This is a genomic window from Type-C symbiont of Plautia stali (assembly GCF_059730935.1).
In genome coordinates this window covers 3,710,088-3,766,734 of the sequence record NZ_AP035923.1, presented here as the reverse complement: position 1 = coordinate 3,766,734, position 56,647 = coordinate 3,710,088, and the positions used below count along the sequence as shown (strand labels likewise).

Below are 56,647 nucleotides of genomic sequence, written 5' to 3'. Positions count from 1 at the left end.
GCTGGAATATTTACGCAGGACGTTATAGCACAGCAGCATTTTTCACTTTTGCATTAAAAAATGGCACGGAATAGGAATAATCAGATTTTCCTGAAAGGGTTAAAATAGAAAGGCAAATTTAATCAGTTGCTTAGGTGGATGAGGTGGACAAATCAGATCCATTTTTTATCAGATAAGCCCGCCACGCATGATGGCATCTTCCGATTTTCCTTAGGGCATTTTAAGAATTATCTAACCGCAGCGTGGCAGCAAAATCCGCTTATTTTCCGCGGGGCGGTATATCGGAGCAAAAAAAAGGCGGCATGTGCTGCCGCCTGATGAGCCTGGAGGTAAAATTAACGCCAGGATTTGTAGCGATTAATTAAGCCATTGGTGGAGCTATCGTGGCTGTTAATCTGCGCATCGTTTTCCAGCTCCGGCAGAATGCGGTTAGCCAGCTGTTTGCCCAGCTCAACGCCCCACTGATCGAAGGTGAAGATGTTGAGAATCGCGCCCTGAGTGAAGATCTTGTGCTCGTACAGCGCAATCAGCGCGCCGAGGCTGAACGGAGTAATTTCACGCAGCAGAATCGAGTTGGTCGGGCGGTTACCTTCAAACACCTTGAACGGCACGATATGCGCGACGGACTCCGCTGATTTACCGGCATCGGTAAACTCTTTCTCTACCACCTCGCGGGCTTTACCAAACGCCAGCGCTTCGGTCTGAGCAAAGAAGTTGGAAAGCAGCTTCTGGTGGTGATCGGCCAGCGCGTTGTGGGTCTGCGCCGGCGCAATGAAGTCGCATGGAATCAGTTTGGTGCCCTGATGGATCAGCTGATAAAACGCGTGCTGCCCGTTGGTGCCGGGTTCACCCCAGATAATCGGACCGGTCTGGTAATCCACCGGGTTGCCGTCGCGGTCGACGTACTTACCGTTGGACTCCATGTTGCCCTGCTGGAAGTAAGCGGCAAAACGGTGCATGTACTGGTCGTACGGCAGAATCGCTTCGGTTTCGGCACCGAAGAAGTTGTTGTACCAGATACCGATCAGCGCCAGCAGCACCGGCAGGTTTTGCTCCGCTGGCGTGTTCGCAAAGTGCTGGTCCATGGCATGCGCGCCGCTCAGCAGCTGTTCGAAGTTTTCGAAGCCGATGGACAGGATGATCGACAGACCAATCGCGGACCACAGTGAGTAGCGGCCACCGACCCAGTCCCAGAACTCGAACATGTTGGCGGTATCAATACCAAATTCGCCGACCGCTTTCGCGTTGGTTGAGAGCGCGGCAAAGTGCTTCGCCACGTGCTGCTGATCGCCGGCGGTGTTCAGGAACCAGTCGCGCGCGCTGTGGGCGTTGGTCATGGTTTCCTGCGTGGTAAAGGTTTTCGACGCCACGAGGAACAGCGTGGTTTCCGGGCTAAGCGGTTTCAGCGTTTCGGCAATGTGCGTGCCATCAACGTTGGAAACAAAGTGCATGTTGAGGTGGTTTTTATACGGACGCAGCGCTTCGGTCACCATGAACGGGCCGAGGTCTGAACCGCCGATACCGATGTTCACCACGTCAGTAATCGGCTTGCCGGTGTAGCCTTTCCACTCGCCGCTGATGATGCGCTCGGAGAAGGCTTTCATCTTCGCCAGCACTGCGTTCACTTCCGGCATCACATCTTTACCATCCACGAGGATCGGCGTGTTGCTGCGGTTGCGCAGGGCCACGTGCAGCACGGCGCGATCTTCGGTGCGGTTAATCTTCTCACCGGAGAACATGGATTTGATGGCGCCCGCCAGATCGGTCTCTTTCGCCAGCGCCTGAAGTTTGTCGAGGGTTTCCTGGGTGATGCGGTTTTTTGAGAAATCCACCAGCATCTGATCATCAAAGGTGGCAGAGAATTTCGCAAAACGATCGGCATCCTGCGCAAACAGGTCGGCAATCTCTACCGATTTCATCTGATCAAAATGCTGCTGCAGCGCTTTCCAGGCTGCGGTTTGTGTCGGATTGATATTTTTCATGGCAACACTCTTGTTGATATAAGAACCGTCATTCCATCCGGGCGCATCCTGTCTGGCCCGGCATGCTGAGCATTTGTTACGGCTTGCACGCGTTTCAGTATGACCACAGTTGCAACTGAAAGGAAAAAATTTGTGACGCCAGCCGCAGCGTTTCAGGTAAATCCGGCGGCGATTGTCGGCCGGTTCGCCGCGCATTACTCTGCGCGGCATCAGCAAAACACCGGTTTTTTCGCACCGCTAACTACTTTAGGCGGCTGGCGGCTTCCGGGTTTGTTTAGCAATGCGCTGCATAAGTGTAAAAATGAATTTTCCCGGCGCCGCAAGGCTGGACAGCGGAACAATTAATCAGTATTTTGTGCGCGCGACTTGCACCTCCGGGTGCAAGCCAGAAGAGGCGCGTCGCCCAGGCAGTGTGTTTGAGGATCCGTATCCGGCGAGAACACATCAGGGGGTGCGACGCCGAGGTGGTGCAACACGCGGAGTGTTGTGCTGTCGGCTGCAGGGGCTGAATCCTCTGGGTTGTCACCAGAAGCGTCCGCAGTCGGACGTTTCGCAAGGTGAAGTGCTTTTGGTGACTCATCTCCTGATCTTGTCTGTCCAATTCTGCTCTTCTCTTGTGCCAAGGCTGTTACCCGATCTTCTCTTCCGCGAATGGGAGGAGATAACCTGACACGAGGTTTTGTTACATGTCTCAATCGTTGATCGTGGCAAAATTTGGCGGCACCAGCGTTGCCGATTTCGATGCCATGAACCGCAGCGCGGATGTCGTGCTGTCTGATGCCAATACCCGTCTGGTGGTGCTCTCTGCCTCGGCGGGCGTGACTAACCTGCTGGTTTCGCTGGCTGAAGGCCAGGAACTCGAGCAGCGCGCTTATCTGCTGGATCAAATCCGCACGATTCAATATGCCATCATCGATCGCCTGCAGTCGCCGGACGTCATCCGTCAGGAGATTGATCGCATGCTGGAGAACATCATCATGCTGGCGGAAGCGGCGGCATTAGCCCGTTCGACCGCGCTGACCGATGAGCTGGTGAGCCACGGCGAACTGATGTCGAGCCTGCTGTTCGTGGAGATCCTGCGCGAGCGCCAGGTAAATGCCGAGTGGTTTGACGTCCGCAAAGTGATGCGCACCAGCGACCGTTTCGGCCGCGCCGAGCCGGATGTGGCCGAGCTGAAAACGCTGGCAGCGGCTCAGCTGCAGCCGCGCACCGCAGAAGCGCTGGTGATCACGCAGGGCTTCATCGGCAGCGAAGGCAAAGGCCGCACCACCACGCTCGGCCGTGGCGGCAGCGATTACACCGCTGCGCTGCTCGGCGAAGCGCTGCAGGCGACGCGTGTGGATATCTGGACCGACGTGGCGGGCATCTACACCACCGACCCGCGTGTGGTGCCGCAGGCGAAACGCATCGAAGAGATCACCTTTGAAGAAGCGGCGGAGATGGCAATCTTCGGCGCGAAAGTGCTGCATCCGGCGACGCTGCTGCCGGCGGTGCGCAGTGATATTCCGGTGTTTGTCGGCTCCAGTAAAGATCCTGCGGCGGGCGGCACGCGCGTCTGCAACGAGACTAAAAATCCGCCGCTGTTTCGCGCGCTGGCGCTGCGGCGCAAACAGACGCTGCTGACGCTGCACAGTCTGAACATGCTGCACGCGCACGGCTTCCTGGCCGAAGTGTTTGCTATCCTGGCGCGCCACAGTATTTCGGTTGATCTGGTTACCACCTCGGAAGTGAGCGTGGCGCTGACGCTGGATACCACCGGTTCAACCAGCACCGCCGACAGTCTGCTGACCCAGGCGCTGCTGACCGAGCTCTCTTCCCTGTGCCGGGTGGAAGTGGAAGAGAATCTGGCGCTGGTGGCGATCATCGGCAACAACCTGTCGAAAGCCTGCGGCGTCGGCAAAGAGGTGTTCGGCGCGCTGGAGCCGTTTAACCTGCGCATGATTTGCTACGGCGCAAGCAGCTACAACCTATGCTTCCTGGTGCCAACGCCGGACGCGGAAGAGGTGGTGCGCGCGCTGCATAAGAATCTGTTCGAATCTTAATTGACGCGTAAGTTACCTGAAGCCGGACAATGTCCGGCTTTTTTTATCTCTGCCGTTCAGCCTGACGCTATTTCGGACAAATGCCAGCGGAATGCCCGTGTCTGCCCGGCGATCTTTAGCAGCCGATAGGCATTTTCTGTCGTCGGCCACGCTTATGATAATGAAATGTTATGATCCGGCGCAGGTCGCTGCGGTCGTTCCCCGCGCGCCGTTTCATCTGTGGCAAAAAACCAATTAAGTAAAACGCTAAGGACATTTCTTCATGCTCGCCAAACTCACCCGCCTGTTTCCGCTCTGGGCCGTACTGCTGTCCGTTGCAGCCTATTATTCGCCGTCCACCTTCCTCGGCATCGGGCCGTGGGTAACCTACCTGCTGATGCTGATCATGTTCGGCATGGGCGTGACGCTCAACATTGACGATTTTAAACGCGTGCTGGTACGTCCGGCACCGGTGATTGCCGGCACGTTCCTGCACTATCTGGTAATGCCGCTGGCGGCCTGGGCGCTGGCGAAACTGTTCCAGATGCCGCCGGATCTGGCCGCCGGGATGATTCTGGTTGGCAGCGTGGCCAGCGGGACAGCCTCGAACGTGATGATTTATCTGGCGAAGGGCGACGTGGCGCTGTCGGTGACCATCTCGTCGGTTTCGGCACTGGTAGGCGTGTTCGCGACGCCGCTGCTGACGCGCTTCTACGTAGATACCCACATTCAGGTCGATGTGGTGGGCATGCTGCTCAGCATCGTCAAAATCGTGGTGATCCCGATTGGGCTTGGCCTGATTATTCACCACTCCATGAACAGCGTGGTGCGCCGCGTTGAGCCGTATCTGCCGGCGTTTTCGATGGTGTGTATTCTGCTGATCATTAGCGCGGTGGTTGCGGGTAGCCAGGGTTTCATCGGCTCAGTAGGGCTGATGGTGATCGCGGCGGTGATCCTGCACAACGCCATTGGGCTGCTCGGCGGCTACTGGGGTGGCAAGCTGTTTGGCTTTGACGAATCCACCTGCCGCACGCTGGCGCTGGAAGTCGGTATGCAGAATTCCGGACTGGCGGCCACGCTGGGCAAACTGTACTTCTCACCGCTGGCCGCACTGCCCGGCGCACTGTTCTCGGTGTGGCACAACCTCTCCGGTTCCCTGCTGGCGGGTTACTGGTCGGGTAAAACGATTGAGAAGAAGCAGAAATAACGTGGCATGCGTACCGGTCGCCATCAATGACGATCGGTTACGCACCATCGACCTGTTGATGCCGGTGCGCATAAATGCGCACCCTACAAAAAACACGCGATAACCTTGCAGAGGGTGCAATAAATGCGCCCTCTGCAAAAACGCAATAATCTTGTAGGGTCGCCATTCATGGCGACCACAAATGCTCAACGGTCAAGGGTTCCCCCATAAATGCACCCTCTGTAAAAACGCGCAATAATCTTGTAGGGGCGCCATTCATGGCGACCGCAAACACTCAACGGACAGCGTGGCGTCATAAATCGTCATTCAAAAATATTCCACTGGCGCACTAATCCTCACCTCATATAAATATGCAAGCACCAGGAACCCCTACACGGGCCAGCCCGATTTATTCTTTTTTTACTGATGCAGGAAAAGCCAGAAAGGGAAACAGTAAATAAGGCGCAACGATTAAAAGAATAAACACTCCCCGTGAATATCCCGCGTCGTTTATTCTTCTGCTGCCACAAGCCAGCGATGGCAGAACGAAAAGCAGTAAAGGAGTCCATGCTATTTCATTCGTGGATGAAGCGAACACACTGAGATAACAACAAAACCAGATAATCTGGAACATTATAAAAATGATGTAGCATAAGCGGCTATCTTTGCCACTATAATCAAATGTCTTAATCAATCCATTCTTTATGGATGTTAATAAGAGAGTCAGCGCCATTTTATTCTAACCACCACAAAAATGATGAGAGACAGCAAGCTGTTCACCGTCGAAGAACACGTAAAGTAGAGATTTTACGATAAACCGGATAACGCGTGTTGTGAACCTGAATGTTGTCTATTAAATACCAGGCAATAACATGTGTTGAATCATGCTATTACTGGTATTATTAATTAGCGCCGCCAGCATGCGAAACATTACAGTTTCAGGTAAACCCGAATCCCGTCCAGGAACATCTGCGTCGCCAGCATAATCAGGATCAGGCCCATTAATCGCTCCAGCGCGTTGACGCCTTTATCCCCCAGCAGACGCAGGAACAGGCCGGACATCAGCAGAATCACCACCGTGACGCCCCAGGCAATCAGCAGGGCGCCGACCAGGTGCGTCATCTGATTGGGATACTGATGTGACAGCAGCATCAGGGTGGCGAGCAGCGAGGGCCCGGCGACCAGCGGGATCGCCAGCGGCACCAGGAACGGCTCTTCGCCGGCGGGCAGGCCGCTGGTGCTGGTCTCGCCGGACGGGAAAATCATGCGAATGGCGATCAAAAACAGAATGATGCCCCCGGAAATCGACACCGTTTCGGTGCGCAGATTAAGAAACGCCAGGATGCGTTCACCGGCGAACAGGAACAGCAGCATCAGAATCAAGGCGATCAGCATCTCGCGCATCAGCACCACGCGGCGGCGCTTCGGCTCCAGGTGCTTCAGCACCGACATGAAAATCGGCAGGTTGCCCAGCGGGTCCATAATCAACAGCAACAATATGGTCGCGGATATCATTTCAGTCATCAGAGGTAAACCATCCCTTCAGGTCGGCCACAGCCGTTATAAGTTGTACTGCTGAAAAAGTTAGCGCAATCGAATTAATTCACTTGCCAGAAGTGCTGCATTTTGTAGAGTTGTGGGTCATAGGTAAACCTGATTATTACGCAGACTGGCGCATTGCTGGCGCTGGTCTTTTTTCGCACCACCCAGGCCCCGGCCCGAGTTCCTGAGACGGACAGAAAATGAAGAATGTAGGTTTTATTGGTTGGCGTGGCATGGTCGGCTCTGTGCTGATGTCACGTATGAGCGAAGAACGCGATTTCGATGTGATCAATCCGGTCTTCTTCTCCACTTCGCAACTGGGTCAGGCTGCGCCGACGTTTGGCGGCAAGTCAACCGGTGCGCTGCAGGATGCGTTTGATATTGAGGCGCTGAAGGCGCTGGATATCATTATCACCTGCCAGGGCGGCGATTATACCAGTGAAGTCTACCCGAAGCTGCGCGAGAGCGGCTGGCAGGGCTACTGGATTGATGCGGCCTCCACGCTGCGCATGAAAGATGACGCCATCATTATTCTTGATCCGGTCAACCATCAGGTGATTCGTCAGGGCCTCGACAGCGGCATCAAAACCTTTGTCGGCGGTAACTGCACCGTCAGTCTGATGCTAATGTCGTTGGGCGGACTGTTCGCTAACGACCTGGTCGAGTGGGCCTCCGTCGCGACGTATCAGGCGGCCTCCGGCGGCGGCGCGCGCCATATGCGCGAACTGCTGACCCAGATGGGCATGCTGCACGACCACGTTGCGACTTCGCTGCAAAATCCGGCCTCCGCCATTCTCGACATTGAGCGCAGCGTGACTGACTTTACCCGTTCCGGCACGCTGCCGACCGACAACTTCGGCGTACCGCTGGCCGGCAGCCTGATCCCGTGGATCGACAAGCAGCTGGACAACGGCCAGAGCCGCGAAGAGTGGAAAGGCCAGGCGGAGACCAACAAAATTCTCTCGACCCGTCACACCATTCCGGTCGATGGCCTGTGCGTGCGCGTCGGCGCGTTGCGCTGCCACAGCCAGGCGTTCACGTTGAAGCTGAAGAAAGATGTGCCGCTGAACGAAATCGAACAGCTGCTGGCCGCGCACAACGAGTGGGTGAAAGTGGTGCCGAACGATCGCGACATCACCATGCGTGAACTGACGCCTGCTGCGGTGACCGGCACGCTGACCACGCCGGTGGGCCGTCTGCGTAAGCTGAACATGGGGCCGGAGTATCTGTCGGCCTTTACCGTCGGCGATCAGTTACTGTGGGGCGCTGCCGAACCGCTGCGTCGCATGCTGCGTTTGCTGATTGACTAAGCGCAGCGCGAATCCAGACAGGCCGGGGTTTCCCGGCCTTTTTTCTTTCCACGGGAGTGCAAAACTTAACCCAAATTGCGCCCGACAAGTGATCAGCTTCCCCTTTTTGCTCGCCCGATAACAATTTTTTGCGTTCCACCCTGGCTTCTGCCAACCCCAAGCTATGATTTAACAGTGATGTGCCGGTTGTTAACTGTTTTTACTTTGCGAATGGAATAGTTGTTGTACACGGCCAGGATCTTTCCCACGGAGGGTGTCCTTCCTTGCTGCTGTATGTATGGCTCATGAAAAGCAGCGCACCTATAGCGACAATCCTGTCTCTCCGGTCGCCTGCGCAAAAAATCATAGGAAGAAAGTCATGTCAGAGCTTCCCGATCGCCATGCGATCAATGCCCTTTTCGCCGGGAATTATGCCGACCCCTTCTCAGTACTGGGGATGCACCAGACCACACAAGGTCTTGAAGTGCGTGCGCTGTTACCGGATGCATCCGAAGTCTGGGTGATTGAAACCAACACCGGCCGCAAATGCGCCCAGCTTAAATGTCTTGATTCGCGCGGCTTCTTCAGCGGCGTGATCCCGCGCCGTAAAAACCTGTTTCGCTACCAGCTGGCAGTCAACTGGCACGGCCAGCAAAACCTGATCGACGATGCCTACCGCTTTGGCCCGCTGCTGGCGGAAATGGATGCCTGGCTGCTGGCCGAAGGCACGCACCTGCGGCCGTATGAAACGCTCGGCGCGCACGGCACCACCATTGATGGCGTTGCCGGCACGCGCTTCGCCGTCTGGGCCCCGAACGCGCAGCGCGTTTCGGTGGTGGGCGAATTTAACTTCTGGGATGGCCGCCGCCATCCGATGCGTTTCCGCCGCGAACTCGGCATCTGGGAGCTGTTTGTCCCCGGCGCGGTTAACGGCCAGCTGTACAAATTCGAGATCATTGATGCGCACGGTCAGATGCGCATCAAAGCCGATCCGTTCGCCTTCGAGGCGCAAATGCGCCCGCAGACCGCCTCGATGATCTGCGGCCTGCCGCCGAAGCTGGAGATGCAGCCACAGCGCAAAATTGCCAACGGCTTTGACCAGCCGATCTCCATTTACGAGGTGCATCTCGGTTCGTGGCGTCGTCACACCGACAACAATTTCTGGTTGAGTTACAAAGAGCTGGCCGAACAGCTGGTGCCCTATGTCAAAGAGATGGGCTTTACCCATATCGAACTGTTACCGATCAACGAGCATCCGTTCGACGGCAGCTGGGGCTATCAGCCGCTCGGCATGTACGCGCCTACGCGCCGCTTCGGCACGCGCGATGAGTTTCGTCACTTTATCGCCGCTGCGCACGAGGCGGGTCTCAACGTACTGCTCGACTGGGTGCCGGGCCATTTCCCCAGTGACGATTTTGGCCTCGCCAAATTCGACGGTACCGAGCTGTACGAGCACAGCGATCCGCGCGAAGGCTACCATCAGGACTGGAATACGCTGATCTACAACTTTGGCCGGCGCGAGGTCAGCAACTATCTCTCCGGCAATGCGCTGTACTGGATGGAGCGCTTCGGCATTGATGGCCTGCGCGTTGATGCTGTGGCGTCGATGATCTATCGCGACTACAGCCGCAAAGAGGGTGAGTGGGTACCTAACCAGTTTGGCGGCCGTGAAAACCTCGAAGCCATCGCCTTCCTGCGCCATACCAATCGCACGCTGGGCCGCGCCGCACCCGGCAGCATCAGCGTGGCGGAAGAGTCTACCGATTATCCGGGCGTGACGCGGCCATCCGAAGATGGCGGCCTGGGCTTCTGGTTCAAATGGAACCTCGGCTGGATGCACGACACCCTCGACTACATGAAGCTCGATCCGGTGCATCGCCGCTACCATCATCAGCTGATGACCTTCGGCATGCTGTACAACTACACGGAAAACTTTGTGCTGCCGCTGTCGCATGACGAAGTGGTACACGGCAAAAAGTCGATACTCGACCGCATGCCGGGTGATACCTGGCAGAAGTTTGCCAACCTGCGCGCCTATTACGGCTGGATGTGGGGCTTTCCCGGCAAAAAACTGCAGTTCATGGGCAACGAATTCGCTCAGGGACGCGAGTGGAACCACGATACCAGCCTCGACTGGCATCTGCTGGAGGGGCTGGATAACTGGCACCACGGCGTGCAGCGACTGGTACGTGACCTGAACCACAGCTATCGCCACTTTTCGCCGCTCTATCAGCTCGATTTCGATGCCAGCGGCTTCGAGTGGCTGGTGGTCGACGATCACGAAAACTCGGTCTTTGTATTTGTACGCCGCGACCGCGAGGGCAACGAACTGATCGTCGCCAGTAACTTCACGCCGGTGCCGCGTCACAACTATCGCTTCGGCGTGAATCAGCGCGGCGGCTGGCGCGAAGTGCTGAACACCGACCAGCATGATTATCACGGCAGCGATCTGCGCAATCACGGTATCGTCCATACCGATGACATCGCCAGCCACGGGCGCGCGCAGTCGTTAAGCCTGACGCTGCCGCCGCTCGCCACGCTGTGGCTGGTGCGGGAGGGCGATTGATGCTCCAGGCGGGCCAGCCGGTACCGCCGGGTGCCCATTATGACGGGCGCGGCGTCAACTTTACGCTGTTCTCGCGCCACGCGGAGCGGGTAGAGCTGTGCCTGTTTGATGAACAGGGGAGTGAGCAGCGTTTCCCTCTGCCGGCGCGTAGCGGTGACATCTGGCACGGCTATGTTCCGGCGCTAAAGCCGGGGCAGCGCTATGGCTACCGCGTGCATGGACCGTGGCAGCCAGAGCGCGGTCATCGTTTCAATCCGGCCAAACTGCTGGTCGATCCCTGTGCCAAAGCGGTATGCGGCGCGGTGCCAGACGACGCGCGCCTGCTGGGTGGAGAGTGGCAGCAGGATGATGCCGATAGCGCTGGCGTTGCCCCCAAATCGCTGGTGATCGCCGACGATTTTGACTGGCAGGACGATTGTGCGCCGCGCACGCCGTGGGGCAAGACGGTGATTTACGAGGCGCACGTTCGCGGCCTGACGCAGCAGCATCCGGAAATTCCGGAAAGGCTACGCGGGACATATGCGGCGCTGGGGCATCCTGCTATGGTGAGCTATCTGCGCCGGCTGGGTATCACCGCGCTGGAGCTGCTGCCGATAGCCGCGTTTGCCAGCGAGCCGCGCCTGCAACGGCTCGGCCTGAGCAACTACTGGGGCTATAACCCGTTTGCGCTCTGGGCGCTGCATCCGCACTACGCGGCGGGTGAAGCGGGCCAGACGCCGCTGCAGGAGTTTCAGCAGGCGGTAAAAGCGCTGCACGCGGCGGGCATTGAAGTGATTCTGGACGTGGTGTTCAACCACAGCGCCGAGCTGGAAGAGATTGGCCCGACACTGTCGCTGCGCGGCGTCGACAACGCCAGCTATTACTGGCTGGGCGATAACGGTGAATATCACAACTGGACCGGCTGCGGTAATACGCTGAACCTCAGCGATCCGCAGGTGCTTGACTGGGCGCTGGGCGCGCTGCGTTACTGGGTGCAAACCTGCCACGTTGACGGCTTTCGTTTCGATTTGGCCAGCGTGCTCGGGCGCACGCCGGATTATCGCCAGGATGCACCGCTGTTTGTGGCCATGCAGGCCTGTCCGGTGTTGTCGCAGGTGAAGCTGATCGCTGAACCCTGGGATATCGGCCCCGGCGGCTATCAGGTGGGCAACTTTCCGCCCGGCTTCGCCGAATGGAACGACCATTTTCGCGATACGGCGCGCCGCTACTGGCTGCACGGTGAGTTGAGTAACGGTGATTTTGCCCGCCGCTTTGCCGGCTCCAGCGATGTATTTCAGCGCGCGGCGCGTCTGCCGCACGCCAGCATTAATCTGATCACCGCGCACGACGGCTTCACGCTGCGTGACGTGGTGAGTTATAACCAGAAGCATAATCAGGCCAACGGCGAGGATAATCGCGACGGCAGCAGCAGTAATTTCAGCCATAACCATGGTTTTGAAGGGCTGCAGGGCAACTTCGATGTGGTCGAGCGGCGGCGGCGCAGCGTGCATGCATTGCTGACCACGCTGCTGCTGGCGCAGGGCACGCCGATGCTGCTGGCCGGTGACGAACGCGGTCACAGCCAGCACGGCAACAATAATGCGTACTGTCAGGATAATCCGCTCACCTGGCTGAACTGGCAACAGGATGATTTTGGACTGGTCGACTTCACTGCCGCGTTAATCCGGCTGCGTCAGCATATTCCCGCGCTGACGCAGGACAGCTGGTGGCAGGAGGGCGATGGCAACGTGCAGTGGTTGAATGCCAGCGGCAAACCACTGGAAAGGGATGAGTGGGAACAGGGGATGCACAGACTGCAGATCCTGCTCTCCGGCCGCTGGTTACTAACGATAAACGCCACGGATTCGGTGAGTGACCTTGCCTTACCAGACGGAGAATGGCGAGCCATTCCTCCTTTCGCCGGGGAAGATAACCCCATCCTGACAACTGTCTGGCACGGGCCCGCACACGGCGTGTGTGTGTTCCTAAAGCAATCATAAGGAGTCAGACATGGTGAAATTAGATAGAAACGACCCCCTGATGCTGGCGCGCCAGCTCCCTACACAGACGGTTGCCCTGATCCTTGCTGGCGGGCGCGGTACGCGCCTGAAAGATCTTACCGCCAAACGCGCCAAGCCTGCCGTGCACTTCGGCGGCAAGTTCCGCATCATCGACTTTGCGCTCTCCAACTGTATCAACTCCGGGATTCGGCGCATCGGCGTCATCACCCAATATCAGTCACATACGCTGACGCAGCACATTCAGCGCGGCTGGTCCTTGTTCAACGAAGAGATGAATGAGTTTGTCGATCTGCTGCCGGCGCAGCAGCGCGCCTCGACCGAACACTGGTATCGCGGTACCGCCGATGCGGTCACGCAGAATCTCGATATCATTCGCCGCTACAACGCGCAGTACATCGTGATTCTCGCCGGGGATCACATCTACAAAATGGATTACTCGCGCATGCTGCTCGACCACGCCGATCGTGGCGCCAAGTGCACCATCGCCTGTCTGCCCGTACCGCTGCATGAGGCCACCGCATTTGGCGTGATGGCAGTCGATGCGGACAACAATGTAATAGATTTCGTTGAGAAACCGGCGCAGCCGCCGTCCATGCCGGGCGACGACAGCAAAGCGCTGGCCAGCATGGGCATTTACGTGTTCAACGCCGATTACCTCTATGAGCTGCTGGAGGAGGATTTACAGATCGCCGACTCGAGCCACGATTTCGGTAAAGATCTGCTGCCGAAGATCGTCGCCAGCGGCGAAGCCTACGCGCACTCCTTCACGCTGTCGTGCGTACAGAACGACGAAAACGCGGAACCTTACTGGCGCGACGTCGGTACGCTGGAAGCTTACTGGCGCGCCAACCTCGATCTGGCCTCGGTGACGCCCGAACTCGATATGTATGACCATGAATGGCCGATTCGTACCCACATGGAGCCGCTGCCGCCGGCCAAATTTGTCCAGGATCGATCCGGCAGTCACGGCATGACCATGAACTCGCTGGTCTCCGGCGGCTGCATTATCTCCGGCTCGGTGGTGGTGAATTCGGTGCTGTTCCCGCGCGTGCGCGTTAACTCGTTTTGCAATATTGATTCGGCGGTGCTGCTGCCCGATGTGGTTATCGGGCGATCGTGCCGTTTGCGTCGCTGCGTCATAGACCGTGCCTGCGTCATTCCGGAAGGCATGGTGATTGGCGAAAATCCGGATGAGGATAGTCGCCGTTTTTACCGTTCAGAAGAGGGCATCGTACTGGTGACGCGCGCCATGCTGGCCAAATTGGCCGCTGCGGGTCAGTAAGTGACGAAAGGCAAAGAACATTGCCGCGTGGAACGCGGGCGATAACACAATAGGGGTTCAGGATGCAGGTTTTACATGTCTGTTCAGAGCTTTTCCCGCTGCTAAAAACCGGCGGACTGGCTGATGTCGTCGGCGCATTGCCTCAGGCACAAATTGCCGAAGGTATGGACACGCGGGTGCTGATTCCGGCGTTTCCGGATCTGCGTAAAGGGATTCCTGATACCGAAGTGGTGGCGGAGCTGCAAACCTTTGCCGGGCCGGTCCGCTTGCTGTTTGGGCCCTTCAACGGCGTGGGGATATATTTGATTGATGCGCCGGGACTGTACGATCGTCCCGGCAGCCCGTACCACGATACGTCGCAGTTTGCCTATGTCGATAACTACCTGCGCTTTGCGCTGCTCGGCTGGATGGCGGCCGAGCTGGCCAGCGGGCTGGATACTTACTGGCAGCCGGACATCGTGCACGCGCACGACTGGCACGCCGGTCTGGCTCCGGCCTATATCGCCGCACGCGGACGTCCGGCGAAAACGGTGTTTACCGTGCATAACCTGGCGTATCAGGGGCTGTTTTCCGCGCGGCATCTGGACGAAATCCAGATCCCGCGCGCCTATTTTGAAATGCACGGGCTGGAATTCTACGGCCAGATTTCTTACCTAAAGGCCGGCCTGTTTTATGCCGATCATATAACTGCCGTCAGCCCGACCTATGCGCTGGAGATCACCCGGCCGGAGTTCGGCTACGGCATGGAAGCGCTGCTGGAGCAGCGGCTGCGCGAAGGACGGCTGAGCGGGATTCTCAACGGCGTCGATCCCGGCATCTGGGATCCGGCACACGACCTGTTACTGACCGCCCGCTACGACCGAGACACGCTGGAGAGCAAAGCGGAGAATAAACGTCAGCTGCAGATTGCCATGGGGCTGAAGGTTGATGACAAAGTGCCGGTGTTCTGCGTTATCAGCCGTTTAACCAAACAGAAAGGGCTGGATCTGGTGCTCGAAGCACTGCCGGGACTGCTGGCGCAGGGCGGGCAACTGGTGCTGCTGGGCCAGGGCGATGCGGAACTGCAGCAGGGCTTCCTCGCCGCAGCCGCTGAACATCCGGGCAGCGTCGGCGTGCAAATTGGTTATCACGAAGCGTTCTCGCACCGCATTGTCGGTGGTGCGGACGTCATTATGGTGCCCAGCCGTTTCGAACCGTGCGGTCTGACGCAGTTGTACGGCCTGAAATATGGCACGCTGCCGCTGGTCAGGCGCACCGGTGGACTGGCGGATACCGTACAGGACAGCTCGCTGGAAAACCTCGCCGACGGCGTAGCCAGCGGTTTCAGCTTCGAAGACAGCAATGCCTGGTCACTGTTGCGCGCGATTCGTCGTGCTTTTGTTTTATGGTCCCGTCCTTCACTCTGGCGTTATGTTCAGCGCCAGGCGATGGGGATGGATTTTAGTTGGCAGGTGGCAGCACAAGCCTACCGCGATCTTTATCAACGCTTGCTGTAATGAGAGATTGGGATACCGCATATGAACGCACCTTTCACCTATGCCTCACCCACGCTGACGGTTGACGCCCTCAAGCACTCAATCGCCTATAAGTTGATGTTTACCATTGGTAAAGATCCGTCGATCGCCAACAAGCATGAGTGGCTGAACGCCGCGCTGCTGGCGGTACGCGATCGCATGGTGGAGCGCTGGCTGCGCTCCAGCCGTGCGCAGCTGTCGCAGGATGTGCGCCAGGTTTATTACCTGTCGATGGAGTTCCTGATGGGGCGCACGCTGGGCAATGCCTTGCTGGCGATGGGCATCTATGACGACCTCAACCAGGCGCTGGATGAGATGGGACTCGACCTCAGCGAGCTGATGGAAGAAGAGAACGATCCCGGGCTCGGCAACGGCGGTCTTGGCCGGCTGGCGGCCTGCTTCCTCGACTCGCTGGCCACGCTGGGCCTGCCCGGACGCGGCTACGGCATTCGCTACGATTACGGCATGTTCAAACAGAACATTGTTGACGGCCAGCAGCGTGAATCGCCGGATTACTGGCTGGAGTACGGCAACCCGTGGGAGTTCCAGCGCTTTAACACCCGCTACAAAGTGCGTTTTGGCGGGCGGTTGCAGCATGAAGGCAGCCGGGTGCGCTGGGTTGAGACCGAAGAGATCGTGGCGATGGCCTACGATCAGATCATCCCTGGCTTCGACACCGATGCCACCAACACGCTGCGGCTGTGGGGTGCGCAGGCCAGTAACGAAATCAACCTCGGCAAGTTCAATCAGGGCGACTACTTCGCGGCGGTGGAAGATAAAAACCACTCGGAGAACGTGTCGCGCGTACTCTATCCCGATGACTCGACCTACTCCGGACGCGAGCTGCGTCTGCGCCAGGAGTATTTTCTCGTCTCCGCCACGGTGCAGGATATCCTCAATCGCCACTGGCAGATGCATGAAACCTGGGACAACCTGGCCGACAAAATTGCCATCCACCTCAACGATACCCATCCGGTGCTGGCGATTCCCGAGCTGATGCGTCTGCTGATTGATGAGCACAAGTTTACCTGGGACGACGCCTTTGAAGTCACCTGCCAGGTGTTCTCGTACACCAACCATACGCTGATGAGCGAAGCGCTGGAGACCTGGCCGGTGGACATGATCGGCAAGATCCTGCCGCGTCATCTCAGCATCATTTTCGAAATCAATGACTACTTCCTGAAGACCATTCAGGATTACTATCCGGACGATTGGGATCTGATGGCGCGCATCTCGATCATCGACGAAAACGATGGTCGCCGCATCCGCATGGCGTGGCTGGCGGTGGTGGTTAGCCACAAAGTTAACGGCGTGTCGGAGCTGCACTCTAATCTGATGGTGCAGTCGCTGTTCGCCGATTTTGCCCGCCTGTTCCCGGGGCGCTTCTGCAATAAAACCAACGGCGTGACGCCGCGCCGCTGGCTGGCGCTGGCCAACCCGGCCTTGTCAGAGGTGCTGGATGACGCCATTGGCCGCACCTGGCGTACCGATCTGGCTCAGCTGAGCGAGCTGGTGCCGCACATTGACTATCCGGCGTTTATTGAACAGATCGCCGATGCCAAGTTCGCCAACAAGAAGCGCCTCGCGGAGTGGGTGGCGAAGAATATGGATATCGTGCTGGATCCGCAGGCGCTGTTCGACGTGCAGATCAAGCGTATTCACGAATACAAACGTCAGCTCCTGAACGTGCTGCACGTCATCACGCGTTACAACCGCATCAAAGCCGATCCGACCGCAGAGTGGGTGCCGCGCGTTAATATCTTCGCCGGGAAAGCGGCGTCGGCCTATTACGTCGCCAAGCACATCATTCACCTGATCAACGATGTAGCCAACGTGATCAACAACGATCCGCAGGTGAAGAACAAGCTGAAGGTAGTGTTTATCCCTAACTACGGCGTCAGCCTGGCGCAGATCATCATTCCGGCGGCGGATCTCTCCGAGCAGATCTCTACCGCCGGCACCGAAGCCTCCGGCACCAGTAATATGAAATTTGCGCTAAACGGCGCGCTGACCATCGGTACGCTGGACGGGGCCAACGTGGAGATGCGCGAGCACGTCGGCGCAGAGAATATCTTTATCTTCGGCAACACCACGCCGCAGGTGGAGAAGCTGCGCACTGAGGGCTATAACCCGCGTAAATACTATGAAGAGGATGCGGAACTGCACCAGGCGCTGACGCAAATCGCCAGCGGCGTCTTCAGCCCGCAGGAGCCGGGGCGCTACCGTAACCTGTTCGACGCGCTGGTCAACTTTGGCGATCACTATCAGCTGCTGGCGGATTACCGCAGTTATGTGGATACCCAGGATAAGGTGGATAAGCTTTATCGTCAGCCGGAAGAGTGGCAGCGGCGTGCGGCGCTGAACATCGCCAATATGGGCTATTTCTCCGCCGACCGTACCATTCAGGAGTACGCGGATGAGATCTGGCATATTTCGCCGGTGAGGTTATAAACGAGGCACATTCTGTAGCGGCGCAATTCATTGCGCGGTTTTTAACAACGCGCGATAAATCGCGCCGCTACCGTTGGTGCAAACTTACTTCAGGGTAATACTCTTCACAATCGCATCGGCATCGCTCTGCGCCTGCTGCTGATTGTCGGCGGGCAGGGTGATCTGCAGCGTCAGCAGTTTACCGTCCACCTTCGCCAGAATAACCGAGGACCAGGAGGTCTGGTTATTGGCGGAAATCACCGTATCCAGCTGCTGTGCCGGCTGGTCTTTCAGCGTCACCGCTTTGTTCGACACCACCTGCAGCTGCGGATCGCGGTTGCGCTGCTGCTGCTCCAGACGCTGAGCCAGCGCATCCAGTGCTTCATTGGTCGGATCGCCCGCAATCACGATAATCGCGCGCTGGCCGGTTTCATCGGCATACACGTGCATATTGGTGGATTCCGAACCCAGCTTGCCGCTCTTATCTGACATGCCTGCTGGCAGGCTGAAACTCAGCTTACCGTCCATCAGGTTTACCGTCTGTGCTGACTGACTGGCGCTGGCGCTGGCGCCGTTGCTGTTTGCCGCCGTGTCGTCTTTCTTCTGATCACACGCCGCCAGGCCTAACACCAGCAGGCCGATGCCCGCATATTTCACTAAGTTACGCATTCTTATCCCTTCGTAAGGTTTCCATCAGCCGTTATCAAAACGGAATCGGTGCTTAAAAGCAATCAGCGCTTTGTCAGGAAATCTTAGCGTGCCGTGGCGTTTCGTCTACGTTCAATTAGCCGAAATTCATCTGGCGCTGAGCCGAACGTTCCGCCAGACGCTTAAGTGCCGCATTGAGCAGAACACCGTAAGCAGGCAGGAAGAAAACCATGCAGATCAGCACTTTGAAGCTGTAATCCACCAGTGCGATCTCCACCCAGTGGCTGGCCATGAACGGGTCCGGACTCTTATAAAAGGCGATAAAGAAGAAGGCCAGCGTATCGCTGATATTGCCGAGGAACATGGCACAGGCAGGCGCAATCCACCATTGCGGCAGTTTACGCAGACGGTTAAACACGTGCACATCAAGGATCTGCCCCAGCGCATAGGCCATAAAGCTGGCGCAAGCGATACGCGCCACGAACAGATTGACCTCCTGCAGCGAGGCCCAGCCCTGCCACGCGCCCTGATAAAACACGCACGACACGATGTAGGAGATAAACAGCGCCGGAATCATCACCGCAAGGATAATGCGCCGTGCCAGCGGTGCGCCAAAAATTCGCACGGTGAGATCGGTGGCGAGAAAAATAAACGGGAAGCTAAACGCACCCCAGGTGGTGTGGAAACCGAAAATCGCGACCGGCAGCTGCACCAGATAGTTACTGGAGGTAATCACCAGCAGGTGAAACAGCGATAGCCAGAATAGCGCATGCATGCGCTGACGAGCAGAGAAGTTGATCATAAAGGCCTTTTTTTAAAAATGGGGTGAGGGAACCCAATCCCCTTCATCGTTGGCATTTTTGCTGCGTTGGCCGCGCTTGCGTACCCCGGTCACTTACTTCAGTAAGCTCCCGGGGATACGCGCACTTGCCGCCTTGCAGAAAAGCCAACGATCTTGGGGATGTCTGGTATTGCTTAATAAAAAATCGGACGGCATCTTAGCGTGTTGCGCAACAAATGCAATGGTTAATTTTAGCGCAATCGTTCTCGCCTTGCGCGCGCGCTGTAGCGCGTTAGAATGAGCGCCCACCCTGAATAAAGACAGAGAATCATGAGCGATCCTTTTTCCGCTGCGGACCATACGCTTGATGCGCTTGGGCTGCGCTGCCCGGAGCCGGTGATGATGGTGCGCAAAACCGTGCGTACCATGCAGGCGGGCGAAACGTTGCTGATCATCGCCGACGATCCGGCGACCACGCGTGATATTCCCGGCTTCTGCCGCTTTATGGAGCATCAGCTGCTGGCACAGCAGACCGAGAGCCTGCCGTACCAGTATCTGATCCAGAAAGGCGCGGATGCCTGATCGCGGCATCCGCCCGCCTCAGCGCTGACGCAGCAGGCGCAGCGCGTTGGCGGTGACCAGCGCGGTGGCACCGGAATCGGCCAGCACCGCCAGCCACAGGCCGGTAAAGCCGAGCAGCGTGGTGACGAGGAAAATCGCCTTCAGCCCCAGCGCCAGCGCAATATTCTGACGGATAATGGCGCGCGTGCGGCGTGCCAGCTGCACGGTGCGCGGCAGAATCGCCAGGTTATTCTGCGTCAGAGCCGCATCGGCCGCTTCCAGCGCCACATCGGTGCCGCTGCCCATGGCAATCCCCAGCGTTGCGGCCTTCATGGCTGGCGCATCGTTGATGCCATCGCCGACCATCGCCAGCGGCTGCTGCTCGCCCAGTTCACGTACGGCGGCTACCTTATCCGCAGGCAACAGACCGGCGCGATAGCTGATGCCGAGTTCGGCGGCAATCGCGGCGGCGGCGCGCGGATTATCGCCGGTCAGCATCACGCTGCGAATTCCCAGCGCCTGTAGCGCCGCCAGCGCACTGCGCGCCTCCTCGCGCAGCAAATCCTGCAGCGCCAGCAGCCCGAGCGGCTGTGCTTCGCGCAACAGCACCACCACGGTTTTGCCCTGTGCTTCCAGCTGCGCAATCTGCTGCTGCTGCGCGTCACTCAGCGCCGCCGCATCACGCGGTGCCAGCAGTTGATGCATCACGCCGTCGATCTGCGCGCGAATGCCGCTGCCGGCCAGCGTTTGCTGATGCTGCGCCGGTGGAATCACCTGCTGCTGGCGCTGCGCTTCCGCTACTATCGCCCGCGCCAGCGGATGGCCGGAGCCCTGCTCAATGGCGGCCGCAAGGCTGAGCAGCTGTTGCTGTGCATCCGCGCCAAACGGCTGCACGTCGGTAACCTGCGGTTTACCGGCGGTCAGGGTGCCGGTTTTATCAAACGCCAGCGCCTGCACCCGGCTGAGGCGTTCTAGCGCCGCGCCGCCTTTAATCAGCGCGCCCTGGCGAGCCGCCGCCGCCAGGCCGGAAGTGATAGCGGCAGGCGTGGAGATCACCAGCGCGCACGGACAGCCAATCAGCAGCAGCGTCAGCCCTTTGTAGATCCACGGCAGCCAGGCGCCGAATCCGAGCAGCGGCGGCAGCACCATCACCAGCAGTGCCAGCAGCATGATGGCCGGCGTGTAGAGGCGGCTGAAGCGATCGATAAAACGCTCTACCGGCGCGCGGTGACTTTCGGCGTCTTCAATCAGCTGCAGAATACGGTCGATAGCGCTGTGGCCCGGCTGTGAGGTCACGCGCAGCGTCACCAGCCGATCCACGCTGGTGGCGCCTGCCATCACGGCATCGCCCGGCTGATGGGCCACCGGTAGCGATTCGCCGGTCAGCGCGCTTTCATCAAAGCTGGCGCTGGCGTGCAGCAGCTCGGCATCGGCAGGCAGACGACCGCCTGCCGCCACTTCAATCACATCACCGGGCTGGAGCGCCGCCAGTGACACCTGCTCACGCTGTGTGCCATTGACGCGCGTGGCGGTGTCCGGACGCAGCGCCATCAGCGCGGTGACGCCACGGCGCGCCCGCGCGGCGGCATAGGCTTCCAGCCGTTCTCCCAGCTGGAACAGCAGCAGCACCATGGCAGCTTCGGCGTGGGCGCCAATCACCAGCGCGCCCGCGGCGGCGAGGGTCATCAGGGTTTCAATGCTGAACGGTGAGCCGCTCCGTATGGCCTGCCACGCGCTGCGGGCTACCGGCACCAGACCGACCAGCGTGGTAAGCACAAACAGGCGATCGCCCCACAGCGGCGTGAGCTGGCTCAGCAGCCAGCTGGCGATCATCAACAGCGTGAGCAGTATGAGCGAGGCATTATCGCGCCAGCGGCGCGCCGCCGGTGCGGGGTTCTCAGTGGATTTCAGGCTAAAGCCGGCGTGGTTAACGGCCTGTTCGATAGCCGGACGAATATCGCTGTGCGCCTCCACCAGCAGATTTTCACTGGCGAATATCACCCGCGCGCTGGCGACCTGCGGCAGCTTTTGCACGGCGGTTTCGATTTTGCGGGCGCAGCTCGGGCAGTCCATGCCGGCAATCTGCCAGCGGAACTGATAGGACGCGGATGCGCGCCTGTCGCTGTCGGCGTCGCCGCCGCCGGGACTGTCGTCATTGCTGGTGCAGCAGCCGCAATCACTGGACGCGGCCACCGGCTGCGCGGCGGAAATCTTCAGGGATGCAGGCTGAACGCTGCGTACCGCGCACAGCGGTTTTGGCTGACGGTGTGATTTGCCACAGCGGCAAGAGTGGGCATGTTGATGCATGTGACCTCCGGTTGCAGAAGCGGGCCGATGCCCGCAGTCTGCATGCTACACTCTGGAGTGGACTCCAGAGTCAAGCGGTGAGGTCACTTTTTTCAGTACAGCCACAGTGAACGCACAATCATGAAGTGACCGGCGAAGTAGCAGGCGGCAACGATGGCGCTGTCAGCGCTGAAGCGGCGGCGATAGTGCGAGATAAACCACACGATATTAGCCAGCAACAGTAGCACGGCACCCACCAGCAGCGAGAAGCTGTAATCGGTCGGACGGAAGAAGTAGTTTTCCGCCGCCATCCAGTTCATCACCAGCGTCATGCCAATCAGCGTACAGATCGGCCAGCGCAGCGTATCCAGTTTTGACCAGATAATGGCGATCACGATGATACCAATCACCAGGAAGGTGAGCGGAATCGGCCAGAAGAAGCTCATGGTCATGTGCGCGGCAAAGCTGATGGTGTACAGCAGATGCGAAAGGAAAAAGGCGCCGAGCGCATACAGCATCTGCTGACGCGGCAGCAGGGTTAACGCATCGCCCACCAGCGTGGCGACCAGGCCAGCCAGAATCAGGTAGTCGGTGGTGTTAAGCGTGGGAGCCTGCCACGCCCAGGCAACCAGCAACAGCAGCGTAACGGGTTTGAACAGCCAGCGCTGCCACTGCGGGCCGCGGTAGGAGGCATCGACATACAGCCAACCGGAAAAAAGGACTGCAAGGAAAGACCAAAGCATTTTTTCTCCCTTTAGTGAACGTGTCGCCCACATTGATGAATTTTCCCAAAATCGCGATCTCAGTTTAAGTTACTGGCGGCAAATGTGACAATCGGGCAACTCTGGTTGTATGCTTTGGCGTCTTTTATCTGTTAACCCCCGACGTAAAGTGCGAGAGAAAACATGAGCAAACCACCGCTAATCTTTTTTATCGTCCTGGCTGTAATTGCCATCCTGGCAACCCGTCAGTTTATCAAGCAGCGCCGCGAAGCCGCGGTCAACGACGCTTCACCGGTGCGCTCAATGAGTGTGGAAGTGAAAACCAAGCGAGAGTTTCCGGCCCCCAATCGCCGTTCGCGTCAGCGCGAAGAGATTGTGGCGGAAGAGATGAAGTATGAAGCCTGGTTCCATCCGCTGAACGGCGCCGGTGATTTTAAGGTCAACGTCAGCGCCAGCGATTATCACCAGATGGACAAAGGCGTGAAGGGCGAGCTGAAAATGCAGGGCACGCGCTTTGTCAGCTTTACCCCGGCGCAATAGGCACTAAAGCGCACGGGGCTGAAGCCGCGCGCGCTGTCTTACGTTACGACGGATAGTGCTTTTTCTGCCACGCCAGCAGTTCAAATACGCCAAAGAAGAAGATTTTCGCCTGCGTGGCGCGGCTCAGTTTTGGCGCCTCCTTCGGTTGCGTGGCACGCAGCAGCACCAGCTGCAGGCCGTGCATCACCACCATAAAGAACAGCGCAACGTGGACAAAGTAGCGCAGCGGCGTCGGGAAAGGGTGCACCAGGTTAAGCAGCAGAAATGCCCAGACGCAAATCATCAGCAAACGTCCCAGATTAAGCCACATCATCGGTCTCCTGTTGGCGTTGATAGAGGCGATAGGCCACCTGACCGGCAATCTTCTCGCGATACAGATCCCAGTTAGCCGGTGCCAGCGGGGTGCCGTGCTCCACTTCGCTCTCAACATAAATCAGCGCGTGGACGGCGAGCCAGCCATTGTTCTCCAGCAGCGTTAGTGTCTCCTGCAGCAGGCCTTTGCGGAACGGCGGATCAACAAACACCACGTCAAACGGCTCGCCGGGCTGGCTTAGCCACTGCAGCGTATTGGTCTGGACGACGCTGGCGTTACTGGCGCGCAGCGTGTGCAGGTTTTGCGTCAGCTGCTGCGCCACGTGACGTTCCAGTTCCAGCAGGGTCGCGGAGGCGGCATAGCGCGACAGCGCTTCTAAACCCAGCGCGCCGCTGCCGGCAAAGCAATCGAGGCAGCGCGCCTGCTGGATATCCGGCGCCAGCCAGTTGAATAGCGTTTCACGCACGCGATCGGTGGTCGGGCGCAGGCCGGCGCTGTCCGGCACCGGCAATTTGCGGCCGCGCCACTGTCCGCCAATCAGGCGAATCTGGCCTGCCGCGCCGCTGTTGCGGGGGGATTTACTCATTTCGCTCACAACTCGTCATAATTTGTTGCGTAGTTTAACGGGCGTAGCAGGCAGAAGAAACGTTAAAAAAGGGTGCTGTGGTGCGCTGGCAGGAAAGTGTTAGACTACTAAGTTGATAAAGCGGACGTAATTGCCTGATTTTTACGCCGCTCACGCGCGAAAAAGTGAATTTTTTATCCCCTGGGAACAGCGTGCTACCGGGAATAAGCCATCGAGGAGTGTGGTCACACAATGGCAAAAGAGAAAAAACGCGGCTTTTTTTCCTGGCTGGGCTTTGGCAAAGAAGAGCAGCAGCCAGCGGAAGAGCAGGCGCAGCAGCAGCCGACCGATCAACCGGCACCCGCCGCTGAAGAGAGCGCGTTAGCAAGCGCCGAAGCGCAGGCCGCCGAAACCGTGATCGTCACTGAACAGGTGGCAGAACAGCAGGCCGAATCGCCGGTTTACGCCGACGCTGAAACGCATCCCGTTGCGGAAGCAGAAACCGCAGTCGAATCCGACGCTAACGCTGATGACGCAGAAACCGCTGCCGTCAGCGCGATTGAAGAAGAGGTACTGCCGGAAGATCATCCGCAGCCGGAGCTGATGCCGGTTGAGGAGGAGCCGCAGGCTGAAGAACTGATTATTGAAGCACCGGTTTTATCTGAGGAGCCTCAGCCAGAGGACGCAGAGGACGCAGACGCACCGCTGAGCGATAAAGAGCTGGAAGCGCTGGCGTTAGCGGAAACCTATGCCGAAGACGCGGCAGAAGAGCGCGTGGCGACAGACACCGTGAGCGATCTGCCGCTGGCGGCCGCGCCGATTGTGGCTCAGGAGCAGGAGCGCCCCACCAAAGAGGGCTTCTTTGCCCGCCTGAAACGCAGCCTGGTCAAAACGCGTGAAAACCTCGGATCCGGCTTTATCAGCCTGTTCCGCGGCAAAAAAATCGATGACGAGCTGTTTGAAGAGCTGGAAGAGCAGCTGCTGATTGCCGATGTCGGCGTGGAAACCACGCGCCGCATCATCACCAGCCTGACGCAACAGGCCAGCCGTAAGCAGCTGCGCGATGCCGAAGCGCTGTATGGCCTGCTGAAGGCTGAAATGGCCGGCATTCTGGAAAAGGTCGATGCTCCGCTGGACGTGGCGGGCAAAACACCGTTCGTTATCCTGATGGTCGGCGTTAACGGCGTGGGTAAAACCACCACCATCGGTAAGCTGGCGCGTCAGTATCAGGCGCAGGGCAAGTCCGTCATGCTGGCGGCGGGGGACACCTTCCGCGCGGCGGCAGTAGAGCAGCTGCAGGTCTGGGGCCAGCGCAACAATATTCCGGTGGTCGCGCAGCATACGGGCGCGGATTCCGCGTCGGTCATTTTTGACGCCATCCAGGCGGCGAAATCGCGCCACGTTGACGTGCTGATCGCCGATACCGCCGGCCGCCTGCAGAATAAAGCGCACCTGATGGAAGAGCTGAAGAAAATCACCCGCGTGATGAAGAAGCTGGACGAAGAGGCACCGCATGAGGTGATGCTGACGATTGACGCCAGCACCGGCCAAAACGCCATCAGCCAGGCGAAGCTGTTCCACGAAGCGGTCGGCCTGACCGGCATCACCCTGACCAAGCTCGACGGCACCGCAAAAGGTGGCGTGATCTTCTCGGTGGCCGATCAGTTTGGCATTCCGATTCGTTATATCGGTGTCGGGGAAGGCATCGAAGATTTACGGCCGTTTAAGGCCGCCGACTTTATTGAGGCACTGTTTGCCCGAGAGGAATAATTGGCATGATTCGCTTTGAAGAGGTCAGTAAGGCTTATCTGGGAGGACGCCAGGCGCTGCAGGGCGTGGATTTCCATTTGCGTCCCGGTGAGATGGCGTTTCTGACCGGCCACTCAGGCGCGGGGAAAAGTACCTTACTGAAGCTGATTTGTGGCATTGAGCGCCCGAGCGCCGGGCAAATCTGGTTCAGCGGTCACGATATTTCCCGGCTGCGTCACAGCGAAGTGCCTTTCCTGCGCCGCCAGATCGGCATGATTTTCCAGGATCACCACCTGCTGATGGATCGTTCGGTCTACGACAACGTGGCGATCCCGCTGATTATTTCCGGGGCCAGCGGCGAGGATATTCGCCGTCGCGTGTCGGCGGCGCTGGACAAAGTCGGCCTGCTCGACAAAGCAAAAAGTTATCCGATTCAGCTCTCTGGCGGTGAACAGCAGCGCGTCGGCATTGCCCGCGCGGTAGTGAATAAACCGGCCGTGCTGCTGGCGGATGAACCGACCGGTAACCTCGATAACGCGCTGTCGGAAGATATTTTGCGCCTGTTTGAAGAGTTCAACCGCGTGGGCGTTACGGTACTGATGGCGACGCACGACATCGGGCTGATCGCACGCCGCAATTATCGCGTGATGACGCTTAATCAGGGACGTCTGCACGGAGGCCACGATGGTCAATAAACGTAACAAGCGTCCGGCTGCGCCGAAAGCGGCGAAGCAGCCGTCAAAGAGCAAAGCGCTGAAGGGCGGCTGGCAGGAGCAGTGGCGCTACGCGTGGCGCGGTACGCTGTCCGACATGTATCGTCAGCCGCTGGCGACGCTGCTGACGGTAATGGTGATCGCGATTTCGCTGACGCTGCCCAGCGTGTGCTACATGGTGTGGAAAAACGTCAGCCAGGCCGCCGCGCAGTGGTATCCGGCGCCGCAGCTGACGGTTTACCTCGACAAAGCGTTGGATGACACGGCGGCAGAGAACGTGACCGCCGAGCTGAAAAAGCTCGATGGCGTGGACAAGGTGAACTACCTGACGCGTGAAGAGGCGCAAAGCGAGTTCCGCAACTGGTCCGGCTTTGGTGGTGCGATGGATATGCTGGAGCAGAACCCGCTGCCAGCGGTGGCGATCATCACGCCGAAGCTGAACTTCCAGAACTCCGATACCATGGCCAATCTGCGCGATCGCGTGGCGAAAGTGCAGGGCGTGGATGAAGTGCGCATGGATGACAGCTGGTTTGCGCGTTTAGCCGCACTCACCGGGCTGGTGGGGCAGGTGGCGTCAATGATCGGCCTGCTGATGGTGGTAGCGGTGTTCCTGGTGATTGGCAACAGCGTGCGTCTGAGCATTTTTGCCCGGCGCGACACCATCAATGTGCAGAAGCTGATTGGCGCGACCGATGGCTTTATTCTGCGGCCCTTCCTCTACGGCGGCGCGCTGCTCGGTTTCAGCGGTGCGGTGCTGTCGCTGATTCTGTCGGAAGTGCTGGTGCTGCGCCTGCAGTCGGTGGTGGCGCAGGTCGCCTCCGTCTTCGGTACCAGCTTCGCGCTGGAGGGCTTTTCGTGGGATGAAGGCCTGCTGTTGCTGTTAATCGCGGCCATCATCGGCTGGATTGCCGCCTGGCTGGCGACGGTGCAACATTTACGTCGTTTTACGCCGCAGTAACCCATAGCAACGATTTTTTGATATACTCTTCCTCTGCTGCCGACGACCTGGGAGCAGAGGATTTCTCCGATTTCCCCCGCCGTCATCTGTGTGTAAAATATTCACTGCTATAATTGAACTTGTGGATAACTTTGACGTCCAAGTAGCACAGATTGCTTTTGGTTTTCACGCGTCGTTGACATAATGTAACGGCTGCGCAGGGAAACGAGCAGCAAGTCCATTGAATTTGTGAGGGTTTGAATGACCAAAGAAATGCAAACTTTAGCGATTGCTCCTCTGGGCAACCTGGAATCTTACGTCCGGGCTGCTAACAACTGGCCGGTATTAACGGCAGAAGAGGAAAAAGCACTGGCTGAGCGGCTGCATTACCAGGGCGATCTGGATGCAGCTAAGACGCTGATCCTGTCTCACCTGCGCTTTGTTGTTCATATCGCTCGTAACTATTCCGGTTACGGCCTGCCGCAGGCGGACCTGATCCAGGAAGGTAACATCGGCCTGATGAAGGCGGTGCGTCGCTTCAACCCGGAAGTCGGGGTGCGTCTGGTGTCGTTTGCCGTGCACTGGATCAAAGCGGAGATTCACGAGTACGTGCTGCGTAACTGGCGTATCGTGAAAGTTGCCACCACCAAAGCACAGCGCAAACTGTTCTTTAACCTGCGTAAAACCAAGCAGCGTCTCGGCTGGTTCAATCAGGATGAAGTCGAAATGGTGGCGCGCGAGCTGGGTGTCAGCAGCAAAGACGTGCTGGAAATGGAGTCGCGCATGGCGGCCCAGGATATGACCTTCGACATGTCGTCTGATGACGATGCGGGCGAAGGCAAGCCGATGGCACCGGTGCTGTATCTGCAGGATAAAACCTCTGACTTTGCCGACGGCATCGAAGAGGATAACTGGGATGCGCACGCCGCTGACAAGCTGAGCGATGCAATGCTGAGCCTTGATGAGCGTAGCCAGCACATTATCCGTGCCCGCTGGCTGGATGATGACAACAAAACCACGCTGCAGGAGCTGGCCGACCAGTACGGTGTGTCTGCCGAGCGCGTGCGTCAGCTGGAAAAGAACGCCATGAAGAAACTGCGTATGGCGATTGAAGCCTGATTAACGGCTGACAGATAAATGGGGCGACCAGCGGGTCGCCCTTTTTTTATGCGCGCAATAAGCCGGCGATGCAGGATCTGTGCGGATTGCAGCGCGGTCGCCATGAATGGCGACCCTACAGAATACGCATTCATATGCACCGTTAATCACGACCCCACGCAATCTGTACACTCGTTCGCAATCCCCGTAGGGGGCGCAATCATGCGCACCGCTCTGCACAGCGTAAATTCGCCGCTCAACGCACCCATCCGTCGCTCTGCGCGCGGAAACCACACGCCTGCATAAACGCCGCGCGTACGCGCTGATCGTCTTCGCCGTCATCGGCAACCCACCAGTGATCCAGCGCGCTGTTCTGCGCTATCGTCTCTTCCAGCAGATACTGCCCTACGCCGCGCCGCCGCGTGACTTCACGCACTTCCAGCTGCGTAATCTTGCCCAGCGTGCCGCGAATCTCCAGCCGCAGCGCCCCAAGCAGGCGATCGTTAAAGCGCGCTGCATACAGCCGCTGCGCTTCACTGAGGCTGGCTTCCAGCTGCGCGATATCCTGCTGCGGCCAGACTTTGGCTAAATCCAGTCGATCCTGCGGCGTCAGCGTGTTGATGCGCTGAATAGTGAGCTTCATAACCCTTACCTGTACTGGCAGAAAGGCCTTAGTGTAGCGAATTTAGACAGTCAGAGCGCTGTCACTTTTTTGCGATGAAAAGAGGTCAAATGCCAGCCACTTTGCCAGGATTGTGGAGTAAGCCAGCATCGATCGCTGAAAAAGCCAGCATAACGCGCTGGCCTGGTGGTGAAAAACCGGCCATAAAAACCAGAGTAATCTGCTGTTCCCGTCAGCTTTTACTGAATATGTCAGTTGATTTACAGAAGAAAGTTCCTGTTTAATAACCTGAAAAATAAAGCCTTCTTAACAAAAAATGCCAGAAAAGAGCGCTAACTCATTATTCTCAAATCAGTTTTGCTCTTTGACTGGCAGATAAATAACCAATCACAACAGACACGACACAACAGATGGGGAAGTTCGCATGAAAATGAGTAAAGGAAGCGCATTACTGGCGGGTTGCGTAGCGCTGGCGATGAGCCATGCGGTACTGGCGAAAGACATCAAAATTGCGATTGTCGGTGCGGCAACCGGCCCGGTGGCGCAGTACGGTGACATGCAGTTCACCGGTGCGGCCCAGGCGATCAAGGACATCAACGCCAAAGGCGGCGTAAACGGTGACAAGCTGGTCGGCGTAGAATATGACGACGCCTGTGACCCGAAACAGGCGGTTGCGGTGGCCAACAAAGTGGTCAATGACGGCATCAAATACGTTATCGGCCACCTGTGCTCCTCCTCCACTCAGCCGGCATCAGACATTTATAATGATGAAGGCATTCTGATGATCACCCCGGCGGCTACTGCGCCTGAACTGACCGCGCGCGGCTATGCCGACGTGATGCGTACCACCGGTCTGGATTCCGATCAGGGCCCGACCGCTGCCAACTACATCCTCGATCAGATCAAACCAAAACGTATTGCCGTGGTGCATGACAAGCAGCAGTACGGTCAGGGCCTGGCGGAATCCGTGCAGAAAACCCTGAAGGCGAAAGGCGGCAACGTGGTGCTGTTCGAAGGGATCACCACTGGCGATAAAGACTTCTCCACGCTGATTGCGCGCCTGAAGAAAGAGAACGTCGACTTCGTTTACTACGGCGGTTACTACCCGGAGCTGGGCCAGATTCTGCGTCAGGCCAAAACCGCCGGTCTAAAAGCCGGCTTTATGGGACCAGAAGGGGTCGGCAACGCTTCCCTGTCTAACATCGCGGGTGACGCCTCTGAAGGCCTGTACGTGACGCTGCCGAAGCGCTACGACCAGCTGCCAGACAACAAAGCGATTGTAGACGCAATCAAAGCCAACAGCGCATCAAACCGCAAAGATCCAACCGGCCCGTTCGTCTGGACCACCTATGCGGCTATTCAGTCACTGGTGGCGGGCATTGAGCGCAGCAAAAGCGATGAGCCTGATGCGATTGCTAAAAACCTGAAAGAGGGTGCGCCGGTACCCACCGTGATGGGTAACCTGAGCTGGGACCAGAAGGGCGATCTGAAGGGCTTCGAATTTGGCGTCTTCAAATGGCACAAAGACGGTTCTTCTACCGCGGTTAAGTAAGCACGCTCCTGAATTGTCCCTCTCCTGATGGGCGAGGGCAGGGTGCGGCACCGCGCGCACGCGCTGAATGAGGCGCTGCGACGCGGTGCTCTCACCCTAACCCGGTGCCGAACGCATCGGGGATTTCCCGTTTACATGCAGGTCCTCACTATGTCCGAGCAGTTTCTCTATTTCATTCAGCAGATGTTCAACGGGGTCACCCTCGGGAGCACCTACGCGCTGATCGCCATCGGTTACACCATGGTTTACGGCATCATCGGCATGATCAACTTTGCCCACGGCGAGGTGTACATGATCGGCAGCTATGTCTCCTTTATCGTGATTGCCGCCCTGATGATGATGGGTATCGACACCTCGTGGCTGATGATTGCCGCCGGGTTCGTGATGGCGGTGATTATCTCCAGCGCCTACGGCTGGAGCATCGAGCGCGTGGCATATAAGCCGGTGCGTTCTTCCAAACGCCTGATCGCGCTGATCTCGGCGATTGGTATGTCGATCTTTCTGCAGAACTACGTCAGCCTGACGCAGGGCTCGCGCGATCTGGCGCTGCCCAGCCTGATCACCGGCCAGTGGACGCTGGGTGAGAGCAACGGCTTTGCCGCCACGCTCACCACCATGCAGCTGGTTATCTGGGTCGTCACCTTCCTCGCGATGCTGGCGCTGACGCTGTTCATCCGCTATTCGCGCATGGGCCGCGCCTGCCGTGCCTGCGCTGAAGACCTGAAAATGGCCAGCCTGCTGGGCATCAACACCGACCGCGTGATCTCACTGACCTTTGTGATCGGCGCAGCGATGGCGGCCGTGGCTGGCGTGCTGCTGGGGCAGTTTTACGGCTCCATCAACCCGTTCATCGGCTTTATGGCCGGCATGAAAGCCTTTACCGCGGCGGTACTGGGCGGTATCGGCAGCATTCCGGGCGCAATGATTGGCGGCCTGGTGCTGGGCATTGCGGAAGCGCTGACGTCAGCCTATCTGTCGACCGAATATAAAGACGTGGTGTCGTTCGCGCTGCTGATCGTGGTGCTGCTGGTGATGCCAACCGGTATCCTGGGCCGTCCGGAGGTAGAGAAAGTATGAAACGCCTCGGTCTGGTTAACGCCGTGGTCTCCACGGTGATGCTGCTGGTGCTCGCCAGCTTCTTTATGGGCATGCGCCTCGATCTCGACGGTACCAAACTGGTGGTGGCGAATGCAGGCGCCGTGCGCTGGAACTGGATCTTCCTCGGCTGCGCAGTGGTGTTTGTGTTCCAGCTGCTGCGTCCGCTGTTGCAGGGCAAGCTCAAACGCAGTGGCAAAGGGCTGGTGCTGCCGGGTTTTGACGGTTCGACACCAAAACAAAAGCTGCTGATGCTGCTGGTGGTTGTTGCCGCCGTCGCCTGGCCCTTCTTCGTGTCGCGCGGCAGCGTGGATATTGCCACCCTGACGCTGATCTACGTGATGCTCGGCCTCGGCCTGAATGTGGTAGTGGGCCTGTCCGGCCTGCTGGTGCTGGGCTACGGCGGCTTTTACGCCATCGGTGCTTACACCTTTGCGCTGCTGAATCACTATTACGGCTTTGGCTTCTGGGAGAGTCTGCCGCTGGCGGGTATTGTCGCCGGTGCCTTTGGCCTGCTGCTGGGCTTCCCGGTGCTGCGGCTGCGCGGTGACTATCTGGCGATTGTGACGCTCGGCTTTGGTGAGATCGTGCGTATTCTGCTGCTGAACAGCACATCAATCACTGGCGGTCCCAATGGAATCGCGCAGATCCCCAAGCCGAGCCTGTTTGGTATTGAATTTGGCCGGCGCGTCAGTGAAGGCGGCTGGACCACCTTCCACGAGCTGACGGGCCTGGCGTACGATCCCAATCACCGCGTGATTTTCCTTTATCTGGTGGCGCTGCTGCTGGTGGTGCTGACGCTGTTCGTCATCAATCGTCTGCTGCGCATGCCGCTGGGGCGCGCGTGGGAAGCGCTGCGTGAAGATGAGATCGCCTGCCGTTCGCTCGGTCTCAGCCCAACGCGCATCAAGCTGACGGCCTTTACCATCAGCGCGGTGTTCGCCGGTTTCGCCGGTACGCTGTTTGCCGCGCGTCAGGGCTTTGTCAGCCCGGAATCTTTCACCTTTGTCGAGTCCGCGTTTGTGCTGGCGATTGTGGTGCTGGGCGGCATGGGTTCGCAGCTGGCGGTAATCCTGGCCGCGATTCTGCTGGTGGTATCGCGCGAGCTGATGCGTGATTTGAACGAGTACAGCATGCTGGTGCTCGGTGGGTTGATGGTGCTGATGATGATCTGGCGTCCGCAGGGGCTGCTGCCGATGAAGCGTCCGCACCTGAAGCTGAAACAGGCAAAACAAGGAGAGCAGGCATGAGTCAGCCTTTATTAGCCGTTGAAGGCCTGATGATGCGCTTCGGCGGCCTGCTGGCCGTCAACAACGTGGCGCTGGAACTGCATCCGCAGGAGATCGTCTCGCTGATTGGCCCGAACGGGGCGGGGAAAACCACGGTATTCAACTGCCTGACCGGTTTCTATAAGCCAACGGGCGGCACCATCAAACTGCGCGATCAGCCATTGCAGGGCCTGCCGGGGCAGAAGATTGCGCGCATGGGCGTGGTGCGAACTTTCCAGCACGTGCGCCTGTTCCGTGAGATGACGGTGATTGAAAACCTGCTGGTGGCACAGCATCAGCACCTGAAAAGCGGCGTGTTCTCCGGGCTGTTTAAAACCCCGGCGTTCCGGCGCGGCGAGAGCGAAGCGCTGGACCGCGCGGCTAGCTGGCTGGAGCGCATTGGCCTGCTGGAGCTGGCTAACCGCCAGGCCGGCAATCTGGCTTACGGCCAGCAGCGCCGGCTGGAGATCGCCCGCTGCATGGTGACGCGTCCGGAAATCCTGATGCTCGACGAACCGGCCGCCGGCCTCAACCCGCGCGAAACGCACGAGCTGGATGAGCTGATCGCTGAACTGCGCGGCGAACACAAGGTGACGGTGTTGCTGATTGAACACGATATGAAACTGGTGATGGGCATTTCTGACCGTATTTATGTGGTGAATCAGGGAACGCCGCTGGCCAACGGTACGCCGGAAGAAGTGCGTAACAACCCGGATGTGATCCGTGCTTATTTAGGTGAGGCGTAACATGGCGAACCCGATTTTAACTTTACAGGGCGTCAGTGCGCACTATGGCCCGATCCAGGCACTGCACAACATTAATCTGCACATCAGTCAGGGCGAAATCGTGACGCTGATTGGCGCTAACGGCGCGGGTAAAACCACGCTGCTCGGTACGCTGTGTGGCGAACCGCGTGCCACCAGCGGCATCATCACCTTTGATGGTAAAACCATTACCGACTGGCAGACGGCAAAAATCATGCGTGAAGCGATTGCCATCGTGCCGGAAGGCCGGCGCGTGTTTTCGCGCATGACGGTGGAAGAGAATCTGGCGATGGGCGGTTTCTTCGCGACGCGTCAGCAGTATCAGGAGCGCATTGAGCGCGTTTATCAGCTGTTCCCCCGGCTGGCGGAGCGCAAAGTGCAGCGCGCCGGCACTATGTCCGGCGGTGAGCAGCAGATGCTGGCGATTGGCCGCGCGCTCATGAGCCAGCCGCGCCTGCTGCTGCTGGACGAGCCGTCGCTGGGTCTGGCGCCGATCATTATCCAGCAGATTTTCGACACCATCGAACAGCTGCGTAAAGAGGGCATGACCATCTTCCTCGTCGAGCAGAACGCCAACCAGGCGCTGAAGCTGGCCGATCGCGGCTACGTGCTGGAGAACGGTCACGTGGTGCTGGAGGATAGCGGTGAAGCGTTGTTATCCAATGAAGCGGTGCGAAGCGCGTATTTAGGCGCCTGACCTGGCTTTGGTCATGACGTTGGTGCGGTGATTTGCCCTCACCCTAACCCTCTCCCGCACCCGGGAGAGGGAACCGTACGGCAGCGTTTTTCAGGCCAGGTTGCTATCCTGGCATCCTCCCGGACTTCTCTCGCCCTGCAGAAGAAGGCATCAGCGCGCACGGCCTTTCATCTCCCTCTCCCTGTGGGAGAGGGCCGGGGTGAGGGCATCAGCGCGCACTAACCCCGTCATATTCCCGTCATAATCCTGTTATTTTTCCGTCATTTCCTCGTGTCATGTTACTTCGCGAACAAAAAATGCGTGATATCGCGCGCGCCACAAGCACAGGAAACCCTTATGTCCGCTTTTACGCTTCGTCCCCGCCTGATGAGTCTGCTGCTCGGTCTGGCGATCAGCGGTAATGCGCTGGCTGCTACCGAAATCCCTTTCTGGCACTCAATGGAAGGTGAGTTAGGCAAAGAAGTCGATTCTCTGGCACAGCGTTTTAACCAGGCTCACCCGGATTACAAAATCGTTCCGACCTATAAAGGCAACTACGAGCAGAGCCTGGCCGCGGGTATCGCTGCGGTGCGCAGCGGTAAGGCACCGGCCATTCTGCAGGTTTACGAAGTGGGCACCGCCACCATGATGGCCTCTAAAGCCATCGTGCCGGTGCATGAAGTGTTTAAAGACGCCGGCGTGCCGATGGACCCGAAACAGTTTGTTCCTGCCGTTGCCGGTTACTACAGCGACAGCAACGGCCAGCTGATCTCACAGCCGTTTAACAGCTCCACGCCGGTGCTGTACTACAACAAAGACGCGTTCAAAAAAGCCGGTCTTAACCCGGATCAGCCACCGAAAACCTGGCAGGCGCTGGCACAGGATGCCGCCGCGCTGCGTAAAGCCGGCATGAGCTGCGGCTATGCCAGCGGCTGGCAGGGCTGGATTCAGATCGAAAACTTCAGCGCCTGGCATGGCCTGCCGGTTGCCACCAAAAACAACGGCTTTGACGGTACCGACGCGGTGCTGGAGTTCAACAAACCCGTGCAGGTGCGCCACATCCAGCTGCTGGAAGAGATGAATAAGAAAGGTGATTTCACCTACTTTGGCCGTAAAGACGAGTCGACGTCCAAGTTCTATAACGGCGACTGCGGTATCACCACCGCCTCATCCGGTTCGCTGGCCGACATTAAGCATTACGCCAAATTCAACTTTGGCGTGGGCATGATGCCGTACGATGACACCGTGCCGAACGCACCGCAGAACGCCATTATCGGTGGCGCCAGCCTGTGGGTGATGAAAGGCAAAGATGCAGCGACTTACAAAGGCGCGGCGGAGTTCATGAAGTTCCTCGCCCAGCCGGATATCGCGGCAGAATGGCACCAGAAAACCGGTTATCTGCCGATCACCACCGCGGCTTATGAGCTGACCAAACAGCAGGGCTTCTATGACAAAAACCCGGGCGCGGACATCGCCACGCGGCAGATGCTGAATAAAGATCCGCTGCCGTTCACCAAAGGGATGCGTCTGGGCAACATGCCGCAGATTCGTACCATCGTCGACGAAGAGCTGGAAGGCGTGTGGACCGGGAAACAGTCGCCACAGGCAGCGCTGGACAACGCGGTGAAACGCGGCAACGAACTGCTGCGTCGCTTTGAACAGCAAGTGAAGTAACTCCGTAATGGCGGGATGGACGGGTATGTCCGTCCCGCTGTCTCTTTCTGACGAGCCTGCTATGTCCTCATCATCACGTCCGGTTTTCCGCGCCCGTTTGTTGCCGTATCTGCTGGTGGCCCCGCAGCTGGCGATCACCGCGATCTTTTTTCTCTGGCCCGCCGGAGAGGCGCTGTGGTACTCGCTGCAAAGCATCGATCCGTTTGGCATCTCCAGCACCTTTGTTGGCCTTGATAACTTCCGCCGCCTGTTCAGTGACGACTACTACCTTGATTCGTTCTGGACCACCCTCGTGTTTAGCGCGCTGGTGACGGTATGCGGCATGACATTCTCGCTGCTGCTGGCGGCGCTGGTGGATTACGTTATCCGGCTGAAAAAGCTCTATCAGACGCTGCTGCTGCTGCCGTATGCGGTAGCGCCGGTGGTTGCGGCAGTACTGTGGATGTTCCTGTTCAATCCGGGGCTGGGGCTGTTCAGCCATCTGCTGAACCAGTTTGGCTACAACTGGAACTATGCGCAGAACAGCGGTCAGGCGATGTTCCTGATTGTATTAGCGTCGATCTGGCAGCAAATGAGCTACAACTTCCTGTTTTTCTTTGCCGCGCTGCAGTCCATTCCTAAATCGCTGGTGGAAGCCGCGGCGATTGACGGTGCCGGACCGGTGCGCCGTTTCTTTCATCTGTCGCTGCCGCTGATTACGCCGGTCAGCTTTTTCCTGCTGGTGGTGAATCTGGTTTACGCCTTTTTCGACACCTTCCCGGTGATCGATGCCGCTACCGGCGGCGGGCCGGTCCAGGCCACCACCACGCTGATCTACAAAATCTATCGCGAAGGCTTCACCGGACTCGATCTCTCGTCGTCCGCCGCGCAGTCGGTGGTGCTGATGCTGCTGGTTATCGGCCTGACCATTCTGCAATTCCGCTTTGTCGAGCGTAAGGTGCAATACCAATGATTGAAAACCGACGCGGGCTGGATATCTTCGCCCACACGCTGCTGGCGCTGGGGGTGCTGACCATTCTGTTCCCGCTGTACGTGGCGTTTGTCGCCGCGACGCTGGATAACAACGCGGTGTATCAGGTGCCGATGACGCTGGTGCCGGGCCCGCATCTCATCGACAACATCACCCACATCTGGCGCGATGGCGTCAACGGCAGCGCGGCGTTTGGCCTGATGATGCTGAACAGCCTGATCATGGCGCTGGGCATCACCGTGGGCAAAATCACGGTGTCGATGCTCTCGGCGTTTGCGCTGGTGTGGTTTCGCTTTCCGCTGCGCACGCTGTTTTTCTGGCTGATCTTTATCACCCTGATGCTGCCGGTAGAAGTGCGTATTTTCCCGACGGTGGAGGTGATCTCCACGCTGCACATGCTGGACAGTTACAGCGGTCTGACATTGCCGCTGATGGCCTCCGCGACCGCCACGTTCCTGTTCCGCCAGTTTTTTATGTCGCTGCCGGATGAGCTGATTGAAGCGGCGCGCATTGACGGCGCCAGTCCGATGCGTTTTTTCTGGGATATCGTGCTGCCGCTGTCAAAAACCAATCTCGCCGCGCTGTTTGTCATCACCTTTATTTACGGCTGGAACCAGTATCTGTGGCCGCTGCTGATCATCAACGATGCCGGCCTGAGCACTGCCGTGGCGGGGGTGAAAAGTATGATCAACACCAGCGGCGGTCCGACGCAGTGGAACGAAGTGATGGCGGCGATGTTATTAACCCTGATCCCACCGGTGGTGGTGGTGCTTGTGATGCAGCGCGCTTTTGTGCGTGGCCTGGTGGAGAGTGAGAAATAGATGGCAGCGGTAACCCTTCAGACCGTTACGAAATCGTATGACGGCAAAAACCAAATCATTCAGCCGCTGAACATCACCATCAATGACGGTGAGTTTATGGTGATGGTCGGCCCGTCCGGCTGCGGGAAATCGACGCTGCTGCGCATGGTGGCCGGGCTGGAGCGCGTCACGTCGGGCGATATCTACATTGATGATCGGCGCGTCACCGACATGGAGCCGAAAGATCGCGGCATCGCCATGGTATTCCAGAATTACGCGCTCTACCCGCACATGACGGTGGGAGAAAACATGGCTTACGGCCTGAAGATCCGCGGCATGGGCAAGGAACAGATTACCCAGCGGGTGATGGATGCGGCGCGCAGTCTGGAGCTTGATCACCTGTTGCAGCGCCGTCCGCGCGAGCTCTCCGGCGGCCAGCGTCAGCGCGTGGCCATGGGCCGCGCCATCGTGCGGGAACCGGCAGTGTTTCTGTTTGATGAGCCGCTGTCGAACCTGGATGCGCGCCTGCGCGTGCAGATGCGTCTGGAGCTGCAGCAACTGCACCGCCGGCTGAAAACCACCAGCCTGTACGTCACGCACGATCAGGTTGAAGCCATGACGCTGGCGCAGCGCGTGATGGTGATGAATAAAGGCGTGGTGGAGCAGGTGGGCACGCCGGTGGAGGTGTATGAGCGTCCGGCCAGTCAGTTTGTTGCGTCGTTCATCGGCGCGCCGGCGATGAACCTGCTACCCGGTCAGATCAATAGCGATGGCTCGCGCTTTACGCTCGACGCGCTCAACAGCCTGCCGCTCGGCGCCGGCAAAGCGCGATGGGCCAACCGTCCGCTGACACTCGGCATTCGTCCCGAGCATATTCAGCTCAGCAGCCGTGAGGCCGGCGGTGTGCCGCTGGTGGTGGATACGCTGGAGATCCTCGGCGCGGACAATCTTGCGCATGGCCACATTGGCAACACGCGGCTGGTGGTGCGTTTGCCGCACAGCGAGCGGCCACAGGCTGGCAGCAGCCTGTGGCTACAACTGCCGCCAGATGCGTTACACTTCTTCGATTCTACCCATGGAAAGCGTCTGGAATGAGTGTAAAAAACTGGCCCTATCCGCACATTGTTGCGCATCGCGGCGGCGGCAAGCTGGCCCCGGAAAACACCCTGGCGGCGATTGATGTCGGCGCGCACTACGGTCATACCATGATCGAATTCGACGCCAAACTGTCACAGGATAAGCAGATTTTCCTGCTGCACGATGACACGCTGGACCGCACCAGCAACGGCTGGGGCGTGGCGGGCGATCTGCCGTGGCAGCAGCTGGCGCAGCTGGATGCCGGCAGCTGGTTTAGCCGTGAATTTGACGGTGAACCGCTGGCATTGCTGAGCGAGGTGGCGGCGCGCTGCCGCCAGCATCAGATGATGGCCAACATTGAGATCAAACCCAGCAGCGGTACAGAGGTAGAGACCGGACGTGATGTGGCGCTGGCCGCACGAACGCTGTGGCAGGGACAAACGGCACCGCTGCTGTCCTCGTTCTCGTACGCGGCGCTGGAAGCGGCGATGCAGGCCGCGCCGGAGCTGCCGCGCGGCCTGCTGCTGGATGAGTGGCACGACGACTGGCAGGCGCTGACCGCCGCGCTCGACTGCGTCTCAATCCATTTAAATCATCGCTTGCTGGACGCCGGACGCACCGCCGCGCTTAAAGCCGCCGGTCTGCGTATTCTGGTGTATACCGTGAATCAGCCCGCGCGGGCGCGCGAGCTGCTGAGCTGGGGCGTGGATGCCATCTGTACCGATCGCATTGATGCTATCGGCCCGGACTTCCGTTAATTGCCGTACTGCGTCTGCGCATTGCTGTTCTGCTGGCCCGGCTGCGACTGAATCACGCGCTGCCGGGCGCTATCGCGCCGCTCCTGCAGCTTACGCTGCATCTCCTGATTTTGCTGCTGCTGATCCTGACGCAACTGCTGCTGCTGTTGCTGCTGCTGGACCTGCATGCGCGTCTGCATCCGCTGCTGGCTTGGGTTATAGCCGGGTTGATTCGGTTGGTTAGTGTTGTTCAGCATGTTCGCCATGCCGCTCAGCGGCATCAGTGCCGCGATAACAATCAGCCATTTTTTCATGGTGTTCCTCCATCAGTGCGGCCTGCTGTGTGAGGTTGCTCGCCACCCGGCAGCAACCGCCGCAACCATAAGTTTATGCGATATCACAAACCCCAAAACCAGGAGTGCACCTAATTTGGCTTAACTGCTATCTTTTTTACAGTATTTGCAAACACTTGCAGCAATCAATAACAAATGTAAACAACTGAAAGGATGGTGGCGGGATGAGGATACATAACGGTGTGCGCCAGTTCGGCTGGGCGCTGTTAATGAGTTTTACCGTGGTGCAGGGGGCGCAGGCAGCGCCAGCCAGCGCACCGCCGGTGTCATATGGCGTCGACAGCGACACCTTTCACCCGGTGAAAGCGCAGCACGGAATGGTTGCGTCAGTGGACGCCATGGCAACCCGGGTGGGCGTCGATATCCTCAAACAAGGGGGTAACGCGGTAGATGCAGCGATTGCGGTGGGCTTTGCGCTGGCGGTCACTCACCCGCAGGCGGGCAACCTGGGCGGTGGCGGCTTTATGCTGCTGCGCACCGCTGCCGGCCGCACCACCGCCATCGATTTCCGCGAGATGGCGCCGGCGCGTGCCTCGCGCGATATGTTCCTGGATAAGCAGGGCAATGCGGATAGTAAGTTATCACTCACTTCTCATCTGGCGTCCGGCACGCCGGGAACCGTAGCCGGTTTTGCCCTGGCGGCGCAAAAGTATGGCACGCTGCCGCTCAGCACGCTGCTGGCGCCGGCGATCAAGCTGGCGCGCGACGGCATCATCGTTAACGATGCGCTGGCTGACGATCTCGCTACCTACGGTAAAGAGAACCTGATCAACCACGACAACAGTCGCGCCATTTTCTACAAAGCCGACGGTCAGCCTTACCAGAAGGGCGATCGCCTGGTGCAGAAAAACCTCGCGCACAGCCTGCAGCTGATTGCCCAACAGGGGCCGGATGCTTTCTACAAAGGCAAAATTGCCGATGAGATCGCTGCCGAAATGGCGCAGCACGGCGGACTGATTGGCAAGGCGGATCTGGCGGCCTACCGCGCAGTGGAACGCAAGCCGGTAAGCGGCAGCTACCGTGGCTACGAGGTGTTCTCCATGCCGCCACCGTCGTCCGGCGGCATTCATATCGTGCAGATCCTCAATATCCTGGAAAACTTCGACCTGGCGAAATGGGGCTTCGGCAGCGCGGACGCGATGCAGGTTATGGCCGAAGCGGAAAAATATGCCTACGCCGACCGCTCCGAGTATCTCGGCGATCCCGACTTCGTTAAAGTGCCGCAGCAGGCGCTGACCAGCAAAGCCTACGCCAAAACGCTGGCCCAGCAGATTGATGTCAACAAGGCGCGCCCCTCAGCCGACATCAAGCCCGGCAAGCTGGCACCGTACGAGAGCAATCAAACCACCCACTTCTCGGTGGTGGATAAAGACGGCAACGCGGTGGCGGTGACCTATACGCTGAATACCTACTTTGGCAGCGGCGTGGTGGCCGGTAACAGCGGCATTCTGATGAACAATGAAATGGATGATTTCTCTGCCAAGCCGGGCACGCCAAACGTCTATGGCCTGGTGGGCGGTGAGGCGAACGCGATCCAGCCGGCCAAACGTCCGCTGTCATCGATGTCGCCAACCATTGTGGCGAAAGACGGTAAAACCTGGCTGGTGACCGGCAGCCCGGGCGGCAGTCGGATTATCACTACCGTGCTGCAAATGGTGGTGAACAGTATCGATTTCGGTATGAACGTGGCGGAATCCACCAATGCGCCGCGCTTCCACCATCAGTGGCTGCCGGATCAGCTGCGCGTCGAGAAGGGCTTCAGCCCGGATACGCTGCGTCTGCTGGAAGCAAAAGGTCAGCATGTCAAAGTGCTGCCAGCGATGGGCAGCACGCAGAGCATCATGATTGGCCCGGACGGCATGCGCTACGGCGCGTCCGACCCACGCTCGGTGGATGATTTGAGTGCCGGGTATTAACGTCGCGCAATAAATTGCGCCGCTACCTCACCGTGCACCGGCCGGTAGCGGCGCGATTCATCGCGCATTCCCTTTCAGACGCGCCATGTAGTGCGTATCGATCATCTGGCCGTCGCGGACCGCGAAACCTCTGGCGGTACCTTCAATCTCAAAACCAAACTGCTGATACAAACCCATGGCCTGGTGGTTATCCGCAAACACCGTCAGTTCAATCCGCGTGACCTGCAGCCAGTTGTCGCACAGATCCACCATCGCCGCCATCAGCGCTTTACCCACGCCGCGCCGATGGAATGCCGGATCAACGCCCATGCCGATAGTGGCGCAGTGACGGCGGCGTGCCACCGCCATAACTTCCAGCGTCAGCTGACCGACAACCTGCCCGTCAATACAGGCCACCAGCATGGTGACATGGGGACGGGGATTCGCGAGCCGCTCCTGCCAGAGTGACGGTGACTGATACGGCAGATGCAGCGTGCCCGCCTGTGTTTCCGGCTGGCTATAGATACGCGTCAGAACGGCGGCATCTTCGGGCGTTGCGTGACGAACAGTAACCTGACTCATAAAGCAGCTCCTTGCACTCAGTGAATGAAATCCCCTTTAACATCAGGGAATTCGCGCGCAACGTCAACGGTAAAAAAATCGGGAAAGGGCTTTACAGACGCGAATGATAATGATTATTATTGTCAACGCGAATCCGGCTGCGTCTCCTGACAAACCGGGTAAGCACGACATTGCTCACATTGCTTCCAGTGTTTCTTAGCCAGCTCGGGTGCTGGCTTTTTTTTGCCTGCGCCTCAGCCGAACGCCGTCCTCAGCATTTTATCCCTCTTCTCCTTCCGTGGCCGCAACGGCATAACATGACAAAAAAATGATAAACTCAGCGTATCTCTGACCTCAGGCGCACACGATGAAGAAGAAAAGACCGGTATTACAGGATGTTGCCGATCGCGTCGGCATCACAAAAATGACCGTCAGCCGCTACCTGCGGAACCCCGATCAGGTCTCTGCGGCGCTGCGCGACAAAATCGCCGTGGCGCTGGATGAACTCGGCTATATCCCCAACCGTGCGCCCGACATGCTCTCTAACGCCACCAGCCGCGCGATTGGCGTGCTGCTGCCCTCGCTCACCAACCAGGTGTTTGCCGACGTGCTGCGCGGCATTGAAACCGTGACCGATGAAGCGGGCTATCAGACGCTGGTGGCGCACTTCGGCTATAACCCGCACAAAGAGGAGCTGCAGCTGCGTTCGCTGCTGGGCTGGAACATTGATGGCGTGATCCTGACCGAACGTTCCCACACGCCGGGCACGCTGCGCATGCTGGAAGTGGCGGGCATTCCGGTGATCGAAATGATGGATTGCGTCACGCCGTGTCTTGATATGGCCGTGGGCTTCGACAACGTCGAGGCGGCGCGGCAGATGACGCATGCTATCCTCAGGAAAGGCCATCGTCACACCGTCTATCTGGGCGCGCGCCTCGATGAGCGTACGCTGCAAAAGCAGCAGGGCTACGAACAGGCGATGCGCGAAGCCGGGCTGACGCCACACAGCGTCATGATGGAAGATGCCTCCTCCTTCAGCGCCGGTGCCCAGTTGCTGCGCGAGGCGCAGAAGCGCTATCCGCACACTGACAGCCTGTTCTGTACCAATGATGACCTGGCGGTAGGCGCGATGTTTGAGTGCCAGCGCCAGGGGTTGCGCGTGCCGGAGCAGATGGCGATCGCCGGCTTTCACGGCCACGACATCACGCAGGTGGTCAATCCGCGGCTGGCTACGGTGCTGACGCCACGCGAACGCATGGGGCGTGAATCAGCCGCCATGCTGCTGGCGCGGATTGGCGGCGATCGCAGCGTGACCGCGCCGCTGGATGTCGGTTTTGAGATTGCCGAAGGTGGCAGCATCTGATTTTGGCGATTTTTTGAGTCAGTTCACACTTTCGTGCTTTTCCGCCTGACAAGGGTTGCCAGCGTCTGAGCGCGCTCGGACAATGGCAATCAAAATTGTTATCGGTAACATTGGCAGCTTAACCTGCCGGAGCGCAAAACCATGACCACGCCATCTCCATCGCACCACGTCTTTATCCTGATGGGTGTTTCCGGCAGCGGAAAGTCTGCCGTCGCCAATCAGGTGTCTCATCAGCTCAGCACCGCGTTTCTGGATGGTGACTTCCTGCATCCGCGCAGCAACATTACCAAAATGGCGGAAGGCCATCCGCTGAACGACGACGATCGCCAGCCGTGGCTGCAGGCGCTGAATGATGCGGCGTTCGCGATGCAGCGTACCCAGGCGATCTCGATCATCGTCTGTTCAGCGCTGAAAAAGTCCTATCGTGACATCCTGCGTCAGGGCAATCACAACCTGAAATTCATCTATCTGAAGGGTGATTTTGCCACCATTGAGTCTCGTCTCAAGGCGCGCAAAGGCCACTTCTTCAAACCGCAGATGCTGGTGACACAGTTTGAAACCCTGCAGGAACCGGGTGCCGACGAGCCGGATGTACTGGTTGTCGATATCAATCACTCACTGGATGAGGTAGTTGCGGCCACGGTTGCGACCATCGAGGGCGCAATCAACAAGGGCTAGTCATGAGTACCGCAACGCTGGTGTTAACCGCAGCAGGCTCTGTCCTGCTGCTGCTGTTTTTGGTGATGAAAGCGCGGATGCACGCCTTTGTCGCCCTGATGTTAGTATCGATGGGTGCCGGTCTGTTCTCCGGTATGCCGCTGGATAAAATTGCCGAGACCATGCAAAAAGGCATGGGCGGCACGCTCGGCTTTCTCGCCATTGTGGTGGCGCTGGGCGCCATGTTCGGCAAAATTCTGCATGAAACCGGTGCGGTCGATCAGATCGCCATTCGCATGCTGAAAACCTTTGGCGAGCGGCGCGCGCACTATGCGATGGGCATTGCCGGGCTGATCTGTGCGCTGCCGCTGTTCTTTGAAGTGGCCGTGGTGTTGTTGATCAGCATCGCCTTCGCGGTGGCACGTCGTACCCACGATAATCTGGTTAAACTGGTGATCCCGCTGTTTGCCGGTGTCGCCGCCGCGGCGGCCTTTTTGCTGCCCGGACCGGCACCGATGCTGCTGGCGGCGCAGATGCACGCTGACTTTGGCTGGATGATCCTGCTGGGGCTGTGCGCGGCGATCCCCGGCATGCTGATTGCCGGTCCGCTGTTCGGCAACCTGATTGCGCGCCATGTGACGTTCAGCGCGCCGCCGGAAGATCATCAGCCGGACGTCAGCGAGGGCCAGCTGCCGTCGTTTGGCTTTAGCCTGTCGCTGATTCTGTTCCCGCTGCTGCTGGTCGGGCTGAAAACCATCGGCGCGCGCTTTACCACACCGGATTCACGTCTGTATGCATGGCTGGAGTTTATCGGCCATCCGTTTACCGCCATCCTGCTGGCGCTGCTGGTAGCGATTTACGGCCTGGCTTACCGTCAGGGCATGGATAAAGAGAAGGTGATGCAGGTATGCGGCAGCGCGCTGCAGCCGGCGGGGATTATCCTGCTGGTGATTGGTGCGGGCGGCGTGTTCAAGCAGGTGCTGGTGGATTCCGGCGTTGGCCCGGTGCTGGGCCACGCGCTGACCGGTGCCGGCATGCCGATTGCGCTGGCCTGTTTTATTCTCTCCGGCGCGATTCGGGTGATTCAGGGCTCGGCCACGGTGGCCTGTTTAACCACCGTCGGTCTGGTGATGCCGGTGATTGAACCGTTGCATTACAGCGGTGCGCAGCTGGCGGCGCTGTCGATCTGCATCGGCGGCGGCTCGATTATTATCAGCCACGTCAACGATGCCGGTTTCTGGCTGTTTGGTCGCTTCACCGGTGCCACCGAAGGCGAGACGCTGAAGACCTGGACGCTGATGGAGACGATTCTCGGCACCACCGGCGCCATCGTCGGGATGATCGCGTTTAGTTTGTTGTCGTAATGGCAATGCGCAATAAATTGCGCCGTTACAGATTAATGCACAGCCTGTAGCGGCGCGATTTATCGCGCGTTGTAAAAATGATCAATCCACCTCGCGCTCATCGTCCGGCTGGTCCAGCACAGTGTACGCCACCGCGCAGAACAGCGAATTCAGGCGCTTCATATCTCCCAGCAAACCTAAATGCAGCGAACTGGTTTCGATGCTTTGCACATTCTGCCGGTGCAGGCGCTCGACGTGGGCGTGGGAATAACGGCGAATCAGGATGCGGAAACGGTGCTTGGCACGGCGCAGGCGCTTGGCGCTGGTGACGTCGTGTGACAGAAACACCGACAGGCTCAGGCGCAGGTTGCTTAACACCTGCTCCTGCAGCGAATTCAGCTCTTCCAGCCCTTCCGGCGAAAACGCCCGGCGCGCCTGCAGCGATTTGTCCGCTACGTCGGCGCTCATGCGTTCGATAATGTCGCCTGCCTGCTCCAGATTCAGCGCCATCTCAATCACCTCGGCCCAGCGGCGTGAATCCTCTTCCGCCAGATCCTCCTTCGGCATGCGCGCCAGATAGAGCTTAATGGCGGTGTACAGCACGTCCACATCATCATCCAGCCGCCGCACTGCGCGCTCCTCGCGCAGTTCGCCCATCACCACCTTGTTGAAGCTCTCCAGCATCTGCTCCACCACATCGCCAATGCGCAGCGTTTCCCGCGCCGCGTTGGCCAGCGCCAGCGCCGGGGTATCCAGCGCGCTGCTGTCGAGGTGCTTAGGCTTGAGATGGGTCTGGTTTTCCGCATCGTCGGCGATCATGCGGCGGCACAGGCGCGCCATCGGTTCGGCAAACGGCACCATCACCAGACAGCGCACCAGGTTGTAGAACACGTGGAAGAAGATCACCATCTCTTCATCGTTAACCGGCAGCTTATCCAGCAGGTCGGCGATGTAATCGACAAACGGCAAAATAACGATGCTGCCAATCAGCTTGAACAACAGGCTACCGAGCGCCACCCGCTTGCCGGCAGCATTCGATCCGCTGGCGTTGATCATCGCCAGCAAGCCGCTGCCGAGGTTAGCGCCAATCACCAGACACAGCGCCACTTTGAACGAGATAACGCCGGTGGCGGTCAGCGTGGCGGTAATCAGCACCGCGGCCAGGCTGGAGTAGCTGATTATGGCGAATACCGCGCCAATCAGCGCATCCAGCATGATATCGCCGGTCAGCGTGGAGAACAGCACCTGTACGCCAGCGGCCTGCGTAATGGGTTTGGCGGCGGCGACAATCAGCTGCAGCGCCAGCAGAATCAGCCCGAGGCCGATGGCCGCGCGTCCGATCTGACCGGCGCGCGTCTGTTTGCGGCTGAGGAAAAATACCACGCCAAAAAAGATAAACAGCGGCGACAGCCAGGAGAGATCGAAGGTCAGGATACGCGCCATGATGGCGGTCCCGACGTCAGCTCCCAGCACCACCACCAGCGCGGGCGTCAGGCTGACCAGATTCTGCGCCACAAACGAGGTGACTAATAACGTGGTGGCGTTACTGCTCTGCACCAGCGCGGTAACGCCAATCCCGGCAAGAAACGCCATCGGTTTTTTTTCCACGCTGCGGCTTAACACGCGACGCAGATCGGCACCGTATACGCGCATCACGCCGGTGCGGACAATGTGGGTGCCCCATACCAGCAGGGCGACGGCGGAGAGAAGGTTAAGCAGGGTTAGCACGAATAAAGGCTCCTATGCGCCAGGCAGAAAACAGGCGGCTGCCTGCCTGGCGATAAGCACAGCCGATAAATACCTGCGTCGCGCTGCGTTGCCAATTTTTCGTTTAATTTAAGCGACCTGGCGCAACGTCGACATCTCTAACTGTAGTCCAATCTGCATGCCGGCGGGGTGTAAATCTGCCACGCTGCGGTTGAGCACATCCACCGACAACTCGACCTGATTCGCCAGCACGCGATAGCGGATCACGTTCCCGAGCAGGCTATGGCTGAGAATGGTGGCCGCGATGCCTGCCTGCGGTGCGCACAGCTGGATGGATTCCGGACGAATCGCCACCTGGCTGCTGAACGGCTGGCCGGTCAGCTGCGTTGCCTGTTCGGCGCTCAGCAGGTTGTAGTTACCAATAAAGCCCGCGGCGAACAGATCCACCGGCTGGGTATAGAGCGTTTCCGCGTTGCCGTTTTGCACAATGCGACCGCGATTCATCAGCACAATACGGTCCGACAGCGTCAGCGCCTCTTCCTGATCGTGGGTGACAAAAATGGTGGTCAGCTTCAGCTCCTGCTGAATGTGGCGAATCTGCTCGCGCAGATGGCGGCGAATGCGGGCGTCCAGCGCCGACAGCGGTTCATCCAGCAGCAGCAGGCGCGGCCGCGTCACCAGCGAACGCGCCAGCGCCACGCGCTGACACTGGCCGCCCGACAACTGGTGCGGATAGCGGCGCGCGAAGTCGGTCAGTTCCACCAGCGCCAGCGCTTCCATCACGCGTTGCTGAATCTCGCCGGCGGGCAGTTTCTGCATCTTCAGGCCAAACGCGACGTTCTTCTCCACCGTCATATTGGGAAACAGCGCATAGCTCTGGAACACCATGCCAATGGTGCGCTTTTGTGGCGGCAGCGGCACCAGATCCTGGCCCTGCAGCAGAATGGTGCCGCTGTCGACATCGGTCAGGCCGGCGATGCAGCGCAGCAGTGTTGACTTGCCGCAGCCGCTCGGGCCGAGCAGGGTGACAAACTCACCTTCGTCGGCGCTGAAATCGATGTTTTCAAAAATGGTGGTGGGGCCGTAGCTTTTATTCAGTTGGGTAACGTTCAGGTAACTCATGGTCAGCCTCGTTCAGGATTGAGGGCATTGGCCAGCCAGGTGACCAGCAGGACAACCGCAAAATAAGAGATCACCAGCGCGCTGGTGAAATGCCCGCTGCCGTTGCGCATGTTGTAGAGATAAACCTGCAGCGTTTCATAGCGGGTGCCGACCAGCAGGTTAGCAAAGACAAACTCACCAATCAGAAACGAGAAGGAGAGCAGCACGGCAATAAACACCCCTTTGCGCAGATTTGGCAGCACCACAAACAGGGCTGCCTGCCAGGTGCTGGCGCCCAGCAGATGAGCCGCGTCAATCAGCTCTTTCAGGTTGATGGCCTGCATATTGTTGGCAATGGCGCGGTAGATAAACGGCAACGCAATGGTGAAGTAACAGCCGATGAGAATCCACGGCGTGCCGGTCAGCATCAGCGGGCCCGAGGAGTAGAGCTGCAGCAGCCCGACCGACGAGACTACCGGCGGCACGGCAAACGGCATCAGAATCAGCACGTTCATCACCGCGTCCAGTTTTGGATAGTAGTAAGCGATTACAAACATCGCAGGCAGCACCAGCAGCAGGGAGAACAGCAGCGCACCCACGCAGATCAGCAGCGAATGACCGAGCGCGGTGAGGAAGCGCGGATCGCTCCACAACTGCGTCAGCCACTTCAAGGTAAAGCCCTGCGGCAGAATGGTATCGCTCCACTCGCTGGAGATGCCGTACAGCAGCGTCGCCAGCAGCGGTGCGGCGAGCACGATCAGCAGCAGCCAGACAATCAGGCGATGGTAGAGTTTTTCGACGCGAGACATGTCAGGACTCCTGTACGCGGGCATGCAGATAGCTGCGACGCACCAGATACTGCTGCACCACGGTAATCAGCGCCATAATCAGCACCAGCAGCATCGCCAGCGCGCCGCCGGTATTGGGATCGAGCGAGATATCGCCTGACACCAGCGCGGCGATGCGCACTGGCACCACGTTGAAGTTGCCGGTGGTCAGCGCGTAAATGGTGGCGTAGGCGCCCAGCGCGTTGGCCAGCAAAATCACAAAGGTGCCGAGCAGCGCCGGAAACAGAATCGGCAGGCCGATGTGCCACCAGTAGCGCCAGCGGCTGGCACCGAGCAGTGCCGCCGACTCTTCCCAGTCTTTCCGCAGCCCGTCAAACGCCGGGTAGAGCAGCAGAATAACGAGCGGAATCTGGAACCAGGTGTAAACCAGCACCATGCCGTCGCGCGAAAACAGTTTAAAGCTGTCCAGCCAGCCGTAGTGGCGCAGCAGCAGCGTCAGGCAGCCGTTCAGTCCAAGCAGGATGACAAAGGCGAAGGCCAGCGGCACGCCGGCGAAGTTGCTGGTCATATTGGTGAACGACAGCAAAAAGCGCTGAAAACGCCCGGTGCCGAGCTTGTGCAGCGAATAACCGGCAAGCAGCGCGATCAGCAGACCGTAAACGCTCGACCACAGTGAAATATCCAGCGACAGGCGAAAGGCCTGCAGGTAGAACGGTGAAGTGAGGATATCGCTGTAGTTATCGATGCCCCAGCGCTCATTGATATCGCTCCAGAAGCTGTTGATGGCAATCCACAGCAGCGGCGCGAGCTGGAAGGCGATCCAGAACAGCACGAACGGCAGCAGCAACAGCGAGGCCAGGGTTTTGCCCTTCATCAGCGCGGCTCCGCCAGCAGACCACGACACAGCGGTTTGTCGTGCGTGACGCCGAGCAGGGTGCAGACGGTGCCGCACAGGTCGGTTTGCTGCGGTTCCAGGTCGGGCTGCAGCGAGAAGCCGCGGCCAAAAACAAACAGCGGCACCTGCGTCTCTTCCGGCAGAATACCGCCGTGCGAGCGATCGTCGTTCATGCCGTGGTCGGCGGTGACAATCACCTGATAACCGGCGGCCAGCCAGCCGGGCATCCACTGCGATAGATAGCCATCCGCCATTCGTGCCCGGTTACGGTACTGCGGTGATGACAGGCTGTGCTTGTGCCCGGCATCGTCGATGTTCATTGGGTGAATCAGCAGGAAATCGGGATCGTGCTGCAGGCGCAGGCTTTCGGCATCCTCAAACAGATGCGAGTCGGGGTAACCGTCGTCCCAGTAGAAATGGCCGTACTGGATCGGCAGGTCGGGCGCGTTAGTGTGGCGGTCGCGCGCGGCGTTAAACGGCGAGCGGTTATACAGTTCGCTCACCCAGTGATAAGCGGCAGCGGCGGTAGTGAGTCCGGCGTCGCGCGCGTAGTGGAAGATACTGCGCTGAGTGCTCAGGCGATTGACGCCGTTGTGAATGATGCCGCTGCGCACCGGCGGAATGCCGGTCAGAATGCATTCGTACAGCGGACGCGACAGCGACGGCAGTTCGCAGGTCAGCGTGTAATAGTGACCGTTGCCCTGTTTGCATTCGGCAAACAGATAGCCCATGGCGTGCTGCGCCACCTGATTACTCAGCCCATCGAGTACCACCAGGATTGTTTTCATCCCCGCTCCCTCAGGTGCGCATGAATGCGCACCCTGTAAAAATTGGTGATAGGTACCGGCGCAATGTATTGCGCATTGCCGGAAAACGGATGCGCGATACATCGCGCCGCTACGGTATGTGCGACTGGCAAAACGTCTGCGTTACTGCTTCATGTTAATCACTACATTCTCCTGCCACAGACGCGGCAGCAGTTTTGAGGTCTTATCCCAGGCAGCCTGATCTTTGATCGGGCGGGCATTTTTGTATTCGGACTGTGGCAGCAGCTTGGCCTGCACGTCTGCCGGCAGCGTTAAATGCTCGGCGCGAATCGGGCGCGCATAGCCTTTCGCCAGGTTGATCTGGCCCTCATCCGACAGAATGTATTCACGCGCCAGCTTCGCCGCGTTCGGGTGGCGGGCGTATTTGTTGATAATGGTGGTGTAGCCAGAAGTCACGGACCCGTCCGACGGAATCACCACTTCGTAGCGATTTTTATCAATCTGATCGCGGTAGTTCAGGCCGTTGAAGTCCCACACCACGGCGACCTGAATCTCACCTTTTTCGATGTTGGCGATCACCGGATCGGTCACGCCAAGGCGGCCCTGTTTCGCCAGCTCGCCAAAGAACGCCAGCGCCGGCTTGATGTTCTTCTCGTCACCGCCCAGCGCATAGCTGGCGGCGAGGACGCCGTTTGCCGCCTGAGCTGCCGTGCCGACGTCGCCGATAGTGACCACATACTTACCTTTTTTCAGATCGGCCCAGCTGTGCGGTGCGTCTTTCACCTGCTGCTTGTCGATCAGGAAAGCGATGGTGCCGGTGTAGGCCAGCATCCAGTTGCCATCGGCGTCTTTCGCCCATGCCGGAATCTGATCCCAGTGCGTCGGTTTATAGGGTTGCGCCACGCCTTTGGCGACGGCAATCGGACCGAAAGCGGCGCCCACGTCGCCGATATCGGCGCTGGCGTTATCCTGCTCGGCGGCAAACTTCGCCAGCTCCTGCGCCGAAGACATATCGGTATCGCTGTGCTTCAGACCATATTTGGTGCTGAGATCGTTCCAGGTATCTTTCCAGTTAGCCCAGGTGTCAGGCATACCGACGCTGTTAACCTGGCCTTCGGCGCGCGCGGCTTTTTCCAGTGCGGCAACATCGTTATCGGCGGCATGCGCGGCGGGCAGCGCAAGCAGAACAGCACTGGCTACTACAGAAGAGATAAACGCTTTCATCTCGATTGCTCCGGGTGTAAGTTGTGGGTCGTCGTGGTCTAGTCCAGCAAGAACCGAGCCAATGTAGCCCGGATAGATGAAGGTTTTATGACCGGGGTGTTGAAATGGGATGTGGCGCGTCGTTCCACATGCGGTTACAGCGCGCTAAAGCGTGGGATGTGCCTTGTCACATTGTAGTCATCGAACTGTCATAGTGCAGATTTGCCCCAAAATGAGGCTGAAAAAAATGTCGTCGAAAACCGCAGATGTGATCGCCGCCGCACTATGCGAACGGATTGAAAACGGAGAGTTTGTCACCAGACGATTGCCGGCCGAGCGCGCGTTGAGCGAACAATATTCAACCACGCGCATCACGCTTCGTGAAGCGCTTGGCCTGCTGGAAGCGCAGGGCGTCATCTACCGCGAACTGCGGCGCGGCTGGTTTATTGCGCCGCCGCGCCTCATCTATAACCCGGCACATCACAGCCACTTTCACGCCATGGCGCTGCAGCAGGGGCGTATTGCCAGCACTGAGGTGATGGAGGCGCGCGAGGTGCCGGCGCAGCTGGCAATTGCGCGTCATCTGCAACTGCTGGAAGGCGATCAGGTGTACCGCATTCGCCGCCTGCGCCGCATTGATGGCCGCGCGGTGCTGTACGTCGAGCATTACCTCAATCCGGCCTTCTTTCCCGGTCTGCTGCGTGAAGATCTCACCCGCTCGCTGACCGATCTGTATGACCAGCGCTACGGCATTCACTATGGCGGCGCACGGTTTACCATTGTGCCCGGTCCGCTTCCGGCGCGGGCGGCGCCCGCACTGAACGTGGCGAGCGGTACGCCCGGCCTGCTGATCACGCGTATCAACCGTGACCAGCATAAGCGGGTGATTGACTGCGACTGCGAGTACTGGCGTTATGACGCGCTGTGTGTTGATGTTGATGTGTGATGTATTGTGATTTAGATCACATTACAGCATGATAGCGCCAGAAGAATCTCGTCATCTGAGGCGCAAAATAATGACAACAAAACCAGCGGCGGGGCAGCTTATTGCTTCGGTATTACAGTGGGTACTGAACATTGGCCTGGTGATTCTGGCCGTTATTCTGGTGGTGTTTCTCGGTAAAGAGACCATTCACCTGGCGAATGTGCTGTTCAGCACCGGTGAGCAGGCGTCTTCGTATCTGCTGATCGAAGGCATTGTGATCTACTTTCTCTATTTCGAGTTTATCGCGCTGATTGTGAAGTACTTTCAGTCCGGCTATCACTTTCCGCTGCGCTACTTCGTCTATATCGGCATCACGGCGATTATTCGTCTGATCATTGTCGATCATAAAAATCCTTTCGATACGTTGTGCTACTCGGCGGCCATTTTGATTCTGGTGGTGACGCTGTGGCTGGCCAACAGTAACCGCCTGAAACGCGAGTAATTCCTCCCGCGACGCCAGCGTGGCACAAGCAGATGTGTCACGCTGAGCGCGGTGCGCTACACTAGGGCAACTTTTTTACCGGAGATGTCCTGATGTCGCATGACGCGCTGCGCCAGTTACGCGCACTGCACTGGCTGCCAGCCTCTTCCCCGTTACTTTCACCGCCGCTGCTTGACTGGCTGCTGGAAGAAGACTCAATGACGCGCCGCTTTGAGCAGCACTGCCAGCAGGTTACCGTACAACTGCTGCGGGAAGCGTTCATTACCGCCGATGAGATGCCGCAGGAAGCGGCGTTTTTGCCTGCCGACACGCGCTTCTGGCTGCGTGAAATCGTGCTGTGCGGTGACAATGAGCCCTGGCTGATTGGCCGTACCGTGGTGCCGGAGAGCACGCTGAACGGCCCGGAACAGATGCTGCAAAATCTCGGCACGCGACCGCTGGGACGCTACCTGTTTTCCTCCTCGACGCTGAGCCGCGATTTTATCGATCCGGGCCAGATTGATGACCTGTGGGGACGCCGCTCGCGGCTGCGCCTGTCCGGAAAACCGCTGCTGTTAACTGAACTGTTTTTACCGGCGTCGCCGCTGTACCGCGCGCTGAAGCAAGGATAACGCCCCGTGCAAAAGACTTTAACCATGAGCAAATGGCAGGCCTATAGTCGCCTGATGCGTATTGATAAACCGATTGGCACGCTGCTGCTGCTGTGGCCGACACTGTGGGCGCTGTGGCTGTCCGGCATGGCGATTCCGCCGCTGTCGGTGCTGCTGGTGTTCGTCCTCGGCGTGTTTGTGATGCGCGCGGCGGGCTGCGTGATTAATGATTATGCCGACCGTAACGTCGACGGCCACGTGAAACGCACCGCCGCGCGACCGTTAGCCAGCGGCGCGGTAACGGAGAAAGAGGCGAAGCTGCTGTTTGCCGGCCTCGGTCTGCTGGCGTTCCTGCTGGTGCTGACCATGAACCGCATGACCATTCTGCTGTCGTTTGGCGGGCTGGCGCTGGCGTGGGTTTATCCCTTTATGAAGCGCTATACCCATCTGCCGCAGGTAGTGCTGGGCGCGGCGTTTGGCTGGGCGATTCCGATGGGCTGGGCGGCGGTTAGTGAGTCCTTACCCTTTGTCTGCTGGCTGGTGTTTCTTGCCAATATTTGCTGGACGGTGGCTTATGACACCCAGTACGCCATGGTTGACCGCGACGACGATCTGAAGATTGGCGTGAAATCCACGGCGATTCTGTTTGGGCGTTACGACAAGCTGATTATCGGGTTGTTACAGCTGGCCGCGCTGGGCCTGATGGCACTGGTGGGCATTTTACTGCATCTGAACGGTGCGTTTTACTGGTCGCTGCTGCTGGCGGGCGGGCTGTTTGTGCATCAGCAGAAACTGATTGCCGGGCGTGAACGTGAGCTGTGCTTCCAGGCATTCCTCAACAACAACTACGTTGGCCTGGTGCTGTTTATTGGCGTGCTGCTTAATACCCAGCCGTTTGTTGCGCTGTTCTGATGATGGGGTGATTAACCCCGGCGGCGCGCCGGTCGCCGTAGTGGGAAGCGCGTTCTTTTCACGCCTGAATTCTGACAACAAAAACCGCGGCGCAATCTGGCGTGTGACAGATGAGCCGCGGTTTTCAGTCGCCCATTAGTCGTGCGCTACGGCACTCTCAATGGTCAGACGGACATCGCTGGTGACCAGTTCGGCCAGCATCTGCCACATCATATTGGTACGTTCAGCATCCGCATCACCGGAATCACTGATATAGCCTTCATCACGCAGCGACAGCACCAGCGCGGTAAAGACCGCCTTGTCGAAGAACTCCGGCGCATTGATACCGTGCAGCACTGACAGACGCTGAGCCAGCGTGCGGCTCTCTTTCTCCAGCGTGCCACGGTTAATGGTCGGCTTGGCGCTGAGAATGGCGAAGGTGATGGCGAAACGCTGCAGCGTTTCACGAATCCCGGCCGCCAGCAGCTGCAGCGTACGGTAACGCGCCGCACTCATTTTCAGCTGGCCTTCCTGTACGGTGATCAGCCCCTGCCGCGCCATTTCGGCGCAGAGCGCATTCAGCAGGGCTGGCAGTTCGGCACTGTCCCAGCGCAGGAACAGTTCGCTCTTCAGCATCGGATAGACCAGGCTGACCTGGCGCAGCAGTTCCGCCTCGCTGATCTCCCGATGCTGCTGCACGATAGCGGCAATCAGCGACGGCATCACCAGCATATGGTGGATGTTGTTGCGATAGTAGGTCATCAGCACCGCCTGCTCGCGCGGCAGAATGATGATCTCGCCAATACTGTCCTGCTCGGTCTCGAACTTGTTCATGCCCATGGCGTGATCGAGCAGCGCTTCAGCGCTGAGATCCGGAACGGTTGACTCGGGTGAGTACGGCACATTGCGCAGCAGCTGGGTGTAGCACTCCAGCTGTTCCGTCAGCTGTTCACGCGTCAGCGAACGCTGGCGCGATGCCAGCAGCGCGGTCACGCACAGGTTCATGGCGTTGGCCGCGCCGGCTTCGTTGATGCGTACCATCAGACGTGCCGCGATATCGTTCACTACCGGCGTCATCCACGCCGGACGCTGAGGATCGATAGGGTCAATCGCGTCGCGCCACTCCGGAACCTGTTTGTTAAGATA

At 58.6% G+C, this 56,647-nt stretch carries 52 protein-coding genes and 1 riboswitch (1 of these 53 running past the window's edge); of the genes, 33 read left to right on the top strand and 19 right to left on the bottom strand.

The features are described 5' to 3' along the window. Positions 1–335 precede the first annotated feature (335 nt). Entirely contained in the window at positions 336–1,982 is a 1,647-nt protein-coding gene (pgi, locus tag AC6I7J_RS17765; RefSeq protein WP_021508030.1) for a glucose-6-phosphate isomerase, read from the bottom strand. A gap of 99 nt (positions 1,983–2,081) precedes the next feature. Here pgi and AC6I7J_RS17760 point away from each other — a divergent pair, with 99 nt between their 5' ends. The 3 genes from AC6I7J_RS17760 to panS all read left to right on the top strand — a co-directional run bounded on the left by AC6I7J_RS17760 (position 2,082) and on the right by panS (position 5,210). After that, positions 2,082–2,327, top strand: coding sequence for a hypothetical protein (locus AC6I7J_RS17760; RefSeq protein WP_125309290.1), 246 nt, complete (start codon positions 2,082–2,084; stop codon positions 2,325–2,327). Positions 2,328–2,363: 36 nt separating this feature from the next. Further along, a riboswitch (Lysine riboswitch) is annotated at positions 2,364–2,558 on the top strand. A gap of 110 nt (positions 2,559–2,668) precedes the next feature. Beyond that, positions 2,669–4,024, top strand: a complete 1,356-nt coding sequence (gene lysC / locus AC6I7J_RS17755; protein WP_021508028.1) for a lysine-sensitive aspartokinase 3 — start codon at positions 2,669–2,671, stop codon at positions 4,022–4,024. Positions 4,025–4,286: 262 nt separating this feature from the next. Continuing rightward, positions 4,287–5,210, top strand: coding sequence for a ketopantoate/pantoate/pantothenate transporter PanS (gene panS / locus AC6I7J_RS17750; RefSeq protein ID WP_021508027.1), 924 nt, complete (start codon positions 4,287–4,289; stop codon positions 5,208–5,210). A gap of 388 nt (positions 5,211–5,598) precedes the next feature. On the opposite strand, the gene AC6I7J_RS17745 is transcribed toward panS, so the two are convergent. Continuing rightward, positions 5,599–5,922, bottom strand: coding sequence for a DUF805 domain-containing protein (locus tag AC6I7J_RS17745; RefSeq protein ID WP_498006317.1), 324 nt, complete (start codon positions 5,920–5,922; stop codon positions 5,599–5,601). Between the two features lie 197 nt (positions 5,923–6,119). Continuing rightward, on the bottom strand, positions 6,120–6,713 hold the full coding sequence (locus tag AC6I7J_RS17740) for a YhgN family NAAT transporter (protein WP_031279795.1): 594 nt from the start codon (positions 6,711–6,713) through the stop codon (positions 6,120–6,122). A gap of 218 nt (positions 6,714–6,931) precedes the next feature. On the opposite strand from AC6I7J_RS17740, the gene asd reads away from it, so the two are divergent. From asd to glgP, 6 genes are all read left to right on the top strand, one after another. After that, the gene (gene asd / locus AC6I7J_RS17735; RefSeq protein ID WP_059009874.1) at positions 6,932–8,041 is read left to right on the top strand and encodes an aspartate-semialdehyde dehydrogenase; all 1,110 of its coding nucleotides are present in this window, start codon (positions 6,932–6,934) and stop codon (positions 8,039–8,041) included. A 358-nt stretch (positions 8,042–8,399) separates the two neighbouring features. Beyond that, entirely contained in the window at positions 8,400–10,586 is a 2,187-nt protein-coding gene (glgB, locus tag AC6I7J_RS17730; RefSeq protein WP_058757592.1) for a 1,4-alpha-glucan branching enzyme, read from the top strand. After that, positions 10,586–12,565 (top strand): glycogen debranching protein GlgX, encoded by a 1,980-nt coding sequence (gene glgX, locus AC6I7J_RS17725; RefSeq protein WP_152391573.1) that lies wholly within the window; start codon positions 10,586–10,588, stop codon positions 12,563–12,565. The genes glgB and glgX overlap by 1 nt, the downstream gene beginning before the upstream one ends. 10 nt (positions 12,566–12,575) lie before the next feature. Beyond that, on the top strand, positions 12,576–13,868 hold the full coding sequence (gene glgC / locus AC6I7J_RS17720; RefSeq protein ID WP_058757590.1) for a glucose-1-phosphate adenylyltransferase: 1,293 nt from the start codon (positions 12,576–12,578) through the stop codon (positions 13,866–13,868). A 62-nt stretch (positions 13,869–13,930) separates the two neighbouring features. Continuing rightward, complete coding sequence (gene glgA, locus AC6I7J_RS17715) at positions 13,931–15,364, top strand: glycogen synthase GlgA (protein WP_058757589.1); 1,434 nt, start codon at positions 13,931–13,933, stop codon at positions 15,362–15,364. A 21-nt stretch (positions 15,365–15,385) separates the two neighbouring features. Continuing rightward, complete coding sequence (glgP, locus tag AC6I7J_RS17710; protein WP_058769996.1) at positions 15,386–17,833, top strand: glycogen phosphorylase; 2,448 nt, start codon at positions 15,386–15,388, stop codon at positions 17,831–17,833. A gap of 84 nt (positions 17,834–17,917) precedes the next feature. On the opposite strand, the gene AC6I7J_RS17705 is transcribed toward glgP, so the two are convergent. Next, entirely contained in the window at positions 17,918–18,481 is a 564-nt protein-coding gene (locus tag AC6I7J_RS17705; RefSeq protein WP_498006314.1) for a DcrB family lipoprotein, read from the bottom strand. Between the two features lie 115 nt (positions 18,482–18,596). Beyond that, a complete protein-coding gene (locus AC6I7J_RS17700) occupies positions 18,597–19,262 on the bottom strand; it encodes a 7-cyano-7-deazaguanine/7-aminomethyl-7-deazaguanine transporter (protein ID WP_021508018.1) in 666 nt (221 codons plus the stop codon). Between the two features lie 309 nt (positions 19,263–19,571). Here AC6I7J_RS17700 and tusA point away from each other — a divergent pair, with 309 nt between their 5' ends. Beyond that, entirely contained in the window at positions 19,572–19,823 is a 252-nt protein-coding gene (gene tusA / locus AC6I7J_RS17695) for a sulfurtransferase TusA (protein ID WP_021508017.1), read from the top strand. A gap of 18 nt (positions 19,824–19,841) precedes the next feature. On the opposite strand, the gene AC6I7J_RS17690 is transcribed toward tusA, so the two are convergent. Together AC6I7J_RS17690 and AC6I7J_RS17685 are read right to left on the bottom strand one after the other, a co-directional pair. After that, entirely contained in the window at positions 19,842–22,109 is a 2,268-nt protein-coding gene (locus AC6I7J_RS17690; protein WP_498006312.1) for a zinc/cadmium/mercury/lead-transporting ATPase, read from the bottom strand. Between the two features lie 92 nt (positions 22,110–22,201). Further along, a complete protein-coding gene (locus AC6I7J_RS17685) occupies positions 22,202–22,831 on the bottom strand; it encodes a lysoplasmalogenase (protein ID WP_021508015.1) in 630 nt (209 codons plus the stop codon). Positions 22,832–22,993: 162 nt separating this feature from the next. Here AC6I7J_RS17685 and AC6I7J_RS17680 point away from each other — a divergent pair, with 162 nt between their 5' ends. After that, positions 22,994–23,350 (top strand): DUF2500 domain-containing protein, encoded by a 357-nt coding sequence (locus tag AC6I7J_RS17680; protein ID WP_021508014.1) that lies wholly within the window; start codon positions 22,994–22,996, stop codon positions 23,348–23,350. A 43-nt stretch (positions 23,351–23,393) separates the two neighbouring features. Here the strand turns inward: AC6I7J_RS17680 and AC6I7J_RS17675 are convergent, their stop codons facing one another. Beyond that, the gene (locus tag AC6I7J_RS17675; RefSeq protein ID WP_021313674.1) at positions 23,394–23,660 is read right to left on the bottom strand and encodes a DUF1145 family protein; all 267 of its coding nucleotides are present in this window, start codon (positions 23,658–23,660) and stop codon (positions 23,394–23,396) included. Continuing rightward, the gene (gene rsmD, locus AC6I7J_RS17670; RefSeq protein ID WP_315658472.1) at positions 23,650–24,249 is read right to left on the bottom strand and encodes a 16S rRNA (guanine(966)-N(2))-methyltransferase; all 600 of its coding nucleotides are present in this window, start codon (positions 24,247–24,249) and stop codon (positions 23,650–23,652) included. The genes AC6I7J_RS17675 and rsmD overlap by 11 nt, the downstream gene beginning before the upstream one ends. A gap of 231 nt (positions 24,250–24,480) precedes the next feature. On the opposite strand from rsmD, the gene ftsY reads away from it, so the two are divergent. The 4 genes from ftsY to rpoH all read left to right on the top strand — a co-directional run bounded on the left by ftsY (position 24,481) and on the right by rpoH (position 28,746). Then, positions 24,481–25,998 (top strand): signal recognition particle-docking protein FtsY, encoded by a 1,518-nt coding sequence (gene ftsY, locus AC6I7J_RS17665; protein WP_349844034.1) that lies wholly within the window; start codon positions 24,481–24,483, stop codon positions 25,996–25,998. A 5-nt stretch (positions 25,999–26,003) separates the two neighbouring features. Next, entirely contained in the window at positions 26,004–26,672 is a 669-nt protein-coding gene (gene ftsE / locus AC6I7J_RS17660; protein ID WP_021508011.1) for a cell division ATP-binding protein FtsE, read from the top strand. After that, positions 26,662–27,648, top strand: a complete 987-nt coding sequence (gene ftsX / locus AC6I7J_RS17655) for a permease-like cell division protein FtsX (RefSeq protein ID WP_058770000.1) — start codon at positions 26,662–26,664, stop codon at positions 27,646–27,648. Before ftsE ends, ftsX begins: the two co-directional genes overlap by 11 nt. A gap of 240 nt (positions 27,649–27,888) precedes the next feature. Beyond that, positions 27,889–28,746 (top strand): RNA polymerase sigma factor RpoH, encoded by an 858-nt coding sequence (gene rpoH / locus AC6I7J_RS17650; protein ID WP_021508009.1) that lies wholly within the window; start codon positions 27,889–27,891, stop codon positions 28,744–28,746. Positions 28,747–28,981: 235 nt separating this feature from the next. Here the strand turns inward: rpoH and panM are convergent, their stop codons facing one another. Further along, a complete protein-coding gene (gene panM, locus AC6I7J_RS17645; protein WP_058770001.1) occupies positions 28,982–29,368 on the bottom strand; it encodes an aspartate 1-decarboxylase autocleavage activator PanM in 387 nt (128 codons plus the stop codon). A 403-nt stretch (positions 29,369–29,771) separates the two neighbouring features. On the opposite strand from panM, the gene AC6I7J_RS17640 reads away from it, so the two are divergent. From AC6I7J_RS17640 to ugpQ, 10 genes are all read left to right on the top strand, one after another. Further along, positions 29,772–30,899, top strand: coding sequence for a branched-chain amino acid ABC transporter substrate-binding protein (locus AC6I7J_RS17640; protein WP_498006309.1), 1,128 nt, complete (start codon positions 29,772–29,774; stop codon positions 30,897–30,899). A 150-nt stretch (positions 30,900–31,049) separates the two neighbouring features. Then, positions 31,050–31,976 carry a high-affinity branched-chain amino acid ABC transporter permease LivH gene (gene livH / locus AC6I7J_RS17635; RefSeq protein WP_010615899.1) on the top strand — a complete coding sequence of 309 codons (927 nt, stop codon included), beginning with the start codon at positions 31,050–31,052 and terminating at the stop codon, positions 31,974–31,976. Further along, complete coding sequence (locus tag AC6I7J_RS17630) at positions 31,973–33,244, top strand: high-affinity branched-chain amino acid ABC transporter permease LivM (protein WP_498006307.1); 1,272 nt, start codon at positions 31,973–31,975, stop codon at positions 33,242–33,244. The genes livH and AC6I7J_RS17630 overlap by 4 nt, the downstream gene beginning before the upstream one ends. After that, positions 33,241–34,008, top strand: a complete 768-nt coding sequence (gene livG / locus AC6I7J_RS17625) for a high-affinity branched-chain amino acid ABC transporter ATP-binding protein LivG (RefSeq protein ID WP_021508005.1) — start codon at positions 33,241–33,243, stop codon at positions 34,006–34,008. The genes AC6I7J_RS17630 and livG overlap by 4 nt, the downstream gene beginning before the upstream one ends. Position 34,009: 1 nt before the next feature. Further along, positions 34,010–34,723: a high-affinity branched-chain amino acid ABC transporter ATP-binding protein LivF gene (gene livF / locus AC6I7J_RS17620; protein WP_394515681.1), complete on the top strand. Its 714-nt coding sequence runs from the start codon at positions 34,010–34,012 to the stop codon at positions 34,721–34,723. 336 nt (positions 34,724–35,059) lie between these two features. Further along, positions 35,060–36,376, top strand: coding sequence for a sn-glycerol-3-phosphate ABC transporter substrate-binding protein UgpB (gene ugpB / locus AC6I7J_RS17615; RefSeq protein WP_058757579.1), 1,317 nt, complete (start codon positions 35,060–35,062; stop codon positions 36,374–36,376). A 61-nt stretch (positions 36,377–36,437) separates the two neighbouring features. Next, positions 36,438–37,328, top strand: a complete 891-nt coding sequence (gene ugpA / locus AC6I7J_RS17610) for a sn-glycerol-3-phosphate ABC transporter permease UgpA (protein ID WP_058757578.1) — start codon at positions 36,438–36,440, stop codon at positions 37,326–37,328. Continuing rightward, positions 37,325–38,167 carry a sn-glycerol-3-phosphate ABC transporter permease UgpE gene (gene ugpE / locus AC6I7J_RS17605; RefSeq protein WP_021508002.1) on the top strand — a complete coding sequence of 281 codons (843 nt, stop codon included), beginning with the start codon at positions 37,325–37,327 and terminating at the stop codon, positions 38,165–38,167. The genes ugpA and ugpE overlap by 4 nt, the downstream gene beginning before the upstream one ends. Continuing rightward, a complete protein-coding gene (locus AC6I7J_RS17600) occupies positions 38,168–39,241 on the top strand; it encodes a sn-glycerol-3-phosphate import ATP-binding protein UgpC (RefSeq protein WP_021508001.1) in 1,074 nt (357 codons plus the stop codon). Then, positions 39,238–39,981 carry a glycerophosphodiester phosphodiesterase gene (ugpQ, locus tag AC6I7J_RS17595; protein WP_021508000.1) on the top strand — a complete coding sequence of 248 codons (744 nt, stop codon included), beginning with the start codon at positions 39,238–39,240 and terminating at the stop codon, positions 39,979–39,981. The genes AC6I7J_RS17600 and ugpQ overlap by 4 nt, the downstream gene beginning before the upstream one ends. On the opposite strand, the gene AC6I7J_RS17590 is transcribed toward ugpQ, so the two are convergent. Continuing rightward, positions 39,978–40,274, bottom strand: coding sequence for a DUF2756 domain-containing protein (locus AC6I7J_RS17590; RefSeq protein WP_150360504.1), 297 nt, complete (start codon positions 40,272–40,274; stop codon positions 39,978–39,980). The genes ugpQ and AC6I7J_RS17590 overlap by 4 nt on opposite strands. 203 nt (positions 40,275–40,477) lie before the next feature. Between AC6I7J_RS17590 and ggt the strand changes: the two genes are divergently transcribed. Continuing rightward, positions 40,478–42,229 (top strand): gamma-glutamyltransferase, encoded by a 1,752-nt coding sequence (gene ggt / locus AC6I7J_RS17585; protein WP_498006304.1) that lies wholly within the window; start codon positions 40,478–40,480, stop codon positions 42,227–42,229. 57 nt (positions 42,230–42,286) lie between these two features. Here ggt and AC6I7J_RS17580 read toward each other — a convergent pair whose 3' ends face one another. Then, positions 42,287–42,790 carry a GNAT family N-acetyltransferase gene (locus AC6I7J_RS17580; protein WP_058770006.1) on the bottom strand — a complete coding sequence of 168 codons (504 nt, stop codon included), beginning with the start codon at positions 42,788–42,790 and terminating at the stop codon, positions 42,287–42,289. A 346-nt stretch (positions 42,791–43,136) separates the two neighbouring features. On the opposite strand from AC6I7J_RS17580, the gene gntR reads away from it, so the two are divergent. The 3 genes from gntR (at position 43,137) to gntU (ending at position 46,153) form a co-directional block, all read left to right on the top strand. Then, complete coding sequence (gene gntR, locus AC6I7J_RS17575) at positions 43,137–44,132, top strand: gluconate operon transcriptional repressor GntR (protein WP_021507996.1); 996 nt, start codon at positions 43,137–43,139, stop codon at positions 44,130–44,132. A gap of 141 nt (positions 44,133–44,273) precedes the next feature. Next, positions 44,274–44,810, top strand: coding sequence for a gluconokinase (gntK, locus tag AC6I7J_RS17570; protein ID WP_010615889.1), 537 nt, complete (start codon positions 44,274–44,276; stop codon positions 44,808–44,810). Positions 44,811–44,812: 2 nt separating this feature from the next. Further along, positions 44,813–46,153: a gluconate transporter gene (gene gntU, locus AC6I7J_RS17565; protein ID WP_021507994.1), complete on the top strand. Its 1,341-nt coding sequence runs from the start codon at positions 44,813–44,815 to the stop codon at positions 46,151–46,153. 81 nt (positions 46,154–46,234) lie between these two features. On the opposite strand, the gene AC6I7J_RS17560 is transcribed toward gntU, so the two are convergent. The 6 genes from AC6I7J_RS17560 to AC6I7J_RS17535 form a co-directional block, all read right to left on the bottom strand. Continuing rightward, positions 46,235–47,860 (bottom strand): Na/Pi cotransporter family protein, encoded by a 1,626-nt coding sequence (locus AC6I7J_RS17560; RefSeq protein ID WP_031279764.1) that lies wholly within the window; start codon positions 47,858–47,860, stop codon positions 46,235–46,237. A gap of 108 nt (positions 47,861–47,968) precedes the next feature. Beyond that, the gene (locus AC6I7J_RS17555; protein WP_021507867.1) at positions 47,969–48,961 is read right to left on the bottom strand and encodes an ABC transporter ATP-binding protein; all 993 of its coding nucleotides are present in this window, start codon (positions 48,959–48,961) and stop codon (positions 47,969–47,971) included. Positions 48,962–48,963: 2 nt separating this feature from the next. Then, positions 48,964–49,749, bottom strand: coding sequence for an ABC transporter permease (locus tag AC6I7J_RS17550; protein ID WP_058757571.1), 786 nt, complete (start codon positions 49,747–49,749; stop codon positions 48,964–48,966). A 1-nt stretch (position 49,750) separates the two neighbouring features. After that, positions 49,751–50,602 carry an ABC transporter permease gene (locus AC6I7J_RS17545; protein ID WP_498006301.1) on the bottom strand — a complete coding sequence of 284 codons (852 nt, stop codon included), beginning with the start codon at positions 50,600–50,602 and terminating at the stop codon, positions 49,751–49,753. Next, the gene (locus tag AC6I7J_RS17540; RefSeq protein ID WP_215480797.1) at positions 50,602–51,411 is read right to left on the bottom strand and encodes an alkaline phosphatase family protein; all 810 of its coding nucleotides are present in this window, start codon (positions 51,409–51,411) and stop codon (positions 50,602–50,604) included. The genes AC6I7J_RS17545 and AC6I7J_RS17540 overlap by 1 nt, the downstream gene beginning before the upstream one ends. Before the next feature lie 141 nt (positions 51,412–51,552). Continuing rightward, positions 51,553–52,614, bottom strand: coding sequence for an ABC transporter substrate-binding protein (locus AC6I7J_RS17535; protein ID WP_058770009.1), 1,062 nt, complete (start codon positions 52,612–52,614; stop codon positions 51,553–51,555). Between the two features lie 226 nt (positions 52,615–52,840). On the opposite strand from AC6I7J_RS17535, the gene AC6I7J_RS17530 reads away from it, so the two are divergent. From AC6I7J_RS17530 to ubiA, 4 genes are all read left to right on the top strand, one after another. Next, positions 52,841–53,539 carry a UTRA domain-containing protein gene (locus AC6I7J_RS17530; protein ID WP_498006298.1) on the top strand — a complete coding sequence of 233 codons (699 nt, stop codon included), beginning with the start codon at positions 52,841–52,843 and terminating at the stop codon, positions 53,537–53,539. Between the two features lie 70 nt (positions 53,540–53,609). Then, positions 53,610–54,020 (top strand): phosphate-starvation-inducible protein PsiE, encoded by a 411-nt coding sequence (gene psiE / locus AC6I7J_RS17525; RefSeq protein ID WP_010616618.1) that lies wholly within the window; start codon positions 53,610–53,612, stop codon positions 54,018–54,020. Between the two features lie 92 nt (positions 54,021–54,112). After that, positions 54,113–54,631, top strand: a complete 519-nt coding sequence (ubiC, locus tag AC6I7J_RS17520; RefSeq protein WP_010616617.1) for a chorismate lyase — start codon at positions 54,113–54,115, stop codon at positions 54,629–54,631. 24 nt (positions 54,632–54,655) lie between these two features. Beyond that, a complete protein-coding gene (gene ubiA, locus AC6I7J_RS17515; protein ID WP_021507861.1) occupies positions 54,656–55,522 on the top strand; it encodes a 4-hydroxybenzoate octaprenyltransferase in 867 nt (288 codons plus the stop codon). Positions 55,523–55,657: 135 nt separating this feature from the next. Here ubiA and plsB read toward each other — a convergent pair whose 3' ends face one another. Beyond that, positions 55,658–56,647, bottom strand: the 3' portion of a protein-coding gene (plsB, locus tag AC6I7J_RS17510) for a glycerol-3-phosphate 1-O-acyltransferase PlsB (protein WP_031279763.1). 1,434 nt of this gene lie beyond the right edge of the window; the window shows 990 of its 2,424 coding nt (coding positions 1,435–2,424); its start codon lies beyond the right edge, outside the window; it ends in the stop codon at positions 55,658–55,660.

Bases quoted from the DNA above. Each gene is read 5' to 3' on its own strand.
- ftsE (WP_021508011.1), top strand. From the start codon at position 26,004: ATGATTCGCTTTGAAGAGGTCAGTAAGGCTTATCTGGGAGGACGCCAG.
- psiE (WP_010616618.1), top strand. From the start codon at position 53,610: ATGACAACAAAACCAGCGGCGGGGCAGCTTATTGCTTCGGTATTACAG.
- AC6I7J_RS17540 (WP_215480797.1), bottom strand. From the start codon at position 51,411: ATGAAAACAATCCTGGTGGTACTCGATGGGCTGAGTAATCAGGTGGCG.
- AC6I7J_RS17555 (WP_021507867.1), bottom strand. From the start codon at position 48,961: ATGAGTTACCTGAACGTTACCCAACTGAATAAAAGCTACGGCCCCACC.
- glgC (WP_058757590.1), top strand. From the start codon at position 12,576: ATGGTGAAATTAGATAGAAACGACCCCCTGATGCTGGCGCGCCAGCTC.
- ugpE (WP_021508002.1), top strand. From the start codon at position 37,325: ATGATTGAAAACCGACGCGGGCTGGATATCTTCGCCCACACGCTGCTG.
- AC6I7J_RS17690 (WP_498006312.1), bottom strand. From the start codon at position 22,109: ATGCATCAACATGCCCACTCTTGCCGCTGTGGCAAATCACACCGTCAG.
- glgA (WP_058757589.1), top strand. From the start codon at position 13,931: ATGCAGGTTTTACATGTCTGTTCAGAGCTTTTCCCGCTGCTAAAAACC.
- panS (WP_021508027.1), top strand. From the start codon at position 4,287: ATGCTCGCCAAACTCACCCGCCTGTTTCCGCTCTGGGCCGTACTGCTG.
- ugpQ (WP_021508000.1), top strand. From the start codon at position 39,238: ATGAGTGTAAAAAACTGGCCCTATCCGCACATTGTTGCGCATCGCGGC.
- livH (WP_010615899.1), top strand. From the start codon at position 31,050: ATGTCCGAGCAGTTTCTCTATTTCATTCAGCAGATGTTCAACGGGGTC.
- pgi (WP_021508030.1), bottom strand. From the start codon at position 1,982: ATGAAAAATATCAATCCGACACAAACCGCAGCCTGGAAAGCGCTGCAG.
- ggt (WP_498006304.1), top strand. From the start codon at position 40,478: ATGAGGATACATAACGGTGTGCGCCAGTTCGGCTGGGCGCTGTTAATG.
- AC6I7J_RS17700 (WP_021508018.1), bottom strand. From the start codon at position 19,262: ATGATCAACTTCTCTGCTCGTCAGCGCATGCATGCGCTATTCTGGCTA.
- AC6I7J_RS17545 (WP_498006301.1), bottom strand. From the start codon at position 50,602: ATGAAGGGCAAAACCCTGGCCTCGCTGTTGCTGCTGCCGTTCGTGCTG.
- ubiA (WP_021507861.1), top strand. From the start codon at position 54,656: ATGAGCAAATGGCAGGCCTATAGTCGCCTGATGCGTATTGATAAACCG.
- gntU (WP_021507994.1), top strand. From the start codon at position 44,813: ATGAGTACCGCAACGCTGGTGTTAACCGCAGCAGGCTCTGTCCTGCTG.
- ftsY (WP_349844034.1), top strand. From the start codon at position 24,481: ATGGCAAAAGAGAAAAAACGCGGCTTTTTTTCCTGGCTGGGCTTTGGC.
- AC6I7J_RS17705 (WP_498006314.1), bottom strand. From the start codon at position 18,481: ATGCGTAACTTAGTGAAATATGCGGGCATCGGCCTGCTGGTGTTAGGC.
- AC6I7J_RS17740 (WP_031279795.1), bottom strand. From the start codon at position 6,713: ATGACTGAAATGATATCCGCGACCATATTGTTGCTGTTGATTATGGAC.
- panM (WP_058770001.1), bottom strand. From the start codon at position 29,368: ATGAAGCTCACTATTCAGCGCATCAACACGCTGACGCCGCAGGATCGA.
- AC6I7J_RS17760 (WP_125309290.1), top strand. From the start codon at position 2,082: ATGACCACAGTTGCAACTGAAAGGAAAAAATTTGTGACGCCAGCCGCA.
- lysC (WP_021508028.1), top strand. From the start codon at position 2,669: ATGTCTCAATCGTTGATCGTGGCAAAATTTGGCGGCACCAGCGTTGCC.
- AC6I7J_RS17550 (WP_058757571.1), bottom strand. From the start codon at position 49,749: ATGTCTCGCGTCGAAAAACTCTACCATCGCCTGATTGTCTGGCTGCTG.
- glgP (WP_058769996.1), top strand. From the start codon at position 15,386: ATGAACGCACCTTTCACCTATGCCTCACCCACGCTGACGGTTGACGCC.
- ubiC (WP_010616617.1), top strand. From the start codon at position 54,113: ATGTCGCATGACGCGCTGCGCCAGTTACGCGCACTGCACTGGCTGCCA.
- asd (WP_059009874.1), top strand. From the start codon at position 6,932: ATGAAGAATGTAGGTTTTATTGGTTGGCGTGGCATGGTCGGCTCTGTG.
- ftsX (WP_058770000.1), top strand. From the start codon at position 26,662: ATGGTCAATAAACGTAACAAGCGTCCGGCTGCGCCGAAAGCGGCGAAG.
- AC6I7J_RS17675 (WP_021313674.1), bottom strand. From the start codon at position 23,660: ATGTGGCTTAATCTGGGACGTTTGCTGATGATTTGCGTCTGGGCATTT.
- AC6I7J_RS17535 (WP_058770009.1), bottom strand. From the start codon at position 52,614: ATGAAAGCGTTTATCTCTTCTGTAGTAGCCAGTGCTGTTCTGCTTGCG.
- tusA (WP_021508017.1), top strand. From the start codon at position 19,572: ATGAGCGATCCTTTTTCCGCTGCGGACCATACGCTTGATGCGCTTGGG.
- AC6I7J_RS17640 (WP_498006309.1), top strand. From the start codon at position 29,772: ATGAAAATGAGTAAAGGAAGCGCATTACTGGCGGGTTGCGTAGCGCTG.
- AC6I7J_RS17680 (WP_021508014.1), top strand. From the start codon at position 22,994: ATGAGCAAACCACCGCTAATCTTTTTTATCGTCCTGGCTGTAATTGCC.
- AC6I7J_RS17630 (WP_498006307.1), top strand. From the start codon at position 31,973: ATGAAACGCCTCGGTCTGGTTAACGCCGTGGTCTCCACGGTGATGCTG.
- rpoH (WP_021508009.1), top strand. From the start codon at position 27,889: ATGACCAAAGAAATGCAAACTTTAGCGATTGCTCCTCTGGGCAACCTG.
- gntK (WP_010615889.1), top strand. From the start codon at position 44,274: ATGACCACGCCATCTCCATCGCACCACGTCTTTATCCTGATGGGTGTT.
- AC6I7J_RS17590 (WP_150360504.1), bottom strand. From the start codon at position 40,274: ATGAAAAAATGGCTGATTGTTATCGCGGCACTGATGCCGCTGAGCGGC.
- gntR (WP_021507996.1), top strand. From the start codon at position 43,137: ATGAAGAAGAAAAGACCGGTATTACAGGATGTTGCCGATCGCGTCGGC.
- livG (WP_021508005.1), top strand. From the start codon at position 33,241: ATGAGTCAGCCTTTATTAGCCGTTGAAGGCCTGATGATGCGCTTCGGC.
- AC6I7J_RS17530 (WP_498006298.1), top strand. From the start codon at position 52,841: ATGTCGTCGAAAACCGCAGATGTGATCGCCGCCGCACTATGCGAACGG.
- glgB (WP_058757592.1), top strand. From the start codon at position 8,400: ATGTCAGAGCTTCCCGATCGCCATGCGATCAATGCCCTTTTCGCCGGG.
- AC6I7J_RS17580 (WP_058770006.1), bottom strand. From the start codon at position 42,790: ATGAGTCAGGTTACTGTTCGTCACGCAACGCCCGAAGATGCCGCCGTT.
- AC6I7J_RS17685 (WP_021508015.1), bottom strand. From the start codon at position 22,831: ATGCTTTGGTCTTTCCTTGCAGTCCTTTTTTCCGGTTGGCTGTATGTC.
- livF (WP_394515681.1), top strand. From the start codon at position 34,010: ATGGCGAACCCGATTTTAACTTTACAGGGCGTCAGTGCGCACTATGGC.
- ugpB (WP_058757579.1), top strand. From the start codon at position 35,060: ATGTCCGCTTTTACGCTTCGTCCCCGCCTGATGAGTCTGCTGCTCGGT.
- ugpA (WP_058757578.1), top strand. From the start codon at position 36,438: ATGTCCTCATCATCACGTCCGGTTTTCCGCGCCCGTTTGTTGCCGTAT.
- glgX (WP_152391573.1), top strand. From the start codon at position 10,586: ATGCTCCAGGCGGGCCAGCCGGTACCGCCGGGTGCCCATTATGACGGG.
- AC6I7J_RS17600 (WP_021508001.1), top strand. From the start codon at position 38,168: ATGGCAGCGGTAACCCTTCAGACCGTTACGAAATCGTATGACGGCAAA.
- rsmD (WP_315658472.1), bottom strand. From the start codon at position 24,249: ATGAGTAAATCCCCCCGCAACAGCGGCGCGGCAGGCCAGATTCGCCTG.
- AC6I7J_RS17745 (WP_498006317.1), bottom strand. From the start codon at position 5,922: ATGGCGCTGACTCTCTTATTAACATCCATAAAGAATGGATTGATTAAG.